The organism is Salegentibacter flavus, assembly GCF_900115145.1.
Taxonomy (GTDB): Bacteria; Bacteroidota; Bacteroidia; order Flavobacteriales; family Flavobacteriaceae; genus Salegentibacter; species Salegentibacter flavus.
This window is the reverse complement of the sequence record NZ_FOVL01000013.1, coordinates 57,672-113,675: the sequence shown is the minus strand read 5'-3', so window position 1 is coordinate 113,675 and position 56,004 is coordinate 57,672. Positions and strand designations below refer to the sequence as shown.

General features: G+C 41.0%; 45 protein-coding genes, 2 tRNA genes and 1 pseudogene (1 of these 48 cut by a window edge). 22 read left to right on the top strand and 26 right to left on the bottom strand.

Going from position 1 to position 56,004, the window contains the following annotated elements:
• The 11 genes and pseudogenes from BM266_RS17645 to BM266_RS11165 form a co-directional block, all read left to right on the top strand.
• Positions 1-125: pseudogene (locus BM266_RS17645) on the top strand (transposase); the annotation flags it as partial.
• A gap of 371 nt (positions 126-496) precedes the next feature.
• Positions 497-2,083 (top strand): amidohydrolase family protein, encoded by a 1,587-nt coding sequence (locus BM266_RS11210; protein ID WP_093409624.1) that lies wholly within the window; start codon positions 497-499, stop codon positions 2,081-2,083.
• A 161-nt stretch (positions 2,084-2,244) separates the two neighbouring features.
• Complete coding sequence (locus BM266_RS11205; protein ID WP_093409621.1) at positions 2,245-3,813, top strand: serine hydrolase; 1,569 nt, start codon at positions 2,245-2,247, stop codon at positions 3,811-3,813.
• 96 nt (positions 3,814-3,909) lie between these two features.
• Complete coding sequence (locus BM266_RS17530) at positions 3,910-4,218, top strand: DNA methyltransferase (RefSeq protein WP_217648155.1); 309 nt, start codon at positions 3,910-3,912, stop codon at positions 4,216-4,218.
• Positions 4,219-4,451: 233 nt separating this feature from the next.
• Positions 4,452-4,862, top strand: coding sequence for a hypothetical protein (locus BM266_RS11195; protein ID WP_093409619.1), 411 nt, complete (start codon positions 4,452-4,454; stop codon positions 4,860-4,862).
• A gap of 180 nt (positions 4,863-5,042) precedes the next feature.
• Positions 5,043-6,044, top strand: a complete 1,002-nt coding sequence (locus tag BM266_RS11190) for a DNA adenine methylase (RefSeq protein WP_093409616.1) — start codon at positions 5,043-5,045, stop codon at positions 6,042-6,044.
• Positions 6,045-6,312: 268 nt separating this feature from the next.
• Positions 6,313-8,046: an acetate--CoA ligase gene (acsA, locus tag BM266_RS11185; RefSeq protein ID WP_093409613.1), complete on the top strand. Its 1,734-nt coding sequence runs from the start codon at positions 6,313-6,315 to the stop codon at positions 8,044-8,046.
• A 2-nt stretch (positions 8,047-8,048) separates the two neighbouring features.
• Positions 8,049-9,035, top strand: coding sequence for a pyruvate dehydrogenase (acetyl-transferring) E1 component subunit alpha (pdhA, locus tag BM266_RS11180; protein ID WP_093409611.1), 987 nt, complete (start codon positions 8,049-8,051; stop codon positions 9,033-9,035).
• A complete protein-coding gene (locus tag BM266_RS11175) occupies positions 9,032-10,018 on the top strand; it encodes an alpha-ketoacid dehydrogenase subunit beta (RefSeq protein ID WP_093409608.1) in 987 nt (328 codons plus the stop codon). The genes pdhA and BM266_RS11175 overlap by 4 nt, the downstream gene beginning before the upstream one ends.
• Positions 10,015-11,310: a dihydrolipoamide acetyltransferase family protein gene (locus BM266_RS11170; protein ID WP_093409604.1), complete on the top strand. Its 1,296-nt coding sequence runs from the start codon at positions 10,015-10,017 to the stop codon at positions 11,308-11,310. The genes BM266_RS11175 and BM266_RS11170 overlap by 4 nt, the downstream gene beginning before the upstream one ends.
• A complete protein-coding gene (locus BM266_RS11165) occupies positions 11,307-11,552 on the top strand; it encodes an acyl carrier protein (protein WP_093409602.1) in 246 nt (81 codons plus the stop codon). Before BM266_RS11170 ends, BM266_RS11165 begins: the two co-directional genes overlap by 4 nt.
• Positions 11,553-11,909: 357 nt before the next feature.
• Here the strand turns inward: BM266_RS11165 and BM266_RS11160 are convergent, their stop codons facing one another.
• Positions 11,910-13,703: an acyl-CoA dehydrogenase family protein gene (locus tag BM266_RS11160; RefSeq protein ID WP_093409599.1), complete on the bottom strand. Its 1,794-nt coding sequence runs from the start codon at positions 13,701-13,703 to the stop codon at positions 11,910-11,912.
• Positions 13,704-14,197: 494 nt separating this feature from the next.
• Here BM266_RS11160 and katG point away from each other — a divergent pair, with 494 nt between their 5' ends.
• Both katG and BM266_RS11145 read left to right on the top strand, forming a co-directional pair.
• On the top strand, positions 14,198-16,453 hold the full coding sequence (katG, locus tag BM266_RS11150) for a catalase/peroxidase HPI (protein WP_093409595.1): 2,256 nt from the start codon (positions 14,198-14,200) through the stop codon (positions 16,451-16,453).
• 131 nt (positions 16,454-16,584) lie between these two features.
• On the top strand, positions 16,585-17,526 hold the full coding sequence (locus BM266_RS11145; RefSeq protein ID WP_093409593.1) for a c-type heme family protein: 942 nt from the start codon (positions 16,585-16,587) through the stop codon (positions 17,524-17,526).
• 218 nt (positions 17,527-17,744) lie between these two features.
• Here BM266_RS11145 and BM266_RS11140 read toward each other — a convergent pair whose 3' ends face one another.
• The 7 genes from BM266_RS11140 to BM266_RS11115 form a co-directional block, all read right to left on the bottom strand.
• On the bottom strand, positions 17,745-18,233 hold the full coding sequence (locus BM266_RS11140; RefSeq protein WP_093409591.1) for a YqiA/YcfP family alpha/beta fold hydrolase: 489 nt from the start codon (positions 18,231-18,233) through the stop codon (positions 17,745-17,747).
• Between the two features lie 110 nt (positions 18,234-18,343).
• Positions 18,344-18,868 (bottom strand): HD domain-containing protein, encoded by a 525-nt coding sequence (locus tag BM266_RS11135; RefSeq protein WP_093409588.1) that lies wholly within the window; start codon positions 18,866-18,868, stop codon positions 18,344-18,346.
• Between the two features lie 202 nt (positions 18,869-19,070).
• Positions 19,071-20,327 (bottom strand): amidohydrolase family protein, encoded by a 1,257-nt coding sequence (locus BM266_RS11130; RefSeq protein ID WP_175494799.1) that lies wholly within the window; start codon positions 20,325-20,327, stop codon positions 19,071-19,073.
• 289 nt (positions 20,328-20,616) lie between these two features.
• Complete coding sequence (locus tag BM266_RS11125) at positions 20,617-22,986, bottom strand: TonB-dependent receptor (protein ID WP_175494798.1); 2,370 nt, start codon at positions 22,984-22,986, stop codon at positions 20,617-20,619.
• A 1,173-nt stretch (positions 22,987-24,159) separates the two neighbouring features.
• The gene (locus BM266_RS11120; RefSeq protein ID WP_093409581.1) at positions 24,160-25,584 is read right to left on the bottom strand and encodes a nicotinate-nucleotide adenylyltransferase; all 1,425 of its coding nucleotides are present in this window, start codon (positions 25,582-25,584) and stop codon (positions 24,160-24,162) included.
• Positions 25,585-25,667: 83 nt separating this feature from the next.
• A complete protein-coding gene (locus BM266_RS17110; RefSeq protein WP_175494797.1) occupies positions 25,668-25,805 on the bottom strand; it encodes a hypothetical protein in 138 nt (45 codons plus the stop codon).
• A gap of 260 nt (positions 25,806-26,065) precedes the next feature.
• Complete coding sequence (locus BM266_RS11115; protein ID WP_093409578.1) at positions 26,066-26,317, bottom strand: hypothetical protein; 252 nt, start codon at positions 26,315-26,317, stop codon at positions 26,066-26,068.
• Positions 26,318-26,497: 180 nt separating this feature from the next.
• Between BM266_RS11115 and BM266_RS11110 the strand changes: the two genes are divergently transcribed.
• Positions 26,498-27,298, top strand: a complete 801-nt coding sequence (locus BM266_RS11110; protein WP_093409576.1) for a universal stress protein — start codon at positions 26,498-26,500, stop codon at positions 27,296-27,298.
• A 148-nt stretch (positions 27,299-27,446) separates the two neighbouring features.
• Here the strand turns inward: BM266_RS11110 and BM266_RS11105 are convergent, their stop codons facing one another.
• The 4 genes from BM266_RS11105 to BM266_RS11090 are packed head-to-tail and all read right to left on the bottom strand — an operon-like array spanning position 27,447 to position 30,402.
• On the bottom strand, positions 27,447-28,772 hold the full coding sequence (locus BM266_RS11105) for a DUF3570 domain-containing protein (protein WP_245760429.1): 1,326 nt from the start codon (positions 28,770-28,772) through the stop codon (positions 27,447-27,449).
• A 1-nt stretch (position 28,773) separates the two neighbouring features.
• Positions 28,774-28,983: a DUF4266 domain-containing protein gene (locus BM266_RS11100; protein ID WP_093409636.1), complete on the bottom strand. Its 210-nt coding sequence runs from the start codon at positions 28,981-28,983 to the stop codon at positions 28,774-28,776.
• On the bottom strand, positions 28,983-29,915 hold the full coding sequence (locus BM266_RS11095) for an FAD:protein FMN transferase (RefSeq protein ID WP_093409570.1): 933 nt from the start codon (positions 29,913-29,915) through the stop codon (positions 28,983-28,985). Before BM266_RS11095 ends, BM266_RS11100 begins: the two co-directional genes overlap by 1 nt.
• Positions 29,916-29,964: 49 nt before the next feature.
• Positions 29,965-30,402, bottom strand: coding sequence for a thioredoxin family protein (locus tag BM266_RS11090; RefSeq protein WP_093409568.1), 438 nt, complete (start codon positions 30,400-30,402; stop codon positions 29,965-29,967).
• A 190-nt stretch (positions 30,403-30,592) separates the two neighbouring features.
• On the opposite strand from BM266_RS11090, the gene BM266_RS11085 reads away from it, so the two are divergent.
• Entirely contained in the window at positions 30,593-31,510 is a 918-nt protein-coding gene (locus tag BM266_RS11085; protein ID WP_093409565.1) for a DMT family transporter, read from the top strand.
• 63 nt (positions 31,511-31,573) lie between these two features.
• Here the strand turns inward: BM266_RS11085 and rsgA are convergent, their stop codons facing one another.
• From rsgA to BM266_RS11055, 6 genes are all read right to left on the bottom strand, one after another.
• Positions 31,574-32,641 carry a ribosome small subunit-dependent GTPase A gene (gene rsgA / locus BM266_RS11080; protein WP_093409563.1) on the bottom strand — a complete coding sequence of 356 codons (1,068 nt, stop codon included), beginning with the start codon at positions 32,639-32,641 and terminating at the stop codon, positions 31,574-31,576.
• 188 nt (positions 32,642-32,829) lie between these two features.
• Positions 32,830-33,708 carry a DMT family transporter gene (locus tag BM266_RS11075; protein ID WP_093409560.1) on the bottom strand — a complete coding sequence of 293 codons (879 nt, stop codon included), beginning with the start codon at positions 33,706-33,708 and terminating at the stop codon, positions 32,830-32,832.
• Positions 33,709-34,184: 476 nt separating this feature from the next.
• A complete protein-coding gene (locus tag BM266_RS11070; protein ID WP_093409558.1) occupies positions 34,185-34,511 on the bottom strand; it encodes a cupin domain-containing protein in 327 nt (108 codons plus the stop codon).
• A gap of 588 nt (positions 34,512-35,099) precedes the next feature.
• Positions 35,100-36,785 carry a formate--tetrahydrofolate ligase gene (locus BM266_RS11065; RefSeq protein WP_093409555.1) on the bottom strand — a complete coding sequence of 562 codons (1,686 nt, stop codon included), beginning with the start codon at positions 36,783-36,785 and terminating at the stop codon, positions 35,100-35,102.
• A 284-nt stretch (positions 36,786-37,069) separates the two neighbouring features.
• Positions 37,070-37,489, bottom strand: coding sequence for a hypothetical protein (locus BM266_RS11060; protein WP_093409552.1), 420 nt, complete (start codon positions 37,487-37,489; stop codon positions 37,070-37,072).
• Positions 37,479-37,901, bottom strand: coding sequence for a GreA/GreB family elongation factor (locus BM266_RS11055; RefSeq protein WP_093409550.1), 423 nt, complete (start codon positions 37,899-37,901; stop codon positions 37,479-37,481). The genes BM266_RS11060 and BM266_RS11055 overlap by 11 nt, the downstream gene beginning before the upstream one ends.
• 266 nt (positions 37,902-38,167) lie before the next feature.
• On the opposite strand from BM266_RS11055, the gene BM266_RS11050 reads away from it, so the two are divergent.
• From BM266_RS11050 to BM266_RS11025, 6 genes are all read left to right on the top strand, one after another.
• On the top strand, positions 38,168-38,716 hold the full coding sequence (locus tag BM266_RS11050; RefSeq protein WP_093409547.1) for an RNA polymerase sigma factor: 549 nt from the start codon (positions 38,168-38,170) through the stop codon (positions 38,714-38,716).
• Between the two features lie 107 nt (positions 38,717-38,823).
• Positions 38,824-39,027 carry a hypothetical protein gene (locus BM266_RS11045; RefSeq protein WP_093409545.1) on the top strand — a complete coding sequence of 68 codons (204 nt, stop codon included), beginning with the start codon at positions 38,824-38,826 and terminating at the stop codon, positions 39,025-39,027.
• A gap of 191 nt (positions 39,028-39,218) precedes the next feature.
• The gene (locus BM266_RS11040) at positions 39,219-42,512 is read left to right on the top strand and encodes a SusC/RagA family TonB-linked outer membrane protein (RefSeq protein ID WP_245760428.1); all 3,294 of its coding nucleotides are present in this window, start codon (positions 39,219-39,221) and stop codon (positions 42,510-42,512) included.
• Positions 42,513-42,514: 2 nt separating this feature from the next.
• A complete protein-coding gene (locus BM266_RS11035) occupies positions 42,515-43,993 on the top strand; it encodes a SusD/RagB family nutrient-binding outer membrane lipoprotein (protein ID WP_093409543.1) in 1,479 nt (492 codons plus the stop codon).
• Positions 43,994-44,000: 7 nt separating this feature from the next.
• Positions 44,001-45,089, top strand: coding sequence for an alkaline phosphatase family protein (locus BM266_RS11030; protein ID WP_093409541.1), 1,089 nt, complete (start codon positions 44,001-44,003; stop codon positions 45,087-45,089).
• A gap of 153 nt (positions 45,090-45,242) precedes the next feature.
• Positions 45,243-45,518: a glycerophosphodiester phosphodiesterase gene (locus tag BM266_RS11025; RefSeq protein ID WP_245760427.1), complete on the top strand. Its 276-nt coding sequence runs from the start codon at positions 45,243-45,245 to the stop codon at positions 45,516-45,518.
• Between the two features lie 428 nt (positions 45,519-45,946).
• Here the strand turns inward: BM266_RS11025 and BM266_RS11020 are convergent.
• From BM266_RS11020 to BM266_RS10995, 7 genes are all read right to left on the bottom strand, one after another.
• Positions 45,947-46,032, bottom strand: a tRNA-Leu gene (locus tag BM266_RS11020).
• A 17-nt stretch (positions 46,033-46,049) separates the two neighbouring features.
• Positions 46,050-46,122: transfer RNA gene (locus BM266_RS11015), tRNA-Gly, on the bottom strand.
• A gap of 175 nt (positions 46,123-46,297) precedes the next feature.
• Positions 46,298-48,886 (bottom strand): DNA mismatch repair protein MutS, encoded by a 2,589-nt coding sequence (mutS, locus tag BM266_RS11010; RefSeq protein ID WP_093409631.1) that lies wholly within the window; start codon positions 48,884-48,886, stop codon positions 46,298-46,300.
• 261 nt (positions 48,887-49,147) lie between these two features.
• The gene (locus BM266_RS11005; protein WP_139220630.1) at positions 49,148-50,203 is read right to left on the bottom strand and encodes a hypothetical protein; all 1,056 of its coding nucleotides are present in this window, start codon (positions 50,201-50,203) and stop codon (positions 49,148-49,150) included.
• Positions 50,204-50,554: 351 nt separating this feature from the next.
• Complete coding sequence (locus tag BM266_RS17105) at positions 50,555-50,701, bottom strand: hypothetical protein (RefSeq protein ID WP_175494796.1); 147 nt, start codon at positions 50,699-50,701, stop codon at positions 50,555-50,557.
• Positions 50,702-50,774: 73 nt separating this feature from the next.
• Entirely contained in the window at positions 50,775-51,110 is a 336-nt protein-coding gene (locus BM266_RS11000; RefSeq protein ID WP_175494795.1) for a DUF4377 domain-containing protein, read from the bottom strand.
• A 99-nt stretch (positions 51,111-51,209) separates the two neighbouring features.
• Positions 51,210-54,365 carry a S41 family peptidase gene (locus BM266_RS10995; RefSeq protein ID WP_245760426.1) on the bottom strand — a complete coding sequence of 1,052 codons (3,156 nt, stop codon included), beginning with the start codon at positions 54,363-54,365 and terminating at the stop codon, positions 51,210-51,212.
• 290 nt (positions 54,366-54,655) lie between these two features.
• On the opposite strand from BM266_RS10995, the gene BM266_RS10990 reads away from it, so the two are divergent.
• Positions 54,656-55,198 (top strand): RNA methyltransferase, encoded by a 543-nt coding sequence (locus tag BM266_RS10990; RefSeq protein ID WP_093409531.1) that lies wholly within the window; start codon positions 54,656-54,658, stop codon positions 55,196-55,198.
• Between the two features lie 9 nt (positions 55,199-55,207).
• Here BM266_RS10990 and folK read toward each other — a convergent pair whose 3' ends face one another.
• Positions 55,208-56,004: the 3' portion of a 2-amino-4-hydroxy-6-hydroxymethyldihydropteridine diphosphokinase gene (gene folK / locus BM266_RS10985; RefSeq protein ID WP_093409528.1), read on the bottom strand. Its footprint extends 337 nt past the window's final position; the window shows 797 of its 1,134 coding nt (coding positions 338-1,134); the start codon falls outside the window, past its right edge — the gene reads right to left on this strand; its stop codon occupies positions 55,208-55,210.

Sequence of the window (56,004 nt, the reverse complement as noted above, 5' to 3'; positions counted from 1 at the left end):
TGCCTTACTGTACAAAAAAAGATGGCAGGTGGAACTTTTCTTTAAATGGGTCAAACAACACTTGAAAATAAAATCCTTCTGGGGAACATCTGAAAATGCCGTAAAAATCCAGATTTATTGTGCGATAAGTGCTTACTGTCTGGTCTCTATTGTGGCAGATAAACTGAAATTGCAGCATTCAACCTACGAAATATTACAGGTTTTGGGCATCTCATTATTAGATAAAACCTCTATAAATGAGCTTTTTATGAATATAGATTATAGTAATGTCAAAGAACTTGATTATAACCAACTGTCACTCAGTCTATTTTAACTGGACAGTAATGATTAAATGTATAAATTAACTAATTCCTAAAAACGGTCAATCGTATTCAGTACTCTACACTCTACAAAACACAAACCCCAAACCATAAACACAGCGTAACCCCGAACCCAAATCCGATAGCAAAGAATATTCTATATTTGAAATTATTCAACCCAAAACCAATTCTTAAACATGATAAGATCCACTCTGCCCTTACTCCTCTTCTTTTTAATATTTAAGCTAAGCACCGCTCAGGTTGAAAAAGCCCCGCCCCGGTCTGAAGGGGAAGGTCCCTGGCCACAGCTTATTATAAGGGGTGTGACACTGATTAATGGAAACGGTGCCCCACCAACAGGACCGGTGGATATTGTGGTTACCAAAAATCGTATCACCGGCGTGCATGTGGTGGGATATCCCGGGGTAGAAATCGATCCCGCTAAGAGACCTGAACTGAAAGCAGGCGGAAAAGAACTCGATGCGACAGGAATGTACCTGCTTCCAGGCTTTATTGATGTACATGGGCATATTGGTGGCAGCGCACAAGGTGCAAATGCCGAATATGTTTTTAAGCTTTGGATGGCCCACGGAATAACCACGGTGAGGGATCCTTCTGCCGGAAACGGACTCGATTGGGTGCTGGATCAAAAGAATAAAAGCGAAGCAAATGAGATTACTGCCCCCCGCCTACACGCCTATACCGCTTTTGGACAGGGAAGCGAGAAAGGAATCACGAGCCCGCAACAAGCCCGGGAATGGGTAAGGGAAAACGCAAAACGGGGAGCAGATGGTATAAAATTCTTTGGGTCCCCGCCAAAGATCATGGAAGCCGCTCTGGATGAAAATAATAAAGTCGGATTAAGGGCTACTGCGCATCACGCGCAAATGGCCGTGGCCAAATGGAACGTGCTTCATTCGGCTCGGGCCGGACTCAATAGCATGGAACATTGGTACGGCCTGCCGGAAGCTATGTTTACAGACCGAACTGTGCAGGATTACCCTGCCGATTATAACTACAACAACGAACAGGACAGGTTTAGCCAGGCAGGAAAGCTTTGGGAGCAAGCTGCGGAACCGGGAAGTAAAAAATGGAATTCCGTGATGACAGAACTCCTGGAACTGGATTTTACATTATCGCCTACTTTTAATATCTATGAGGCCAGCAGGGACCTGATGCGAGCGCGGACTGCCGAGTGGCACGAAGATTACACCCTTCCTTCTCTCTGGGAATTCTATCAGCCCAGCAAAATTTCCCATGGCTCCTACTGGCACTTTTGGGGTACAGAGGAAGAAGTCGCCTGGAAAAAGAATTATCGCAAATGGATGGATTTTGTCAATGAATACAAAAACCGCGGGGGTCGTGTCACGGCAGGATCAGATTCCGGATTTATTTTTCAGCTATATGGCTTTGCTTACATCCGGGAACTGGAATTATTGCGGGAAGCGGGGCTGCATCCTATAGAAGTTGTCATGGCCGCTACCCTCAACGGCGCCGAGGTCCTGGGCGTAGAAGATGACCTGGGATCTGTGGAAGTGGGTAAGTTAGCAGATTTTGTATTGGTGGAAGAAAATCCCCTTGCCAATTTTAAAGTACTTTATGGTACGGGCGCTATCAAGCTTACAGACAAAAATGAGGTTGTACGTGTTGGTGGCGTAAAATACACTATCAAAGATGGGATTATATATGATGCAAAAGAATTGCTTCGGGACGTCAGGGAGATGGTAGACAGGAAAAAAGAAGAAACTGGCTTTGAATTTAATCAACCCGGAATTAAGAAGTAATCGCAGAAAATTATTTTTGATTATTTAAACAGGGTTTAGTTTAAGCCCTGTACAAAACTTTACAAACCGAAAACTCAGGACCAAGACTGAGAACTCAACAGACTAACGACTACCCCCTGATGACTAAAATTACTATCTTTAATGACAAAATAAAACACCTGATGAAAACAAAAATACTTTCTACAACTTTCCTTATAGCTTTACTACTCTTCGGAATTTCAGGAACCGCCCAGGAAATTACTTCAAACCAAATAGACAGTCTGGTTCAAAAAACAATGGACACCTTTAACGTGCCAGGCATTGCCGTTGCTGTGCTTAAGGACGGGGAGATTATGCATATGGAAGGCTACGGCACCCGCTCGCTTGAGGAAGGCGGTGATGTTGACGAAAACACCCTCTTTGGGGTGGCCTCCAATACCAAAGCAATGACCGCCGCTGCCCTTGCCCAACTCATCGATGAGGACAAACTGGAATGGGACACTAAGGTGACAGAAATCATCCCCGAATTCAAATTATACGATCCCTATGTGACTAGTGAATTTACCGTAAGGGACCTGCTTACTCACCGTAGCGGACTCGGACTTGGGGCGGGAGATTTGATGGTATTCCCGGCTTCGAATGTGACCGATATAGACCAGTTAATCTACAACCTCAGATATTTGAAACCGGTTTCCTCCTTCCGTTCCCAATACGATTATGATAATCTACTTTACATCGTAGCTGGGGAAGTTGTAGAAAGAGTCTCGGAAACCGAATATGAAACCTATGTAAAAGAAAATATTCTTCAACCATTAGGAATGGATCGCACCGCGATGTCCTGGCACAGGGTCGACGACTACTCCAACGTCATCGATGGGCACGCCCCCGTAGATGGGGAATTGGAAATAACAGGCCTTAGCTTCACCAAAGTGGGTAATCCTGCCGCAGGGATCTATTCTTCGGTAAAAGACTGGAGTAAATGGGTGCAGGCACAGCTTGATGAAGGGAAATATGGAGAAAACCTACAGGACAGCCTCTTTAGCACCAAAGCACATCGGGAGATGTGGACACCCCAGACCCTCACCGGAACGGGAAAAGGTGACTATAACACGCATTTCAAAGCCTACGGCCTGGGATGGTTTCTAAGTGATGTCAATGGCTATCTCGAGGTCACCCATACCGGAGGACTCCTGGGAATCGTTAGTCAGGTGACCATGATCCCGGAACTGGACCTGGGAATCATCGTCTTCACCAACCAGCAGTCGGGCGCGGCTTTCCGGTCTATCACCAACTCGATTAAGGATGCCTACTTCGGAATGGAAGGAAAAGACAGAATTAAACAATATAACGACAGCAGGTTGAAAGCTGAAAAAAAGGCGGACTCCTTAGTCGCTGATGTCTGGAAGAGAGTCGAGGATGTTCAGAAAAACAGCAAAATGGACAAAGAAACCTTGTCGAACTATGCCGGCACCTACCAGGACCCCTGGTTCGGAAAAGTAGATATTTCCATGAAAGATGGAAAACTTCGTTTTAAAGCCGAGAATGTTTCAGATCTACAGGGTGATATGAGCTATTACAAAGGAAACAGCTTTGTGGTGAAATGGGATGATCGCACACTGAATGCCGATGCCTTTGCGGTTTTTAGTCTGGACAAAGAAGGAAAAGCTAAGGGCTTCACTATGGAACCCGTTTCCCCGCTAACCGACTTCAGTTATGATTTCCAGGACCTGGATTTTTCAAGGGTAGAATAAGCTTTGCTAAATAATTTAGAGAAGGCTTCTTAAAAAGGACTTCGTAGTGTCATTTCGGGCGCAGAAGAGATGTAAAACAGCCACTATTTTAGGTGGCTGTTTTGTTTTACTTATACTACGAAAATAAAAGAATCACGTCCAAATTTTTCCGAAGTTTCCACAGAAGCTAAATTTGATATAATCAATCCAATAATTTCAGCTTATTTTTCTCCGGTAGCACCCCTGCCTCAAATTCGGAGATATACAAAAAAAGGTGGGACTGTTCTATATCCATTTTTAAGCAGTGGAACTACTCTGTACGAATGTGAGAGTTTACAAAGAAATCTGATTGGCTTTGATATAAATCAGTCGATTCCTGATTTTGTAGAAAGTTTTATTTTTAAACCAACGAGCATAACAGCTTAGGCAGCTTTAATTAAATTCTATGAGAATGGATCTACTTAGATTGGAAAATGAACTAAAAAAAAAGATTATCCTATCCCTATTATTGGGGAAGAAAGCAATCCGATTCATGGGATCAACAGACAAATTTTATTTATAAAACTTATAGTTTCAAAAGATTACTCGAAAGATCCAATGAACTGGAGCCTGCAGTTAAAAATTATGCTCTCAACCGATGGTATAATTACTGGTCTGCCATGGGGGCCGAATATATTTTCTCTACTCATCCCGAAGTAAAACCTAATAAAAATGTCTATGATAAATTAGTTGATTTTACGATTGAAGGCACTCCCTTTGATCACAAGACGTCTGTTTTTCCCAGAGGTTATAACCAAACTCCCGATTATGCCTTTAACCATAAAAAGGAATTAATCGAATGGTTATATAGCAATCAAAGTCAACAGGGAAGGAAACACTATAAAAATAGATTGTTTATTGTTCTAAATGACCCTTCCGGACAACATTGGAAATTAAAATCTGAAATTCAGCTGCTAAAATCTGCAATAGATAATTATCTCCAGACCTATAACAGTGAAAATCTTATAAATTTAAATATTCAGGGTAACAACATTTATTCCGATGTAATTTGGATAGGAAATAAAAAATAACCTGCATTTTTTGGTAATATTATAAATAGAAATTAAAAAGATATCTTCAAAACTGGCGGCAAGGCCTATAAATTTTTAAAACTGGCAACCCAGGATGACGCAGGGATTCCCTAAAAAGAATAATATTTAATAGAAAAAGGCTAATTGTTATTGTTATTTTTGCAGTTCTCAAGTTGAATAATGAATTATATAGGTTCCAAAAATAAATTAAACTCGTTTATCCAAAAGAATATTGAAACTGTTGTTAGCGGCAATCTTTCTGATAAAGTATTTTGCGATCTTTTTGCCGGAACCGGAATAGTCGGCCGTAATTTTAAATCCAGAGTTAAAAAGGTTATTAGCAATGATTTGGAATATTACAGCTTTATCCTAAATAAAAATTATATTGGAAATCACATAGCCCTGGAGGATCAGGAGTCTTTAATACAGGAACTCGAAACGCTTTCTCCTGTTAAAGGCTTTGTATACAAAAATTATTGCATAGCTGGCCATGGTGATAGACAATACTTTAGTAATGAAAATGGCCAGAAAATTGATGCCATTCGTATTGCAATTGAAGAGTGGAAAAAGAGCGGAAAAATCGATGAATCACGCTATTTTTTCCTTTTAGCCAGTCTCCTGGAAAGTGCTGATAAAATTGCAAATACAGCATCAGTATATGGGGCCTATTTAAAAAAACTCAAAAAATCTGCTCAAAAGCCTTTAACCTTACAAGCCGCTAATTTTGATATAAATGAAAATCATCATGAAGTCTATAATCTGGACAGCAACCAATTAATCGATGATGTTCAAGGTGATATTCTTTATTTAGACCCACCTTATAATGCACGCCAGTATGGGGCAAACTATCATTTATTAAATACCATAGCACTATACGATGATTTCACACCCAAAGGCAAAACCGGTTTAAGAAATTATAATAAATCACAATATTGTAGTAAAGCACAGGTGTACAAAGCATTTGAAGATTTAATAAGGAAAGCGCAATTCCAATATATATTTTTGAGCTATAACAATGAGGGGCTAATGACCTTAGAGGACATAGAAAATATAATGTCCAAATATGGCTCTTACCACTTATCTTCTACTAACTACCAGAGATTTAAAGCAGATAAAACAGAAAACAGAATCCATAAAGCAAATAAAACTGTAGAATACCTGCATATTTTAGAGAAAGTATAAATTGGAGCTTTCATCTCAAAATTGCGCGAATAACCAGGAAACCACCCCATTTTTTTCAAAATGTGATTATGACAAAACTGTTTGTATTATACAGTTTGCGATGAATCTAATTTTTGGTAAAATAATCAACTCCTAAAAACGGTTAACCATATTCCGGCAAGGTCAAACCCAGAACTGGGAACCGGAAACCAGCCACAGTGCCCTGACAAATATCATTGTTTTTCAAGTCCTTAGTAGCTAATTTGATAGTCTCAAAATTTTAAAGGCTATGGGTTCCACCATAAATAAAACAAGCTACAATCTCGCCGATTATAACAGCGAACGGACTTCCTTTTCCTGGGAGAATGTTGAAAGAGAACTGGAGGCGGTAAAAGGAAAAGTTAAAAATAACATTGCGCATCTGGCAGTTGATCGTCATTCCGGAGGAGATTTAAAAGATACCATCGCCTTCCGGTTTATTCAAAAGGACAGGAGTTTTCAGGACTATAGCTATTCCCGCTTAAAAGAGGAAACTTCAAGATTTGCCAATGTTCTTACTAATCTGGGAATTCAGAAAGGGGAAACTGTCTTTTCTCTGGCCGGCAGGATTCCCGCCTTGTATATCACTGTCCTGGGAACCCTGAAGACTACAGCAGTATTTTGTCCGCTCTTTTCGGTTTTCGGGCCTGAACCGGTTTTTCAAAGACTGCATAAAGGAGACGCGAAGATTCTGGTTACTACTTCAGCATTATATGAGAGAACAGTAAAACAACTGGAAGAAAGGCTCCCTTCCCTGCGATATATAATCCTTAGCGATCTTGAGGAACATCGATCAGAAAAAGTCCTTTCCTGGTCCTTACTTATGAAAGAGGCTTCTTCCGACTTTAAGATCCCGCCCACATCTTCTGAAGATCCTGCTTTGCTGCACTTTACCAGTGGCACGACCGGCATGCCCAAAGGCGCCCTGCATGTGCATAAGGCGGTGCTCACACATTATATCACGGGAAAATATGTGCTGGATTTCCATCCCGGAGACCTTTTCTGGTGTACGGCTGATCCTGGCTGGGTTACCGGTACTTCCTACGGAATAATTGCGCCCCTGGTCAACGGAGTTACTTCCATTATAGATCAGGAGGAATTTGATGCCATGCGCTGGTATTCTATCCTGGAGGAACAAAAAATAAATATCTGGTATACTGCTCCCACGGCCATCAGAAGGCTGATACGGATGGAAATAAAACCCGGCAAAAAATTTAATCTGAGGGCTCTGCGCGTCATTTTAAGCGTAGGAGAGCCACTTAGTGCTGAAGCTGTGCTCTGGGGGGAACGCAGCTTCGGTATTCCCATTCTGGACAACTGGTGGCAAACCGAAACCGGCGGGATCATGATCGCCAACTATCCCTCCCTGGAAGTAAGACCCGGCTCCATGGGCAAACCTCTTCCCGGGGTGGAAGCCGCCCTGGCCGAAGTGACTGAAAATGGATTGAAGCTCATCGAGGAACCGGGAAAAGAGGGACATCTGGTGTTGCAAAAAGGATTTCCTTCCCTGTTCCGCGGTTACCTGAATGAAGAAGAGCGCTACAATAAATGCTTTTCGGGGGACTGGTATCTTACCGGAGACCTGGCCAAAAAAGATGCCGATGGGTATTTCTGGTTCATAGGGAGAGCAGACGATATCATAAAGACCAGCGGACATATGGTAGGTCCTTTTGAGGTGGAAAGCACTTTGATGAGGCATCCGGCCATCGCAGAAGCCGCTGTGATAGGAAAACCCGAAACCTCAATCGGTGAGCTGGTAAAGGCTTTTATAGTCCTTAAACCCGGGAACCAGGAAAACGAAGAAATGAAATTGGAGATCACTGGCTTTGCCCGAAAACATCTAGGGCCGGCTGTAGCTCCTAAGGAAATAGAATTTACAGAAAGTATACCTAAGACCCGCAGCGGAAAGATCCTTCGCCGATTATTAAAAGCCCGGGAGCTGGGATTACCTGAAGGAGATACCTCCACTCTTGAACAAAACTAAGCATGGAAACAAAGGACAAATTAAGTGCCGAAAAGGCAGAAAAGCTTCTCTATCAGCTGCTCCTGATGAGGAAGTTTGAGGAGAAGAGCGCCGAGCTTTACACCAAGGAAAAGATACGGGGTTTTCTGCATCTTTATATAGGAGAAGAAGCGGTGGCCACAGGGGTCATTCAGGCCCTTAAGCCTGAAGATAACGTGCTGGGCACCTACCGGGAACACGCCCATGCTTTAGCCCGGGATGTAGATGCCGGGGCCATCATGGCCGAGATGTACGGCAAACAGGAAGGCTGCAGCAGAGGTCGCGGCGGCTCCATGCACATTTTCGATAAGGAGAAGAACTTTTTTGGCGGAAGTGCTATCGTTGGGGGTCATCTCCCCTTGGCCACAGGAATGGCCCTGGCTTCCAAAAAACTAAAAAAGGATAATATTACCGTGTGTTTTTTCGGGGAAGGTGCGGCAGCAGAAGGGATTTTCCATGAAGCCCTTAACCTGGCTTCCCTCTGGAAGGTTCCTGTACTCTTCGTCTGTGAGAACAACCTGTATGCTATGGGTACGGCCCTGCGCTTTTCTCATGCTGTGCAGGAAATAGAAAAAAAGGGACAGGCCTACGGGATCGAATCAAAGGCCGTAGACGGAATGGATCTGCTTAAGGTGATGGCTGCCGCCAATAAAGCCGTGGAACAGGTTAGAAATTCGGGGGAGCCTTATTTGCTGGTATGCAACACCTATCGTTTTCGGGCACATTCCATGTTTGATGCTGAATTGTACCGGAAAAAATCTGAAGTAGAAAAATGGAAGAAACGCGATCCCATTCCAAAGTTCCGTAAATACTTGCTGAAAGAGAATTTGATAAGCGAGACACAACTTCAGGAAATGGAAGAAAGGCTGGAGACCGAAATTCAGAAAGCTGTAGATTTTGCCGAAGCCGGAACCTGGGAAGCTAAAGAAGAGCTCACAAGATTTGTCTATTCTGAAAACCCTGAATCATGAGTGAAACAATCAAAATAACATACCGTGAAGCCCTGAAAGCTGGGATTAGAGAAGCCCTTTTCAATGATGAGCGGGTTTTTCTCATGGGAGAAGATGTTGGCCGCTATGGCGGTGCCTTTGCGGTGAGCAAAGGTTTACTGGAGGAGTTTGGGGAAGACCGTATTATGGACGTCCCCCTTTCTGAAGCCGGATTTGTAGGGGCGGGAATTGGCGCCTCCCTGGCAGGTTTGAAACCCATAGTAGAGGTGATGACAGTGAATTTTGCGATGTTACCTATGGACCAGATCGCGAATAATGCCGCCACTTTGCTGCATATGTCGGGCGGACAACTCAATGTGCCTGTGGTCATCAGGATGAGTGCAGGAATAGGAAAACAGCTGGCTGCCCAGCATTCTCACAGCTGGGAACCCTTATTCGCCCATATCCCCGGGCTGATCGTGGTTTCGGTGGGCACTCATGAAGATGCGAGAGGAATGCTCTCGACTGCCCTGAATAGTCCGGACCCCGTGATCATCTTTGAATATACTTCTATGCTCAATATGGAAGCTGAAATACCTGCCGATTCCGGTCCTACCGACATTTCGCGGGCAAAGATCCGCCGGGAAGGAAAAGATATTTCTATTATCACTTACGGGATAGGAGTATACAAAGCTCTCGAGGCTGCAAAGCGACTTTCAGAACAGGGTATAGATGCCGAAGTTATAGACTTGCGGGTCTTGCGCCCTTTAGATGAAGACTGCTTTATAAAGTCGGTTAGCAAAACCCACCGGGCATTACTGGTAGAGGAAGCCTGGAGTACCATCAATGTTTCTTCGGAAGTGAGCGCCCGTATTATGGAAAAAGCTTTTTATGAGCTGGATGCTCCCGTGAAAAGATTAGGTGGAATCGAGGTACCTATCCCCTATCCCCTGCACCTGGAAAATGCCTCTGTTCCGCAGGTGGAAGATATTGAGAATGCAGTAATAAAAATACTAAGGCCATGACAGAGTTCTTAATGCCCAGCCTTGGGGCCGATATGGAAGCAGGGACATTAGTTGAGTGGAAAAAGAAACCGGGCGACCAACTCAAACCGGGAGATATCATTGCCGAGGTGGAAACCCAGAAAGGCCTTATTGAAATAGAGGTCTTTGAAGCAGGAATCCTTGAAGATTATCTTATCGAAGAAGGAGATAAAGTGCCCGTGGGCGCCCCCATGGCAAAACTCAAATCTGAAGGTACTCCTGGAAAGATCCCCGAAAAGGATTCGGAAACACACCCCATTCAGGAAAAAGAGCAAGCCACAGAAAGCGAAGGCCCGGTTCCTTCAGATAGTATTTCAGAAGAAACTTCTTCCAAAGAAAAATCTTCCGAAGAAAAACACAGGATAAAAGCTTCTCCCCTCGCCCGAAGCATTGCCGAAAAGAACAATGTTGATCTCACTAGCCTCACCGGCACCGGGGAAGGCGGAGCAATTACAAAAGCTGATGTGGAACAAGCCATGGCCGGGGAAAAAGAAACACCTAAACAAAGCCCGGAAACTACAGCCGTAAAAGATACAGTGGAAAAAAAGGCGGAGCAGGAAACTCCTTCTAAACAAGTAATGGAGCCCCCTGCCCCCTCGAGCAAGCCCGGACAGCAGGAAAGCATCCGCGCTGCAGTAGCCGCAGCCATGAGTCGGTCGAACCGGGAAATCCCTCATTATTATCTGGAAAAAAAGATAGACATGCTGGCGGCGATGAGCTGGTTAAAAGATACCAACCGGCAACGGGAGATCTCGGGCAGGTTATTGCCCGCGGTCTTATTCATCAAAGCCGTAGCCAAAGCCATAGACAGTACCCCTGCCCTCAACGCCGTATGGGATAACGGCCTGCAACTCAAAAACGAAGTGAACATAGGCTTTGTCATCTCTCTGCGAGCCGGAGGTTTGCTTGTACCGGCTATTCGCAATGCCGATACTAAAAATGTGGATGAGATCATGACAGCGCTTAACGACATGATCCCCCGTGCCCGGGCCCTGAAACTCCGTAGTTCAGAGCTTAGCGATTCCACCATTACCATCACCAGTCTTGGAGAAAACGGGGCCGAAAAGGTTTTTGGGGTGATCTATCCGCCACAGGTGGCCATTGTAGGCTTCGGCAGTATAGTTAACGAACCACTGGTACATGACGGGATGCTAGCCGTACGTCCCGTGCTTCACGTCACTCTCGCCGGAGACCACCGGGCCACAGACGGTCTGACCGGGAGCCGCTTCCTGGAAGCTTTAAATAATCATCTACAAAATCCCGAAAAATTATGACCCGCGAAGAAATACAATCAGCCATTTTTGAGTTGCTCAAAAAGACAGCTCCTGATACAGACCCCACCAGCCTCAAACCCGATGAGAACATCAGGGAAGCGCTCAATATTGATTCCTTTGACGCCCTGCAGTTCCTGGTGGCGCTGAATGAAAAACTCGGAATAGATATCCCTGAGGAAGATTACGGCAAAACAGCCACGCTAGGTTCGCTAACGGATTATTTGGAAGAAAAGTCGCAGTAGAGTTTCCAAAATGCATCGGCCTCTCTGTTCTTTGTAATTTCGAAGCCTTCGGCTCACAAGGTAGTGAGATCGTTAAATGGGCCCAAATAGAAGCCTCCTTATGAGATTCCGGATCAAGTCCGGAATGACGCTAACTTAGAAACAAACGTCATCCTGAGCTTGACTCAGGATCTCATATGAGTAAGCAATTGCAGTAAGGGCCGTGAAATTTAAAAAAGCTGCATTATGAGATTCCTCCTCGCTACTACCTCGCTCCTTCGGAATGACAGAAACCCCCCATAATTATCATTTCGAACGCATTGAGAAATCCCACCTGAATGAGCTTGTCAAGTAAGACCTGGAATAAAAATAAAAAGCTTACACATACTTCCCTTCAGCTATCATGGCACGGGCAATCCTTCTACGGGCATCTTTGATATTGAACGCGTGGGCTTCGGTGAAGCCTTTCAACCCCTTCATTAGCAGGGAACACTCCTCCCCTTCCGCAAAGCTAAGGATAGCCTCCTGCCCTGCCTGCCTGATTTTTTCCGCAGACTCATACAAAAAGACACGCCTAATGTCGGCTATGTGTTCCGGGGCCTTCTCTTCCCCATTGGTTCTTAAGTTTTCAGCTTTAATCAACACGGCTTCCAGAACATAAACCTGAATGATCATATCTGAAATATGCATCAGCACCTCCTGTTCTTCCTTGAGCTTTTTCCCGAGTCGTTTCGCCGCTGCGTCTACAATGATAAGCGCCGCTTTTTTAAGATCTTCCAGGATTGCGAAGGCTGCCTTCGGGCCGCCTCCTGCCAGCTTCCTTTCAGTTGGATTGGAATTGAGCTCCACTTGTAGCTGCTTTGCCGCCTGTAGCAGCTCCAGCTCCCCAGTCATTGCTTTCTTCAGCAGCATATCGACGATCAGCATCCGGTTGATCTCGTTAGTCCCCTCATAGATACGCGTAATGCGGGCATTGCGGTAAAGCCTGGCCATGGGCGCATCTTCCGAAAAGCCCATTCCACCAAAGATCTGCACCCCCTCATCTACTACCAGGGCCAGGCATTCTGAACCAAATACCTTCAGGATAGCACACTCGATCCCATAAGCCGATACTGAAGCAACTTCAGCCTTTTCTGCGGAAAAGCCCTCTGCTTCCAGGGCAGCCATCTTTTCGTCTATGAATTGCCCCGTGCGATAGGTGGCGGCCTCCAATGCAAAGATCCTTACCGCCATTTGTGCCAGCTTATACTGGATGGCCCCAAAACTGCTGATGGAGCTCCCGAACTGCTTTCTGTCAATAGCATATTGCACGGCAAGATCAAACGCCGTTTTTGAGGTACCTATAGCCCCTGCCCCTAGTTTGATACGCCCGCCATTAAGCACATTAAGAGCGATCTTAAATCCTTCTTCCCGTTTTCCCAGCATATTTTCCACAGGCAGCCGCACCTCATTGAAGAACACCTGCCGCGTAGACGAGCCCTTGATTCCCATCTTACGCTCTTCCTCGCCAAGGCTGATGCCCCCGAAATCCTTTTCGACAATAAAAGCAGAAAGATTTCTGTCATCCTCCACTTTGGCGAATACAATAAAAATATTGGCAAATCCCGAATTGGTGATCCACATTTTCTGTCCGTTGAGCAGATAAGCGGCCCCGTCTTCCACTGGTGTGGCCCTGGTCTTTCCGGAGTTGGCATCAGATCCCGCGTCGGGTTCGGTAAGGCAATAGCAGCTCTTCCACTCCCCGCTCACCAGTTTTGGCAGGTATCGCTGCTTCTGGACTTCAGAACCGTAAAAAAGGATAGGCGCGATGCCTATACTGGTCTGTACCCCAAAGGTGGGGGAGAATTCCGATACCCGGCCCACCTCCTCTGTCACCCGGAGACTGGTGGTGAAAGAAACCGTCATGCCTCCGTATTCTTCAGAAATACCAAGGCCCAAAAGCCCCAGCTCTCCGGCTTTTTCCAGTAGGGAAACCGAGCGGCTGTGCTCCTTCTGGTGCTCCATCTCTTCAGCCAGGGGTTGAACCTCACGCTGAATAAACTCTTTCACGCTGCCCAGGACCATCTCCTCTTCTTCGGAAAAAAGGGATCCGGGGGAATTGCTCCCTTTCGCGGAATGGATCAAAAAAGCGCCTCCGGTACTATGTTCTTTGTTTTCTTGTGATGTTTTCATATTTAAGTGGATTGGCTTCCCGAATTCTCTCCGGAAGTAATTGAACAGACAGCAGCTACCTCCCAATTTACATATTTTTACAGCCATAATCAGGCAAGACTGTCAAAAAATAATTGGAATTCTGAAGCGGAATCATCAGTACTTAATGCTGAGGCCAACAATCGGATTATCCAAAAGAACCATAAGCCTTTGATAAATAAGTTTGGATTAATAAAGTAGCTACTTTATTAGATTCCGGATCAAGTCCGGAATGACGTTAACTTCAATCAGGCCGTAGATCATATCCGGATAGGATATCGAAGGTGTATTCCTGGAATTGACAGTATTTACCACCGCATTGAAAATGATAAGGTAGAAATCGTATATCTCCCTATTCAATACTTAGGATCGCCATAGTTTTTATCTAAACACCATAGTTATTAAATATTAAAACATAAAAGCAATAAGAAAAAATTATAGTATTTTTAGATTATAAACCACTAAAATTTCAAACTATGGATAGAAACGATCATTCCAACAACCCGGATAACCACAAAGTATGGGAAGTAAATGAATCCAGCCGATGCCCATTTATGGGCGGAGCAGTCGAAAAGACTGCCGGGACAGGTAGCAACAACCGTGACTGGTGGCCAGACATGTTGAACCTGCACATCCTGAGACAACACTCCAGTTTATCTAACCCTATGGGGGAAGATTTCAATTATGGCGAAGAATTTAAAAGCCTCGACCTTGCCGCCGTAAAGCAAGACCTGCTTAAGCTTATGACCGATAGCCAGGACTGGTGGCCCGCCGATTACGGGCATTACGGTCCGTTTTTTATCAGAATGGCCTGGCACAGTGCGGGAACCTACCGGATAGGTGACGGGCGTGGAGGTGCGAGTTCCGGCTCCCAGCGCTTCGCTCCCTTAAACTCCTGGCCCGATAATGCCAACCTGGATAAAGCGCGTCTACTACTATGGCCAATTAAACAGAAATACGGAAAGAAAATTTCCTGGGCTGACCTGATGATCCTTGCAGGTAACGTAGCCTTGGAATCTATGGGGTTGGAAACCTTTGGTTTTGCCGGGGGTCGCGAAGACATCTGGGAACCGGAAGAAGACATCTACTGGGGCTCGGAAGGAGAATGGCTCGGCAACAAAGAACGCTATCAAAAAGAAAACCTGGAAGATCCCCTGGGGGCTTCCCACATGGGGCTAATCTATGTTAATCCGGAAGGCCCTAACGGAGATCCCGATCCTGTAGCCGCGGCAAAGGATATCAGGGAGACCTTCGGAAGAATGGCGATGAACGATTATGAGACCGTAGCCTTGATCGCCGGAGGACATACCTTCGGAAAGACCCACGGATCGGGAGATGCCGAGAAATATGTTGGAGCAGAACCTGCCGGGGCCGGAATTGAAGAAATGGGCCTTGGCTGGAAAAACAGCTACGGAACAGGAAACGCCCAATACACGATCACCAGTGGCCTTGAAGGAGCCTGGACTCAAAAACCTACTCAGTGGACCAACCTTTTCCTTGATAACCTGTTCGGTTTTGAATGGGAATGTCACAAAGGTCCGGGCGGAGCCTACCAGTGGAAACCAAAAGACAATGCCGGAGCAGGCACTGTTCCGGATGCCCACGATCCTTCAGTTAAACATGCGCCATTTATGCTTACCACCGACCTTTCTTTAAAGGAAGATCCAGAGTACAGAAAGATCTCCAAACATTTTCACGAGAATCCTGATGAGTTTGCAGAGGCATTTTCTAAGGCCTGGTATAAATTAACCCACAGGGATATGGGGCCAATTTCCCGTTACCTGGGGCCTGAAGTACCTTCAGAAGAACTTATCTGGCAGGATCCTATTCCAAAACCAAATCATGAGCTGGTGAATGATAATGACATTTCAGGGCTAAAGAAAAAGATCCTGAATTCCGGACTATCGGTCTCTGAACTGGTTTCTACCGCCTGGGCCTCGGCTTCTACCTTCCGCGGATCGGATAAGCGCGGGGGCGCTAATGGAGCCAGACTTCGCCTGAAGCCACAAAGACACTGGGAAGTGAACAATCCGCCGCAGCTACAGAAGGTCATTATGAAACTTGAAGAAATTCAGAAGGACTTCAATAATGCCCAGTCCGGCAATAAAAAAGTATCCCTGGCCGATCTTATTGTACTCGGCGGATGCGCTGCCATAGAAGAAGCAGCCAGTGATTCGGGACACCAAATAAATGTTCCCTTTAGTTCGGGCCGTGGAGATGCTTCAGAAGAACAAACCGATGCGGAGGCTTTTGAACCACTAGAGCCCAGAGCAGATGGTTTCAGAAATTATACAAAACAAAGCGAAAATATCTCCACTTCAGCGGAAGAGATGTTGGTGGACAAAGCCCAGCTGCTCACGCTCACGCCGCCGGAAATGACTGTTTTATTAGGCGGAATGCGGGTATTGGATACCAACTTCGACGGATCTAAGCACGGAGTATTTACCAAACGCCCCGGCCAGCTCACCAACGATTATTTCGTGAATCTGCTGGATATGCGTACCACCTGGAAAGCGACTTCAGATTCCCAAAATGTCTTTGAAGGCACCGACAGGGCTAGCGGAGAGAAAAAGTGGACCGGGACAAGGGTAGACCTCATCTTCGGATCCAACTCAGAGCTAAGAGCCCTTGCAGAAGTTTACGGCTGCGGAGACTCGCAGGAGAAATTCCTCAAAGACTTCGTAAAAGCCTGGAACAAAGTAATGAACCTGGACAGGTATGATCTGAAATAATTTCAGGAAATAAAGTTTTAGATTTGAAAAAAGGTGGTCGGGATTTCGGCCACCTTTTTTTAGTACCAGCATAATTCAGAACCTTTCCAAAACAATTCTTTAGTATCTTTAGGTAAACAATTACTCACAAGATGAAAAGAATTATATTATTAATCAGTTTGATGATCTTTGTTTCTTCCTGCAAGGACAAAAAAGACACCTACGAAGACCCTGAACTTGTTGCCGAGGCCAGATTACAGGAACATCCCGGAAAAGCCCTGATGGAGAAACACTGTTATGCCTGTCATTCTCCAGAGAGCGGGACAAGATTGGCGCCGCCTATGAGTATGGTACAGATGCATTATCTGCAGGGAGATATCACAAAAGAGGATTTCGTTGCCGATATTGTAAATTTTGTAAAGGAGCCCACAGAGGAAAAGGCCATAATGTATGGAGCTATTAGAAATTTCGGACTTATGCCCTACCAGGATTTTCCTGATTCTGTGATAAGGCAGGTAGCAGATTACCTCTATGAAACGGAACTACCTCAGATGCGGGGTCATGGTGGCGGAATGCAGGGCCGGGGAATGGGCATGGGCCAGAACGACCAGGAAAACACCGTAGCCAAAACAGGCATGGAAATCGCCCAGGCCACCCAGCAACAACTGGGAAAGAACTTAATGAAGGCATTAGAGGAGGGTGGCCCCATTCACGCATTGGATTTCTGTAATGTTCAAGCCATCCCCCTTACCTCCCAAATGGAAAAAGAACACAATGCGGTGATAAAAAGAGTTTCAGACAAGAACCGAAATCCTGACAACGCCGCCAACAAGGAAGAGAAATATTATATAACACATTTTAAACAAAGTGTTCAGAATGGCAGAGAACCTGTGCCGGTCGTGATTCCCAAAAACGGAAAGAATAAGTTCTACTATCCCATAGTCACCAACAAGATGTGTTTGCAATGCCATGGAAAACCCGAAGAGATGAGACCCGAGGTGCTGCAGAAGATCAAAGAACTCTATCCGGAAGATAAGGCCTTGGGTTATTCAGAGAATGAAGTGCGGGGAATCTGGAGCATTGAATTAGATTAAGTTTCAGCCTTTATAAAATCCTAAACAGTATTAAAAGCACATTAAATAAAATTCAGAAGAGGAGAAGGAAGAAATATTACGTCCTGGGGAAATCCACACTTTGGAAATGCCCGGTCTGGAACCCGGTGAGCAGATGCAAAGGGATATGGAAAGACTTACCAGGGAGGAGAAGGAGAAGCCTATCCGGATTGATGGTATGAAGATCAAGCATTAAAATTTCAAAGCCTCTTAAAAAAAGTCTTCAGCTCCTGCTCAAAGCAATCCAGGGGCACCTGGTGTTCCATTTCAGGACGCAGGTGCAGGTACAGATCTGTCCCCCGGTTTAAATGTTCTCCCAGAAAATCTAGAGTTTCGGCGGGATTAACCGCGGGGTCCCGCTGCCCTATCACCAATTGTTTTAAACTTGAAGAATCCCCAGTATTTTCGGGAATTTGCTGAAAAGTGGAACGGGTCTTTAAAGCCGGATTGAACAAGAGTGCTGGCACATTCAGGCTATTGGAGATATAATAGCCCGCGAAACCTCCCATACTACTGCCTATCACCGCCCCGAATTTCGTATCGGCATATTTTCCCAGCACCCATTCAATGGCATTGGGGATGTTGTGGTAATCAATATTAGGTGCGAAGACCTTTCCGTATTTCTGAAGCCGCACCCGTTTTGCTTCATTGAGCTTACTCCCGAGTCCGTGCAGGTATAGAATATTCATAATTCAGGTTTTATATATTTAAAGAATTGCTTTTTCAATCACCCTTAAATTTAAGGCTTAATACCGACAAATTATGGCGCAAGAAAAAGATCTTTGGGGAGATGGTATTCTCAGGGCTTTCTCAATTGAATGATCCCGCGTTGCACTTCAAAGCAGGCTCTCATAAGCAACTTAAAATCCCCACCCTGTAAAGCTTCGGTGAGGGCTTCCATCTCCGGAATATATTTTCGGGCAAAGCCGGGGTCGTTTTTAAGGATATCGCGGGTGTTGTCTATCACATCTGCAAGTTTGATAGTCTTGGCCTCCGGGCTCATCCCGGCTTGTCGCTCTACCTCTTTCTGCTTGCGTTGGCGACGGTTGAGATGAGGGTGATTCTTCTTTTCGTATTCATCGGTTAGCTCCTCCACCAGACTAGCAGTCTTTCGCCCGAACTTCCTCTCAATATCCTGCAGGGAGACCGGAGTATCTTCCACCACATCATGCAGGTAGGCCGCGCAGATCATCTCAGAAGTGTGGGTGACGCTTTTTACCAGTCCCGCCACACGGATGGGATGTTCTATATAAGCTTCTTCGGAATATTTTCGCTGCTGAGTCCCGTGGGCTTTCCGGGCAAATTCCAGGACTTTCTTTTCCATTTTTTCTTTTGAAGATAAAATATTTCCTGAAAAATTTGCAGGGGATTAGCCAAAAACTAAAAGTACTCGTGCTTTCATATGAAGATTCTGGATGATAATTGTATCAGGAAGAAAGGCTTATTTAACCCCCGCCCTGTCCATTTCTTCCAGAACATCTGTAGAACGGGTTTTCTTTTTGCTTCCTTTGATTGATATGATAAATTTATTCCCGCAGGGTTTTTGGTGAAAAAAATTCACCTTTTTTCACCACTCGATGAATGCTAAAGGTATTTTCAATGTGTTCTAATGGATTTTTATTCAGAATAAGAAAATTGGCTAATCTTCCTTGTGTGAAATAAGGTGCGGGATCTTTCTCTTCCCAATACTGCGCCGGATAAATAGTTGCCGCCCGCAGCGCTTCTAAATTGCTAAATCCCATATCCACAAGATTATGTATTTCCTGGTGCACAGCATAGCCGGGAATTAAAAAAGGGTTAGGAAAATCGGTTCCTACCAATAATTTTACTTCCTGGCGAGCCATCTCCTTTAAAAAAAGTTCGTTAAGGCGGTTCAGCACCATATTTCTGCTCTGATTCTCAATAGTTGATCTCCACCAATTTTTCATTCCTTCATCAAGACCTTTATAAGCCTCAGTTTTCATTATGGCCGCGATCCTTGCGCTATCGCTGCTGTTTTTCCACAAAACTGCAGTAGGACTGGTCCAGACCTGATTTTGTTTAATTTCCTTAACTACCTCATAAATTTTCTGTAGGTCGGGATCTTCCGCCAACCGGTAGCCATAATAAATATGATCTTCTGGTTGAGCTATTTTTTCAACCTCATTTTTGGTAACCAAAGGCCCGAAATTTTTAAAATGTTCAAAAGAAGGGGAATTAGTATTAAATACCTCTTCAGTTTTAGCGCTGGTCAAAACTTCGAATGGAATATGTGCTGCCACCCGCATCTCCTGCTTTTTGGCGGCCTCAATAAATTCAAAATATACCTTTGCTGGAAGTCTTTCGTAAAGTTTTACCAGGTCATAGCCTTTTGCTTTTATTTCAGAAATGAGACTATCTGCATGGCCTGTATTAGTAATCACTGGACCATCATGAAATTTGCCCCATAGTGGTTTTTCGCCATCAATTAAAGGCCCTGCCACTTTCAAATCGGGTCCCATAATTAGGTTTTGTGCAATACTATCTTTCCAAGAGAGCAAGTCTTCATTACCTGCCATTACCCGAATTTGCGTAATTCCGTAACTTAAATATTGTTGTAAATATCTTTTATGATGTGGGTTCCTGGGCTGAAAATGGGCATGCATTTCCACTAAAGACGGCATGAGGTATTTCCCTTTTCCGTTAACAATGGCTGAATCGGGAAGGATATAATTTTTCTTGAATTCTTCCTCTGAAAGAATTTCAAAAATTGAATCTTCCTTTAGCAGTACCACCTCATTTCTGAGTACTGTTTCATCCGCCAAATTCAGGATTTTAAAATTAGAAAGGGCTATGAGATCACTTCTTTTTTCAGGAGTCTTACACGCCGCAAAAAGTATAAACAAAACAAAAACAGTAGTTTTAAGTTTATTTTTTAGAAGAATTAACCTTGGATGATGATAAAACATTCTTTGAGTGATTTTATACGGGACGATAACCCCCGCCAATTTTTAAACCTCCATTTTAAAGACCTTCGAAAAAACGTCTTGTTACAAAAAGACCCCGGGATCAAACACCCGGGATCGGGATGATAGTTGTATCAGGAAGAAAGGCTTAATTAGCCCCTGCCCTACCCATTTCTTCCAGAGCATCTGTAGAGTGGGTTTTCTTTTTGCTGTTACCTTTGCTGAAGTTATAGCGCAGGTTTAAACTTACTGCCTGTTGATTAAAATACTGATCTATATTGAATTGGCTTTGCCCAATTTCAGAAGTGATCTGAAGATCCTGGCTTCGGAAGATATCGGTAAATCTCAGGCTTACGTCCAGCTTATCATCCATAAAGCTTCGTTTAATCCCCCCGTCTAACCATTGCTGAGCTTCTATAAAATAGATCCCTACTGTGGTTGGCCCCTGAAGGGTGGCATTCAATTCGAGTTTAAAATCAGCAGGAAGATTGATTTGATGGTTGGATTGCAACAGGTAGAACAGAGATTCATTCACCACATTAATCCCATCAATTCTGGTATTATTATCCTGATAGTTCAAGACCATAGTGTTATTAGTATTCCAGAAGGAAGCTATTTCTACCGGCGCCAGGAGGCTGGCCATATAAGAAGTGTAATTATCGATATTCCCTCCGGTAATCCGGGTGATGCCTGTTTCCTGGTCCAGATAAAAGATTTCGGTGTTATAATCGTCTATGCTTTCATACTGCAGGTTCAGATTATATTTTCCGAAGAAATTCTGGTTAATACTAAATGAGTTAGCAAACTGCGGCCTCAAATCAGGGTTTCCTACCACGATATTATAAGGATCTACAAAAAACATAAAAGGATTCAACCTGTCGTAGGCCGGGCGTTTGATCCTTCGGTTATAGGAATAAGTAAGTTTATAATTGTCACTTACCCGCTGGTTTAGTTGCAGGTTAGGAAAAAGTTCAAAATAATCACTTTTATTTTCCTCCTCCATAGAAGCTGAAATCCCCAGTCCGTTGGTCTGCTCCAATCTTAGTCCGGCATTCAGGCTCCAGGTATCGTTAATTTTTTTAGAGTAACTGGCATAGGCCGCGTAGATCTCTTCCTCATAGTTGAAACTATCGCTATTCTGAGATTGAAAAACCCTTTCGCCATCCTCATCCAGATAAAAATCCAGGTTTGATTTCGAGATTACCTTACTTGCCTTAATTCCGGCATCAAAATTTCCTCCATTGCGAAACGGCATATTAAAGTCTATCTTCCCGGCATATATATCGTAATTAGAAAAAGAATCGTTAAAAAGGATCTCATTTTTAGAATCGGCATCAGGAAAAGAATAGTCATTATAGAACTCTGAATAGATATCCTTTTTCAAAAAAGCATAATCCAGATCGGTAGAAATATTGGTTCCCAGGCTATCCAGGTTGATTTTGTAGTGAAAATTGATCCTACCGTTATAGACATCTTCAGTTTTATAGTTTTCTGAAGCGATATCGGCCAATTTATTAGTTCCGGCATCAAACAACTCAGAGTCGGTAATCCATTCATCATCTTTTTGAGTATAGCTAAACTGCGCCATCGCACCCAGGCTATGAGTTTCGTTTAATTCCACATCGGTTCCCGCCATCAGAGAAGGCACCAATTTTATATATTCCTGACGGCCCTGCTGCCTGGTCCTGGCGATAGCACCTCCTTCGGGATAGATACGCTCCATTTCGGCATCGCGAACCAACCCCTGCTCTGAAACGTCCAGATTGATGAAACTGGACCATTTTCCTTTGTTGAAACTAAGATTAGCACCACTGTTAAAAAGATTTGGCTCTCCTTTGGTATAACCGGCGTAAATACTCCCGTTAAAGCCGGACAAGCCGTTCTTTTTTAGATTGATGTTGAGCATTCCCGCGCTGCCCTCTGCGTCGTATTTTGAGGGCGGGTTATTCATCACTTCGATGCTTTTAATGTTTTCTGCGGGCATGGATTCCAACAGGTTTTTCAGGTCTTCCTGGCTTAGATAGGTAAGTCGTCCATCCAGCATTACTGACACTCCGCTTCTTCCGTTTAGCTGAAAATCCCCGTTCTGATCGGCCGAGACTCCCGGCGCTCTTACCAGCATTTCGTAAGCGTTATTCCCGGCGGCAAGCGTAGTTCCTTCCACTTCCATGGTCACATTCCCGTTTTCCACTTTCATTCTGGGTTTCCAGCTTTTCAGCATCACCTCATCGAGCATAGTGGTTTCTTCAGAAAGCAGGATAACCCCCAGATCGTAATTGAAATTGGGACCTGACACTTTGAGCTCATCAGAAAAATTATCGGCATAACCAATGGCTGAAAATTTCAATACATATTCTCCTTTTTCTGAAGGTTTTAAAATAAAATTACCCTCAATATCAGAGGTAGTTCCGGTTACCAGGGTGGAATCCGGCAGTTTAATTACAGAGACCGTTGCAAAAGGTACAGTTTCTTCCTTCTGGTCTTCGAGCCTGCCGGAAATCCCCTCCTGTGCTAACACAAATTGACTAACTAATAAACATAAACTAAAAAATAAATTTCGATACAACTTCATCACTTTGATCTTTAAAGCATTAAAACTCGTTTGATACCTCAAAGATGAAGGGAAACAGGGCGTTTGAGAAGTAGATTCTGCTGAAGTAGGAAAATAGCTGGGTGAAATGGGATATGAGGGCGATGAAATAGAAAGGAATTTCTTGAAATTACCTGAAACTGGTTTCAGATGGATGAACCTTTAATATTCAAAAACCATAAATTCCATAAAAAAGCTATTTATTTTTTACTTTTTGTTACTGAAGAGAGCTTGGAACCTTTTAGACAAACAGCATTGATTATTTGCTAAAACCTTTTAAGAAGGAGAAACTATCCAGGGCAATCGCTATATATGAAAGTATGAACAGCAAAAGTTTTAACCGGCAGCTCATTATAAACATCAAGGCAATAGAAAAGGCTAAAATAATAAGCAGTAAAATAGTTGCCGCTTTAAGGCAATGGCTGGAGATGTAACTTTAGGAAAGCTGGGAAGGATTTTTCAAAACCGAGGGTTTTCCCCCAGTTTTTTAGATGTTAAATTTCATTAATTTATACTCTACCCAAATTCCTTGAACCGATCTACTGTAAAAACAGAAGATATGGATCAGAACTTTACACCCCTTAACTGGATCAAAAGACATTACAAGGAACTTACCGCCATAGGTATTGTAGTTTTTGTGATCATCTTTGTGACCGTTTTTCTGAATGTGCGATAAGCAGCATTCAAATTTAAACCCGGTCGGTTACCGGTGAGACACGCACTTGATTTTCACCCGGATACAGCTCCGGGGGTGATTTTTTTTGAGGTAGTCCGAAACTTGCTTTAATTTTATCAGATATTTTTAAAATATGAAAGAGGTTTCCTTCCCAGCATTTAAAGGGGTTAACATCCCTCAGTTTCCACCATACTTTTCAATAATTCCCGGACCGGACTGCCTAAAAGAGAATTTCGGCAATAAGAAACAAAGACTTACATAGGATTTTGGAATTAATTAACTTTCTCTAAATTTAAGTCCATTTATAAAACAGTGATTTATGAAATCTTCAAAATCAGGCATCCAAACTTACTGGGTTTATATTTTCTTTATCGCATCAGTTCTTCTTCTGGCTTTTCTGTTTTCATAAGTCTTGGTAATCAGGATTACGAAGTTTGAAACAATTTCTCCTCCAGGATCATTTTGGAAGTTTGTTCAGGTAAGGACTTTTCCCAACCTTCTTCCCCTTCCCTGATCATTTTATGTACTTCTCTTGAGAAAATATCAAGGATTTCAGGTTGGTAGTTTTCGATATCGACTACTCTACCGTTGTCTTTAAAGAACTTGTATAATTCTTTCATCCCTTTTTCCACCTTGAGATTATCAGAATTCAGAATTATATCCCCCTCTTTTAAAGGATATAAGTAGATCTTCAAATTCTTAAAGAACAGTTTTCCGAAGGCTTCCAGAATGCCACCGCTAAGATGTGTGTAATATTTGGCCTCAAAAATATCGGTGAGCGTATTCACCCCCATTGCGAGGCCCATTTGTGCTTTGGTGTGTTGGGAGAAATATTCCACCACTTTATAATACTCCTGAAAATTAGAGATCATCACCGTATGCCCCATAGCACAAAGTAAGCGCGCCCGGTCCAGAAAGTCTTTCTCATCGATATCGCCTTCGGCCTTAAGGTTGTTTAAAGTCATTTCGAAGATCACCGTGGTATTTTCCGGGTCAACTTTCCTTTCCTTTAAAAACAACTTTAAAGACTCTTCATACATGTTCATATTAACCTTGGTCACCGGCCTGAAACTTCCTCTTAAGGTTAGTATATTCTTTTTATAAAGCACGGTGGCGGGTAGTACATTATTGGCATCGGCATTAAACATTACCGCTTCGGTGATCCCTTTCCGAAGTAATTCCAGGCTCAGTAAACGGTTATCTACAGCGCTAAAAGCAGGCCCGTGAAAGTTAATGGCATCAATCTCAACCTTATCCACATCGATATGATCGTAGAGACTCTTTAAAAGTTTCTTTGGATTATCGTGATAATAAAAGGCCCCATAAATAAGGTTTACCCCCATTAATCCTAGAGTGTTTTGCTGTTGTATGGCATTGTTTTCCTGAAACTGAATGTGAATAATAATTTGATTATAGGCTCCTCCCGGTTCGGTTTGAAATTTAATTCCCACCCAACCGTGGCCTTTATATTTCTTGGCGAAATCTATGGTAGCAACCGTATTGGCATAGCTAAAGAAAATCTTATTTGGATGTTTTTCTTTTGAAATTAGCTCTTCAATAAGCCGGGTTTCAAAATTGAGCATATCTTTTAGTCTGGCCTCGGTAACGTAGCGGCCCTGAGGTTCTCGTCCATAAATGGCGTCACTAAAATCCTTATCGTAAGCGCTAATGGTTTTGGCTATGGTCCCGGAGGCCCCTCCTGCTCTAAAAAAATTACGCACCGTTTCCTGGCCCGCCCCTATTTCGGCAAATGTGCCGTAGATATTTTTATTTAGATTTATTCTCAGGGCCTTGTTTTCAACAGAGTGGCTGGATTGAAAATCTTTCTCTCCTTTTAATACATGACTCATAATTGTATGTGCTTTTTCTGAAAGTTTGTGGTGGTTTTTTTTGGAGCTAATCAGTTTTTCTTCGGAATTTTATGTTGAAATAATCAGAGATTAGTTTTTAGAAATTCTGAAGCTTCTTTATAATAAATAAGTTCAGGCGAGGCCTGGGCACAAGCTACATATAAGATTTGTTTATCGGCAGCCGATTGATAATTATTTTGGGTTACACTGATCGTAATCATTATATTTCAGAACTTTTCTCTCTTTTATTTCTTTATCCATACGAGTGAAATTTCTTCCTCATTTAAGACCCATTATAGTGTTTGAAACGGGTTAGATTTAATCTGAATCACAAAAAATTTTAATTTGTAATAACCATATTTTTTCAGGTAAAATCAGTTTAAACATCCTGAATAGAAACCGTTGAAAATATAATTCAGCATAAAAAATAATACTGCTGGTACGGCATAAACCTGCATCAGGTTTTATGGCGGAGTTGTCTTTAGGAAGGAGAAGAATTGCTTATTTTTCCTACCGGTGTAAAAGTAAGCTTTATAATATTTAGAGACAAAATGTCATTTGATAAAATAAACCGGATCTTTAGCTTAAAACGATCATCCCAAACGGGTTGATCGTATTCAGTATATCTGTTGAAATCTAAGGTTGCTAAACCAAAAGCTGTATTAAGCAGGCTGGTTCTGGGCGTGATATGGCTAAGTCTGGCATTAATCCCTGGCAGGTAGAATTTTCTCATACAATTTTGAAATGGAAGTATGGGAACTTCAATGATCTCCTCGAAAAAACAACTCTGATAAACTCAAAGTCTCAAAATTTTTCGCAGCCGGATAATTTTTTCTTTCAGAAAAACCGACCTGATCATAATCATATTAATTTGACAACGATTATGTTAAGTTTGTGCTTTTAAACAAATAAAATGAACGTTTTATTACTTTCAGACTTTTCGGAGGTTGCGATTAATGCTACTCATTATGCTATGGACCTACTTAGGGAAGAAAAGGTTTCTTTTATCTTATTAAACATCTACGTACCAGACCCGGATGCATCTGAAGAGGAAAAGGAAAGGAAGAGAACAGCAACAAAGGCAAGACTACAGGAACGAGTCGATAAGCTGAGAGAGCGTTCGCTTGACAGACCACACTGCGTAAACGGTCATTATTCAGAAGATAATTTGGTAAATACGACCCGGGACTTTTTGGTTAAAAATAAAATCGATCTTCTGGTTATGGGTGCGGTGGGAAAAGATATGCGACATGCTACGATTCTTGGTGATCACACCTTTGAGATTATATCCAAAATTAAGTGTAATATTTTAGCCGTACCCGAGGATGTTCAATTCAGGGAGATCCAAAGAATTCTAATGCCGATAGATACTTCAGTTTCCCTGCATAGTAAAAACCTACAGTTTTTAAAAGAGAGTAAATATTTGAATAATACTCAACTTAGTGTTTGGGAATTAGGAAATAGGATCGCTCCTGATCAGAGATCCTTAAGCACTTCTGCTTTTGAAAGTCTTGACCAGATGCAGATAGACTTTTTTAAGTTAAATGACGTGGAAAGTTACGACAAGAGCATTTGGATGGAAGTTCAGAAGGAATTTGATGTAATCAGCCTCCTGGCGAAGAATATTCAAATTTGCAGTCACCTCATGCATTCTAAGCATGGATTCTATTTAACGGCCCCCAACAGATTGCCTATTTTTGTTTTACACGATTAGGAAGACAGATAATGTCTGATGCTGTTAATTATAAGGTGATTTTTTGGTGTAAGAAACCACAAACTGATTTGGAAGTCTAAAGACTTTGCCCAGTGCTTTTAAATTGATTTTGAGAGAGCAGCTTATCCCGCCACAAACATATTTTTCGTTAGTCCATCAGAAATTTAAAGCCGGCTGTAATAATTTTAGAACTAAAAGTAGTGTCTCTATCATATTTATAGAACTTCAGATCTACACTTTTTAGACCAAATTTCCAGATGTGTGTTTTGGTGAAAATATCGGTGTAGGAAGCTCCAAATCCAAATTGATTTGCAGAGTATTCCGAAAGGTCATAATCAGAAGTGTAATATTCATCTGTAGACAGGACGCTTTCATAAGGTCTAAAGTAGTCTGCCGCTGTTTGGTTATAAAATCTGTATGAGGGATACAAGGTAAACTTATCTGTGATCTTTACAGGAACTTCAACACTGGCTGTATGGGAAGTAATCCCCCAATCATCAGAGTAATAACGATAAAAAGTTCTCATCGTGAAAAATTCATTGAGATACCAATTTAAACGACCGCCTACCGCTATTTTAAACCTTGAATCAGGTAAGCGTTCAACGGCATCGGCAAGTTGAAAATTATCAATAAATGAATCTGCTACATCCGCAAAATATACTCTTTGAAAAGGAGTAGATAACAATCCTTCTTGTTGCACAAAATCTATCGCCAATGAGCCCTGAAGGTTTTTATGGAGTATTTGTGAGAATCCCAGGCCCAACGAATACGAATTACGTCCCTCCTCATCAAATTCAATAAATAAGGGATTATAGTTAGTATTCCCTGTGATAGTGTTTTGTGCAAACAATCGATTGTTAAGCCCATCCCCGCCTTCTCCAAAAGGTCTCAATTCCATTGGATAGATAGTATTCCAGGTGTCTAAATAGACGTTTCCATTTATACTAAACTCAGTGTTCTTTTCATTAAAAAGTTTAGTATAACTACCACCAACTCCAATAGAAAAATAATCGTATTCCGAAGATACCGATAGTTTTGCAGACCAGATATCGTTTCTATCATCTGAGCTATGACTGTAACTTCCTGTCATGTTTGCCCAAAGGTCTCCGCTTGAGGCTCCAGAGGATGCCTGAAAAGGATCTGCCGGGCCATCATCAAAAGGATCTATGTTACTTGAGGAAGCAGAGGTATATGCAGAAACTCCGGCATCAATGGTCAACACATCATCATCATTTAAAGGAATGGAAACCACAAAAGCTCCGGTAACATCTGTTAACTCTTCTGTGCCAACACCCCCACTAACAGCAGCGTTGTCACCATCCTGGGTATAATAGCTGGTTAGAAAATCTACTTCGGTAGTTTCAAGCACACGTTTTTTGTAAACCTTAGTGGAGTCTGGAGTTGTTTGAGAGTAGGCATTCGCAAAAGCGAACACCCCTATAAAAAACAGGATATTTTTCAAAATAGTTGTCATCTTAATTACAGCCACAGCCGCCTCCGGTTTTCCCTCCATTTGCACCTACGGCCGCCTCCCGATAGGAATGTGCGGTAGTGAGGTTGCGATCTATTTTCTTTTCTGAAAGTGCCATATCCGGATCATTTATGTTTACTTTTTCATATTCCTTTACCACCGCACAACTACTAAAAAAAGTAGTTATCAAGACAGCAGTTATAAACTTTTTCATCATAGTTTATCAATTTCAATATTCTTTGACTTAGTGATATTCCCTCTATCATCTATTATAATACACTCAATTCCGGGTAATTGATTGATGCGATCTAATCCGGCTTCCTTCCCCATAACAAAAACAGAGGTCGCAAGAGCATCTGCAAGCTCTGCCTTTGGCGCGAAGACGGTTACACTAATAATTCCGCTTGCCGGGTAGCCTGTTCGGGGGTCAATAATATGTGTATATCTTTTCCCCTGTAAATTGACATATTTCTCGTAATCGCCTGAAGTTACTACTGCTCCATTAGTAACAGGTAACAGAGCAAACACCTTGTTTTTGTCCATAGGGTTGGTAATGGCAACCTTCCATTCTTTCCCGTTGGGTTGTTTCCCCCAGGTATTCATATCACCGGAAGCATTTATAATTCCGGCTGGCATTCCTTTAGAAATAAGCAGTGCTTTTGCTTTATCGGCTGCATAGCCTTTTCCTATTGCTCCAAAACCGATTTTCATTCCTTCGAGTTTTAGAAATACAGTTTTGTTTTCTCGATCCAGAACGATGTTCCGGAAACCGACTTTTGCTACAGATGCCTTTATTTCCTTTTCTGAAGGCATTAGGGTCATGCTGCCATCAAATTTCCAAATTTTATCCATTGAGGCATAAGTAATATCAAAAGCACCATCGGTTAATTGGGAGAGCTTAATAGAGCGCTCAATCAATTCGAATAATTCAGCGTCTACTTTTACGGGGTTCACTCCCGAATTTCTATTGATCTCAGAAGTTTGTGAATTGGCATCCCAGGAAGAAATGAGTTTTTCTATTCTTGATATTTCAGCTACCGCAGTATCTATATGTTTATTTGCAGAAGTAGAATCATTTGCTACCACTGTAATATCAAAACGACTGCCCATTAATTTAAGCGTTCGCTTATATGGCTGTTGTGCCATAACTGTCACTGAAAACAGTATAAGTAAGGTGGTGATGAGACCTTTCAAATTATTCTATTAATGCATTTAGCTCCTTAATATAATTTTCGGGAGTTGATTTTTTATAGCCGGTTTTCCCAAGTACTTTCCCCTCTGAATCGAGGACAACCACAAACGGAAATATGCCATTCCTGTTGTAGGTTTCTGCTAATTTCGCATTGGCTTTACTTTGAGTTTCTGATAAAGCATTTTTCTTTTTTCGAGGAAAATCTGCCTGCAGCATGATGTAATTATCTAGCGCATAATCTTTAAAGACTTCTGTACTCCATATTTCCCGATCTAATTTGATGCAGGGAGCACACCAGTCTGAACCCTGGAACACCAACACAATTGGTATATTTTCTTCAGTGGCAAGTTCTTTTGCCTTTTCAAAATCTGTCTCCCATTCCTGGGAGAAGGCAGTACTTAAATTTAAGAGCAGAATTACCAATAACAAGGCTTTTTTCATTTTTTTGTGTTTTATTAACTAATAACGTCAATATGTTTCCATTCGTATTTAGGCGAATGAAATTTAAGTGTGAGCTGCTTTTTTTATCAACTCAATAACCATACATACACAAGCTCAGGAAACAGGGATTCTAAACCACTTAGCAACAATTGTTGCTTATACCTAATTGGGAAGATGTTAACTTTATACCGTGAAAATATCAGGTAAATTAAAAGGTGTTTTACTGGCTTTTGTTTCTGTAATTGCAGTATCCAACGTTTATATATTTAGTAAAGCTGCTCTTATGGAGATCAGCCTGCCTCAATTTGGGGTTTATTGGTTTGCAATTGGGCTAACCTGGATATTTTTTTACGGCTGTACACAAAGAACCTATAGGTCAATAAGACAATTTGCCAAAAGAAACCTGGGCATCCTTTTGGTGCTTGGTCTTATTGAGGTTGCAGGAACTTATTTCTTCTTCAAGGCCATAAATACGATATCCAATCCTGCAATCACCTCGTTTATTGGTAATGTATCCCCTGTTTTTGTTATCACACTGGGCTTTTTCCTATTGAAGGAACGTTTTAACCGAAAAGAGTTTATAGGAATGGCGCTTGCAATAATGGGTGCATTTATTATAAGTTATAAAGGCAATACCTCTATCAGTGATATGTTTATTGATGGCACTCAATATGTGCTGTATTCCAGCGTATTTACAGCCGTTAGTTCCGTGATTATTAAAAAGAACATCAAGAACATCAATCCAATAATATTGACCACCAACCGTAGTTTGTTTTTACTAATATTTTCTATTATGGCGCTGGTATATACAAAAGAACCTTTAATAATAAGCTCTAAACCCTTGTTGAATATTTTCATAGGTGCTTCCCTGGGACCATTTTTAACGGTTATTGCAGGATATCTGGCTTTACAGTATATACCACTATCCCAAAAGGCTATTATCAACAGTTCAAAGGGGCTTTTTGTTTTATTTGGGGCTTATCTATATTTTGGTAAGTTCCCTGATACCATTGCTTTAATCGGGGGGCTTATAACCACTCTTGGGTTATTGCTAATAGCATTTGGAAAGTCTAAGCTGAATAAAGTCAAAAAAATCCCGGATTTCTAGAAGCCTGGATCTTATATGATGATTTCACTCAACTGGAATTATGAGAGGCGCACTCCGTCTATCTTAATACTTTTTTTTATTCCTGTCTTTTTTATAGTCCTTTAGCCTTTTACCAAATGCTTTGTCTTTTTTTCGTTTCTCTGCAATGGTAGATTCAAAATGAGTTTTCTCTCTTTCCATTTTTAGGTAATTTTCGTACGAAGCTTTCTCGATTTCTCCTTTTTCAAGGGCTTCAAGAACTGCACATCCAATCTCATTGGTGTGGGTACAATCTTTGAATTTACAATTATGAGAAAGTCTGAAAATCCTGTCGAAAGTGATTTCCAGGCCGCCTGTTGAATCGGCAATCCCCACTTCTCTCATCCCGGGATTGTCAATTAATATACCTCCGTTTTCGAGAATAACCAATTGCCTGTGACTGGTAACATGTCTCCCTTTATTTGTACTCTGGCTTATTGTATTTGTTTGCATTATAGTCTTGCCGGAAAGCCTGTTTAAAAGAGTGGATTTTCCAACGCCCGAAGAACCCAGCATACAATATGTTTTAGCTTTCTCAATGATCGCTTTTATTTTATCGTATCCATCCTGGGATTTGTTGCTTATTGCAATTATCGGCACATTATTAATCCGGACTTTTATTTTCTCCAATATCTCAGAAAGTCGAAGCTCATCAATTAAATCAATCTTAGTGAGCACTATAACAGGGCTAACTTTTGAGGAATTACAAATGGTCAGGTATCTTTCAAGTCTGTTGATATTAAAATCCCTGTCTGCAGCCTGCACTATTAAGGCGTAATCAATATTTGTCGCAATAATTTGCTTCTCCCCGGCCTGACCAACATTCTGTCTTGAAATCATTGAGGATCTTGGTAATACTTTATGTATTAGGGAAAAACCTGAATCATATTGGGTTAAAGCGACCCAATCCCCGACCGCCGGAAAGTCTTCACGAGTATTTGATGAAAATCGTAAATTCCCTGTTATCTCGGCTTCCAGTTCCCCCTTTTCAGTTTTTACAATATATCTTTCTTTATGTTCTGAAACGACTCTTCCAACTTCAAAGTCTTTAAGATTATTCTCAACCCTGAACTTTTCCAGTTTATCATTATATCCAAAATCTTCTAACTTCATTTCGGTTGCCGGTTGGAGCCTGTCTTTTTAGTATTAAGCACATCTCATTATAACACTTAAATATAAAGAATATCTCTGGTATTTCCGGGAGAATTTACGCTTGTAAATTATAGGGATTTTAAGGCAAACTAATTGCCGTTAAAAAATACATACTGTTTATTTTATCGATTCCTTAAATTCAGGGACACCTATTTTTTCTGGGTTAATAAAATCCCAAAGGATACTACAGCAATTCCACCGACATCCGTTATATTAATTTTATCACCAAAAGTCAACCAAGCCATTAACATAGTTACCGGCGGGCCCAGATAAAATAAACTTGCTACCCGGGTAGCATCAAGCCGCTCAATTAATCTCCACATTAAAAGATAGGCCCCCAGGGAAACAGCTAAAATCAGCCAGGTCATTGCATAAATAAATTCAGGCACCCAGTCTGTAGCTAGCTTTTCCACAAAAATGGCGGGAAAAGCTAAAGCCAGCATTGTGGCAAGGCTTTGATAAAAGAGGCTCTGGTCAAGTGGTAATTTTTCCTTCTCATCGTTTATTTCCATCCTTCGCTGAATTAAAGTAGCAATGGTAATCCCTATAACCGATCCTAAAGGAATTAGATAACCAAAAACTGAGCTCGAACTGCTAAAATCTATTCGAAAGGCCACAGTTATTACCACACCTATAAATCCTAATATTAGTCCCCACCATTGGTATTTATTTGTTTCTTCCCTGGTAACATAACCGGAAAGAGCTCCGGTTGCCAGGGGTTGTAAGGCTACAACGAGCGCCACAATTCCCGCCGGGACCTTATTATCCAGGGCCAGTAATACGCAGGTAAGCCATACCCCATGGGCTAGAAAACCTATTAGCATATTCAAGGATATCACCTTCAAACCGAGCCATTTAAGCCTTCTTCTTATTATTAGATATAAGGCTATTAAAGCGGTTACTGCAAGATATCTCCAGAATATTAAAGTAAATGGTCCTGTAAAAGGCAATCCGTACTCAGCACCTATAAAACCAGAGTTCCATAATAAAACAAAGCCCACAATTAATAAAATTGTACTCTTTTTCATCAGCTTAGGTAGTTTTTCAGAGATACTATTTCCGGCATTTGAGCATTTTATACATCTCCTGATTTTGATGGTTTCATTGATTTCTCAATAAGCTTACATCGAGTGCTTTAGAAAATACTAATATAAAAGTCCTGAAACGAGCCAAACATTTCAGTCTTCCCAAAATTTTATTAAATACCTCTGAATGATCTAAATATTACCATTCGGGACGTCTATTCAGAATGTAAAAATTAGACAGAGGACGATGTTTTCAGCAAAAAGGCTTTAAAGTGAAAACCCTGAGCTTTTGGCAGGTTCAGGATTAGGCCTTCGTCTGGGCGAAGATTTAAAAGGAATGAGGTGCGGCTCAAAGTCTTTCAGAGTACAATCCTGAACTTTTCCGGTTTATCATTATATCCAAAATCTCCTAACTCGATTTCAGTTTCCTGTCTATATATCTGCGAACTTTTTCCCGGGAATCATTTTAACTTTGCAAACTATTCTTTGATCATGATCAAAAGCATTTTGAAAGGTTCAGGAGCTGTTAAAGCATGTGGCACATTAGCCGGCATAATAATCATCTCGCCTTCTTTAAGCTCATACTTTTCATCCTTAATAGTTATCTCACATTTTCCATCAATGATAATGGCTGTTGCATCAAATGGAGCGGTATGTTCACTGAGTTCCTGCTCTTTATCAAAAGCAAAAAGAGTAGTATTCCCATTTGAATTTTTGGATAGTATCTTACTCACAGTTGATCCGTCCGAATAAGTTATAAGTTCTTTTAGATTGAAGGCTTTTGCTGTTTCTAAGTGTTTTTTCATGATAATGTTTTTTAATAATATATTAAATTTAACGCATCATATAAAGATAGTGTGAAATTGCAAGGTTGATTGTCACAATCAACCTTGCAAGAGCACCCCTTTTAGTTATCGGGATTCGATTTAAAACTGGGTTAAGCACTGCTTTTCATAGGGTATGTCGGATTATATTTACTTTAAAAAGGCTATCCGTTATTTGTGATAACTGTTAATACGGTGCATATCTTAGCTATCAATCTGAATTATTTTTTCAGTTTCTCCAGATAGATAATTATAAATAGAAGTATTTATGAAGTTTAAAGTTTTTTCGATCCCTTCAATGAATTTCCTGTATGCTTTTCGTATTTCGCCATTATCTATAGTATTCAGACAGTTTTTTTCAGCAAGTGTGGAATGATGGACCTATATCTTCGGAAAGACCAACAAAAGTATATTGGTATATAATATCTGGAGAATTTAGAAAATACAATCGTAAATTAAAGTCCGGAAATTATTTATGAGATCTTCAGGATAAGCAGAATTCTTAAAATCAAAACCTTCCGGGAATTCCCGGAAGGTTCTTTTTTATTTGGAAGAAAATAGATCTTGCCCTTAAATTAGCCCCGAAATATTTCCCTCCAAATCTACTGTTATATTTTCTGAAGCAGGATATGCTGGTAATCCTGGCATTCGCATCATATCTCCGGTTATAGGGATAAGAAATCCGGCACCGGCAGCTATTTCAATTTCTCTCACATTAAGAGTGAATCCTGTTGGTCTTCCTAAAAGAAGAGGATCATCAGACAAAGATTTTTGGGTCTTGGCAATACAAACCGGTAACTCTTCCAGACCCAGATTTAAAATAGTCTTAAGATCTCGTTTTGCTTTTGGAGAGAACTCCACTTTTTCTGCACCATATATCTTTTTTGCCACAGTTTCGATTTTGGTCACAACATCCTGCTCCCATCGGTAAAGGGGTTTAAAATCTGAATTATTTTCTTCAATAGCTTTTAGCACTTTGGAAGCGAGGTCAAGAGCTCCTTCTCCTCCTTTGGCCCAACCATTAGAAAGGGCCACTTTCACATTAAGTTTCCTGGCAAGATCAAAAATAACCTGTATCTCCTCATCGCTATCGCTGTAGAACTTATTTATGGCGATAACCGGGGTAATGTTATATAATTTTGCATTTTCCAGGTGTTTTTCCAGATTGGGTAGCCCTTTTATCAAGGCATCTACATTAGGAATAGTAAGTGAATTTAAAGCTGCTCCCCCGTGGTATTTGAGGGCCCTTATTGTGGTAGTCATGACAACTACCTTAGGGGCAAGCCCTGCACTCTGACATTTGATATCGAGAAATTTTTCTGCTCCAAGATCAAATCCAAAACCAGCCTCAGTCACTGTATAATCTGAAAGACTCATCCCCATTCGGGTAGCGATTACTGAATTTGTCCCCTGCGCGATATTTGCAAAAGGTCCCAGGTGAATAATTGCAGGATTTCCTTCAATGGTTTGTACCAGGTTAGGCTTAAGCGCATCCTTGAGCAAAGTGGCCATAGCACCTTCGGCATTAAGATCGCGGGCATAAATTGGTTTTTTCTTAAATGTATAACCAATAAAAATATTTCCTAAACGTCCCTTTAGATCGTCCAGGTTTTCTGTAAGGCACATGATCGCCATGATCTCTGAAGCTGCGGTAATATCAAAACCACTTTCCCGTGGGATTCCAGAACCTGTTCCTCCCAGACCTATAACAATATTGCGCAGGGAACGGTCATTCACATCCATCACTCTTTTTAAAGTAACAGTACGGGGGTCTATTCCCAGGTTGTTGGTTTTTGACTGAATATTATTGTCAACTAAAGCAGCAAGCAGGTTGTGTGCCTTTTCAATTGCCGAAAAATCCCCTGTAAAATGAAGATTGATATCTTCCATTGGTAGCACCTGGGAGAAACCTCCTCCGGTAGCGCCTCCTTTAATTCCAAACACCGGACCTAAAGAGGGTTCACGCAAAACTACAGTGGTTTTCTTTCCAAGGCGGTTCAAGGCCTCCGAAAGCCCAATGGAAACAGTTGTTTTACCTTCACCTGCCGGCGTTGGGGAGATAGCTGAAACCAGGATCAGGTTGCTGTTCTTCACCTTTTCCTTATCAATCCTGGAAAGCGGAAGCTTGGCTTTATACTTCCCGTACATTTCAATTTCTTCGGAATCAAGTCCTAGTTTTCGGGCAATTTCCGTAATAGGTTTTAATTCTATTTTTTGGGCAATCTCAAGGTCGGTAAGTGGCGTTGTCGTTTTCATTTTTTTCCTGCTTTTGGTAACACAAAATTACGTGCTATAACAGCTTTGAAAAATGATCGGTATCAGGTTATATTAAATTAATAAAACGTTTTCGAAGGTTTACATTTTCCCGAATTCATATTGCCCAAATTCACTATAATGAGCCTTGCCTTTATCGGTAATTATAGTTCACTTTTAAAAAGTAAAAAACCGCCTCCATTTCTGAAAGCGGTTTCCAACCAATTCAGGTAAAAAGGACCAGAGATAGCACCACCTCCGGCCATTTAAAACCAACACGACAAGCTTTATTTACCGAAGTTGATTTCGATGTACTTATAAATCAGGGACTTAAATTCCCTGAAAACCTTAAAATGCTTTATAAGTGTTTGCTTGAAGATCAGGTGATCTTTGAGATAGAAATTTTCATACTGCACATCATCACACTCCTTTAAACCTTCTTGCTTTATTTTATAATCCTGAAAGGTTTTAAGATGAAAATCATTTATTTCCCTCATGCTTTTCAAGTGATTTTTCAGGTAATTGGAGTCCTCAAGATTAATTTTAAGCTTAAGATCCTCACTAAAGCCTGAATTAAGGAGCTTGGAATAAAAGGCAGCTTCAGTTTCTATGGATTTCAATCGTTCTTCCCATTCTGAAGATTCAGATTCAATGCTTAACATCTGCACCTCCTGCTCATCAAAATGTTCCTGAAATTTATCTATCATTATTTTTTGTTTCTAGTTTAACTACCTGCTGGCGCACATCATCAATACTGATGATATTTTCACCTGTTGGGAAATTCCATTTAAGGGTGTCCCCTTTGGCGTACCCGAATAATGCCAGACCCATAGGGGCTAGGATGGAAATTTTATTCTGCCTTATATCGCTTTTTTCGGGAGATACGATCTGGTATTCCCGGGAAACGCTGAAGGGGGTACTGATGCTTACTACTGAGTTAAAACGTACCACATCCTCGGGCATTTCCTTGTTACTCAAAAAGCGCGCATTTTTTAATTCCTCACTTAATTTAAGTATTGATATTTTATAATTTTCATCCTTATAATATTGAGCCATTGAAATTATACGGTTCAGTAGTTCCTTCTCTTTTTTTTCAATTATTATCACACCGTATTTCATCTGTTCTGTTTTTTATTAATTTCAATGCTTAAGGGAAAATTCCCCTTTGGTTATATGCCGTTTCAATCCTGGAGATAGCAATCACATAAGCCGCAGTTCTCCAATCGGTTTGAGATCTATCCACCTCATCCTGAACTTTTTTGAATACCTGAATTTACAATCAAGGAACATAAACCTGTAATCTATAAACTACACTTTTCATTAACTTAAAAATTAGAAAACCCTCGGAGGATTTTATTTTGATTTATTTGTAAAGAGCTTAACTTATGAAAATTTCATCGTCCAATAGAAAAGATTCGCGTCTGTTAAAACAACTGCAGAAAGGCAATAAAGAAGCCTTTAATGCAATTTTTGAAAAATATTGGGATAGGCTCTATATCTACGCCTTCAAAATCTACAACGATGAAAACATCTGTGAAGATATAATTCAGGAAGTCTTTATAAATCTCTGGGAAAACAATAAGAACTATCAGATTGAAAACCTGGAGGCTTATTTATTTAGATCAGTAAAGAATAGAATTGCTAACCATATCCGGGATTTGAAATTCACTGAATTACATGAAGAGGTAATCAACTCAATTTACCTTTTTAATATTCCTTCGGAAGAACTGGAATATAATGAACTTAAATCTGGGATTTTTGGCAGAATTGAAGCATTACCTCCACGCTGTAAACAAATTTTTTTATTAAGCAGATGTGAAAACTATACCAATCTGGAGATTGCTGAACTGCTGAAGATATCAAAAAGAACAGTAGAAACCCAGATTAGCAATGCGATTAAATTAATTAGATCATATCTGGGAAATGAAAACTGAATAAAGACCAATTTAATATTGGTTTAATGTTAAGCACAGGCCCTATAAATTAAGTCTGTATTAAGAAGACAAAAAGAAATACGTGTTACCGGAAAGTTTTGTGTCTTATGAGTAAACAAAAGCAGTTGAAAAGATTAATCCTTTTCTCCCTGACAAAAAAATATGTTGAAGATGGTGTCAATCTACATCAAAGACTTGCTATTGAATTATTTTTTCAAAAGATGCAGGAAAAAAATGAAGCTATGGTGCAGTTAACAAGTTTCAAAGCAAAAAAGTTACTTAGAAATATTGAAAAAAAAATTAACTATTAATTCCATGGGGGAAATTTCCTCAGGACTCTATAAAGATTAGTGTTTCATCTAAAAAAATCAAACCTCCTAAATATCGAAAGTATAAGAAGAAAAATAAGTGTGAATTAGCCCAAAGAAATTGGCCCGTTCCTGCTGCAACAGAGACGGGCCTTCATTAAAAGACTAAAAAATAATTTTATAGCCTCAATTGAATGAATACTAAATTACAATTTTTAAAGGGAATATTTAAAAAAACCAATCTGTTCTTAACTGGTTTACTGGTTCTGGCAACTCCACTTCATTCCATGGAGTCAGATAAGCCTAAAACGGAGAAAAAACTTAATGGAATTACGCTCCTAACCGGTTTTAAATCTTATATAAAAGATGAACCTATTGCCCCCGGCAATCAGCAAAATATAATTCGGGGAAAAGTACTTGATGACCAGGGTATGCCATTGCCTGGTGCTACTATCATTATTCAAGGTGTTAACCGGGGAACCAATTCCGATTTTGATGGAAATTTCAATCTGAGAATATCAGAATTCCCGGTGAATATTGAAGTTTCCTTCCTGGGATTTGAAACTCAAATTATTGTTGTAGAAAACTCAACCCCTGTGGAAGTTGTTTTGGCAGAGAATGCAAATGCCCTAGACGAAGTGGTGGTTACCGCTTTGGGAATTACTAAAGCCGAAAAAAAGATTGGATATGCCACGCAGGAAATTAATACGGACGACATACAGAAAATCTCTGTTCCTAATATAGGCAGTTTGTTTTCGGGTAAAGTAGCGGGATTGCAGGTAAGTAACCCGCCGGGCTTATTTCAGGGACCTACATTTTCCTTGCGAGGTAAAACTCCCCTGATTGTGATTGACGATATTCCAGTTGAAACGGACTTTTTTGATATCTCTCAAAATGATATAGAATCAATAAATGTTCTTAAAGGGACTACCGCTTCGGCTTTATATGGTTCAAGAGGAAGAAATGGAGCTATCCTTATTACCACAAAAAATGCAACAGAAGAAGGGCTCACTGTTGAGGTAGGGCAAAACCTGATGGTGTCGGCCGGTTATGCAGTATTCCCCGAAACTCAACATGATTACGGGAATGGTTCTAATGGTCAGTATGAGTTCTGGGATGGTGCAGATGGCGGTATAGCTGATGGGGATATGATCTGGGGACCAAAATTCAATGAAGACCTTCTAATTCCTCAGTGGAACAGTCCTATTGTAGATAATGTTACCGGAGAAGAAATACCTTGGTACGGGAATGTTACCGGAACTCAATACGATGATCGATCCAGGTATTCTCGCAAACCTATTCCATGGGAACGTCATGATAACCTGGATGAATTCTTAAGGACTAGCATTATTTCCAGTACGAATTTTTCTGTAAGCCAAAAAAATAAAAATGGGTTTTATAGGCTGAGTGGGAATTTCAATCATAATCGTGATAGAGTTCCGAACTCCAGTTTATCACAAGGAGGTATGAGCTTTAAATCCTTAACTCAATTATCAGATAATTTAAGTTTAAGCAGTAAGTTGGCCTATAACAAAATTTATTCTCCAAATTACCCCAATTACGGGTATAATCCTAGTGGTCATATGTATACACTGCTCATTTGGATGGGAGAAGATGTTAATGGAAAAGATTTAAGAAATCATCAATGGGTTCCGGGTTTAGAAGGTTATAGGCAAGCCAATTGGAATTATGCCTGGTATAACAATCCTTGGTTTGGATCAGAAAACTACCTTAAGGAATTTAATTCAGACCTTCTAAATGCTCAATTAAATTTAACTTATTCCTTTAATGAACATCTTAAAGTGCAAGTAAGAGGTTCCGGGGTTATGAAACAAAATTTTGAAGATTTACAAAGCCCGAAATCCTATTTTAATTATAGTGCTCCCAGGGAAGGTTCCTATCAAACGTGGAATAAAAAACGCTTAAACGTAGATTACGATGTTTTAGCAACCTATGATAAGGAAATTAATGAAGATTTAGGTATTGTTCTTAATGCCGGAGCATCTACTTTCTATAGAAGTTATCAGGAGGAATTTGCTGCTACCGATGGTCTAACCGTACCTGGAGTCTATAATATGGGAAATTCCACCGGTCCGGTAAATGCAAAAAATTACCTTTGGGAAAAAGCAATAAATAGTGTTTATGGAACAATGGAGATAGATCTCTACGACACCTATTTCCTGACATTTGCGGCACGAAACGACTGGTCTTCCACCTTACCTGAAAAGAACCGGTCTTACTTCTATCCTTCCCTCTCTGGTAGTATTCTTCTGGGAAATATCATCGATCTCCCTGAAACAATTAGATATGTAAAACTATTTGGTTCCTGGGCAAGAGTTTCCAGTGATCTGCAACCATATCAGCTAAATGCCTACTATAAGAGCTCAGGAAACTTTGCGAATACCCAAAGATTAAGGTATCCAGCAGACATCATAAACCCTAATATTGAGCCTGAAACTTCAACATCGTTCGAAATTGGACTCAACTCCTCGCTGATCAATAACAGAATCGCGTTTGATGCTACTTATTATAGGACAGTTGATACAGATCAAATAATCAATCAGCCTATTTCATTGGCATCCGGATTTTCCAGTCGGAAAATTAATGGTAATGAGTATACAACTAATGGCCTGGAACTTTCACTTAGTACTAAGCCTGTACAGAATAAAAATTTTAAATGGGCTAGTTTAATAAATTGGTCGAAAAAAGTAACCAAATTAACTGAAATTTCAGGTGGGAGTGAAAAATTCGGAAACCTCTCATTAAACGATCGGGTTGATAGTTATTATGGACAAGAATGGATGAAATCTCCAGAAGGCAAAGTGATTTTAAATCCTAATACCGGATTGCCTACTCGTGATAACTATTATTCATACCTGGGCCATTTCGATCCGGATTGGACTTTTGGTTTCGTTAATAATTTCAAATATAAAAATTGGAACCTCAACATAGCAATGGATGGAGTCTGGGGTGGCGTCCTTAGATCTCAGGTGGTCGAAAAAATGTGGTGGGGAGGAAAACATCCTAAATCAACTCAATATAGAGACCAGGAATACGCTGCCGGAGCACCGGTGTATATTCCGGAAGGAGTAAATCTTGTAAGCGGGGAATTAGTAAGGGATATAAATGGAAATGTTATATCTGATACCCGAATATTCAAGGAACATTCCTCTCCAATTAGTTGGCAAACCTGGTCGCAAAATTATCCCTATCGGGCAAGAGTAACAGAAGAAGAAAGTGAAACTTTCGCAAATGTTTTCGACCGCTCCTATCTTAAATTAAGAAGCCTGTCTCTTAGTTATAATTTAAATGACCTATTAAATAGCGAAACTATTACTGATGCAAATATTAGTCTTAATGGTTATAACCTCTTCGTTATTCAGAAAGGAGATGTCTATACAGACCCCGATTATGCGATTTCAGATGAAAATGATATTCAAGATCCTTCTTCCAGATACATCGGCTTAGGTATTAATCTTAAATTTTAAACATGAAAAATATTTATTCAATTATTTCATTAATAATTTTAACGGCAACCTTTACTTTCAGTTGCCAGAATTTAGATGAGCTTAACGAAAATCCTAATAATGTTAGCGAAACTCATCCTCAATTACTTTTAACCGAAATCGCTACCAACACCTTCCAGGTTGAAGGCACCAGTCCACTCTATGCTTCCCGAATGCTTATACAAACGGGTGAAGAAAATGATTATCAATATTATAAATGGGGTAGTGGAAGTTTTGGAGCCTATAATGACCTAAGGCAGGTAACTAAAATGATTGAGGAAGGGGAAAGAATCGGTAATAACAATTATATAGCTATCGGAAAATTTTTCCGGGCATATCATTTTTATCAATTAACCTTAAAGTTTGGCGATATCCCCTATTCTGAAGCATTACAAGGGGAAACCAATCAAACATTTCAACCTCGTTACGATTCACAGGAAGAAGTTTTTGAAGGGATTATCACCGAGTTGGATGAAGCTGCAGTTTTAATCGATCCAGCCATATTTGTTGAAGGGGATATTATATTTAATGGAGATGCCTCTCAATGGTTAAAATTGATAAACTCTTATCAATTAAAGGTCCTAATGAGCCTATCAAAAAAGACAAACGTAGGAGCTATTAATGTATCAAATAAATTTAATGAAGTTTTTAATAGAGGCCCACTTCTAAATTCATTGGAGGATAATGCACAGTTAGTCTTTGTTGATCAACAGGGAAGCCGATATACTGAATTCAATTCCAGTAGCTATGGTTCCAGTATGTTTATGTCCTCGACTTTTATTGACCTTTTAAAGGATTTTAAAGATCCACGTTTATTTGTAGTAGCGGAGCAGACTCCTAAAGCTGCTTCTGCTGGTTTGCCAATAAGTGATTTCAATGCTTATCATGGAGGAAGCCCAACGGAAAACTACTCAGTAATCAATGAAACTTTAGTTGCCGATGGCAATATATCTAAGGTTAATTCAAGGTATTATACTAACCCTGTAACCGAACCACATAATTTATTATCCTATTGGGAACTCGAATTTATTTTAGCTGAAGCCGCAGTTAGAGGATGGATAAATTCCGATGCCGGCGAGCATTTGAAAAACGCCATTGAAGCAAATTTTAATTTTTATAGAAACCATTCCTGGGAAATGTCAGAATACCTTGCTGACAATTCAGTTGAAGATTATCTCGATCAGTCAGAAATTGAATTAAATGGTGATATTGATAGCCAATTAAAATTAATCTTAACACAAAAATATCTAACAAGCTTTCTTCAAGGTGGATGGTCTGCTTATTATGACTACTTAAGAACAACTCAGCCCGGTTTCGAATATCCAACCGGCCAAACTCCTCCTAAAAGATTTGTATATCCAAATCAGGAATATAACAACAATACTACCAATTTAGAAGCGGCAATTAATACGCAATATGGTGGAAATGACGAAATTAGACAAACTCCATGGTGGTTAAAATAAAAAAATTATGAAAAGTATCTTTAAAATTTCAATAGTAGTAATCGCATTTTTTGCTATCCAGCAGGTTAAATCTCAGAATAGCGATAAAATAATAGTAATAACGATTGACGGATTACGTTGGCAAGAGCTATTTGGTGGTGCAGATTCGCTTCTTATTAACAATAAGCAATTTGTAAATAACCCTGAAGAATTAAATGAACTTTTTTGGGCAGATTCTGAAAAAGAAAGAAGAGAAAGCCTTCTACCTTTTCTTTGGAATTATGCAGCAAAGAACGGGGCTATCCTTGGTAACAGATGGGAAAAGAATAAGGTGAATCTTAAAAATAAAATGGTTTTTTCTTATCCTGGTTATAACGAAATTCTAACCGGGCACCCAGACGACCAACGAATTAATAGTAATCAAAAAATAAATAATCCCAATGTTACAATCTTAGAAATTGCCAATAAATCTGAAGATTATAAGGATAAAGTTCTGGCATTTGGAAGTTGGGATGTATTTCCTTACATCATAAATGAAGAGAGAAGTGGCGTTCCGGTAAATGCCGGCTATAGTATGTCTTTAGCAAAAAAACCATCAGATAAAGAGTTATACCTGAATAGAATTCAGGAACAAACTCCAAGAAGATGGGGAAGTGTTAGATTCGATGTGTTTACTCATAATTATGCTCTGGAAGCTTTAAAAAATCAGAAACCAGATTTACTATATGTTGCTTATGGTGAAACTGATGATTTTGCACATGATGGCCGTTATGATCAGTACTTAAAATCTGCTAAGAGAACCGATCAATTCCTTAAAGAAATTTGGGATTTTATTTCAGTCGATCCTTACTACAAGGATAAAACAACCATGTTACTGACCACCGATCATGGTCGCGGCCAGGGGATAGAGGATCATAATTCCTGGCGAAGCCACGGCTCATCAATTCCTGAAGCCGATCAAACATGGTTTATTGGTTTAGGAAAACAAATTAGACCAATAAATGAACAGAAAGAAAACAAGCAATATTACACTACGCAGTTCGCCCCAACAATAGCGAAAATTTTAAATTTAAAATTTGAAAGTGAAGATGGCCCTTTGCCAATTTTAAAGGATTGAGGCTAATAATTATACCGCAAAAAGCAGCTATAGGCTTGAGCCCCCTGTTAAATAGTTAATGTTTAGTTAGTTTTGTTTAATCAACCGTCTCTAAAAAATTTAGAGACGGTTTTTTCTAAAAATAATTATGAAATTATTTAAGATTTTAAGCCTTTGTTCTTTGCTGATATCCTTCTCTGCAAGGATGACGTTAATGAACCAAAAGAAATTCTGAACCAAACCCAGGTTCAAATACAAGGCCATCGAGGCGATAGAGGTAATTTCCCAGAAAACAGTATTCCTGCATTTTTAAGGGCAGTAAAAAAAGGAGCCGATGTGATTGAATTGGATGTGGTAATCTCAAAGGATAAAAAAGTGGTGGTTTCTCACGAAGCTTTTATGCACTCCCTGTACGTCCTAACCACTACAAGGTTGAAACCCGGCAATTAGACAAATTGGACACCCTAAAAAGGTTTTGATTAATCAAACTTTTTCAAGTTGAAGCAAAAAAAGGGGAGGTTACGGGTAGGGCTAATTGTTGTTCGAACGCAAAAAAAAGACCTTTCCAATATTAAAAATCAAAACAATACGCGCGCGCAAGGATTTGAATAATCATACATTTTTTCAAATAATTGTTTACCGCCTGTATGTAAAGAAAATCTAACGACCTAAATAGGCAAGTGTTTTCGTACCTATAAAAAAATCAGTTAACAGATTTAAACTGAATGTTTTTCACACGGTAAAAAGAGAGTTTACCAACCCAATTAAAAAGAGCGCAAAAAGTAGGTACTTTTAATTTCCTTTGTCAAATATTTGTCAACAAGGCATAAAAAAACCCGTAACAGATTGAAAAACAATACTACTACAGGCTTTCTAAGTACTCGGGACGGGACTTGAACCCGTACGGGAATTTCTTCCCATTGGATTTTAAGTCCAACGTGTCTACCAATTCCACCACCCGAGCCTGGGTGTTAATTAAAGAGCGAAAAACGGGATTCGAACCCGCGACCTCCACCTTGGCAAGGTGGCGCTCTACCAACTGAGCTATTTTCGCGTTTTAAAAGAACTCCCACGATTAAATCGTGGTCGCAATTGCTATTGCGGACCTGCCTACTGGCAAGCAGGTGCAAATTTAATATAAATCTTATAATGTCAAAGTCTTTTCAATAAAAAAGAATGGAGTTTTTATGCTCAAAAAACTAAGCGCTTAAGCTTCAATGCATCAGGGCCTAGGTTCTGGCCTTTTTAGCCTTCCCGGCCAGCATTCGCTTGATCTCATTGAGCTTCATCAAAGCTTCCACAGGAGTAAGGGTATCTATATCGATCTGCAGCAATTCATCCTTGAGTTCCTCCAGCAGAGGATCGTCGAGGTTAAAGAAGCTAAGCTGCAACTCGTCTTCAGCCGATTTCTTCAAAATCTCGCCCGAGTCTTCCATAGAATGGGATTTCTCGAGTTTTTCCATGATCTTGTTAGCGCGGTGTAGGACCTGCTGAGGCATCCCTGCCATCCTGGCCACGTGTATCCCAAAACTGTGTTCACTTCCTCCCGGCACCAGTTTCCGAAGGAAAAGCACATTATCCTTCAGTTCTTTTACCGAAACATTAAAATTTTTGATTCGCTCAAAGGTATCGCACATTTCGTTTAGCTCATGATAATGCGTTGCAAATAGCGTCTTTGGCCTGGCAGGATGTTCATGCAGGTATTCGCTGATGGCCCAGGCAATTGAGATCCCATCGTAAGTACTGGTACCCCTCCCAATTTCATCGAGCAGCACCAGGCTGCGGTCTGAAATATTATTAAGAATACTAGCCGTTTCATTCATCTCTACCATAAAGGTCGACTCGCCCATAGAGATATTATCGCTGGCACCCACCCGGGTAAATATCTTGTCTACCAAGCCGACCTCAGCCGATTTTGCGGGCACAAAACTTCCCATCTGTGCCATAAGCACGATTAAGGCAGTTTGCCTCAAAATAGCCGATTTACCACTCATATTGGGCCCGGTGATCATAATCACCTGCTGGTTTTCTCTATCCAGATGAAGGTTATTGGTAACATAATTCTCACCAATAGGGAGTTGCTTTTCGATAACAGGATGTCTTCCTTCCCTGATCTCCAACTCATAGCCTTCCATTATTTCCGGCTTGCAGTAATTTTCTGTCCTCGCCTGAAGCGCAAAAGAGGCCAGGCAGTCCATCCGGGCGATAAGCTGTGCGTTTTGTTGAACAGGCTGGATATAATCACCCATCCACTGTACCAACTGTGCGAACAGCTGCTGTTCCAGATGTAGAATCTTTTCTTCAGCCCCCAGGATCTTAGTCTCGTATTCCTTAAGTTCCTCGGTGATGTAACGTTCGGCATTTACCAGGGTCTGTTTGCGAACCCACTCCTCCGGCACCTTATCTTTATGCGTATTACGCACCTCGATATAGTAGCCGTAAACATTGTTATTGCCTATTTTCAGAGAGGAAATCCCTGTAGCCCGGGTCTCCCGCTTTAACATATTATTCAGGTAATCCTTACCGGAAAAAGCGATCTTGCGCAGCTCATCCAATTCTTCGGAAAAGCCTTCTTTAATGCAGTTCCCTTTCAGGATATTTACGGGAGCCTCCTCATTCAGGCTCTGTCCTATTTTATCCCGAAGCAAATTACAGTCGTTAAGCTGGTCTCCTATCACTTTTATCGCTTCATTCTCCGATTCCAAAGCCAGGGCTTTAATAGGAGCCACGGCATCCAGCGAATGTTTGAGCTGATTTACTTCCCGCGGGCTGACTTTAGTGGTAGCGACCTTTGAGATAAGGCGCTCGAGATCGCTAATCTGTTTTATATGCTGCTGAATTTCTTCCAGGACCTCCGGGTTTTCCAGCAGGAATTCCACCACCTGATGTCTTTGCCTGATCTTTTCCGTGTTCTTCAGCGGAAGGGCCAGCCAGCGCTTCAGTAACCTTCCTCCCATAGGGGAAATGGTTTTATCGATCACGTCCAGCAAGGTCACCGCGTTGGCGGCGGTAGAATGATAAAGCTCGAGGTTTCTTATAGTAAAACGGTCCATCCACACATATTCCTCTTCTGCAATACGATTAACCGCATTTATATGCTGAAGCTTATCGTGGCGGGTTTCGGCCAGGTAGTGCAAAACTGCGCCTGAGGCGATAATCCCTTCTTCCAGATGCTCCACCCCAAAGCCTTTCAGGGATTTAGTTTGAAAATGTTCATTCAGGGTTTCATAAGCGAAGTCTGATTTAAAAACCCAGTCATCGAGGTAAAAACAGTGAAAATCTTCCCCAAAAGAAGCAGCAAAATCCTTTTTGAATTTCTTCTGAATCAAAACTTCACTCGGACTGAAATTTTGAAGTAGCTTATCTATATATTCGGTATTCCCTTGGGCGGTCAGAAACTCGCCGGTAGAAACATCGAGGAAAGAAACCCCCAGTATTTTTTTTCCGAAGTGAACCGCACAGAGAAAATTATTGGATTTGCTTTGCAGCACCTCATCGCTCATCGCTACTCCGGGTGTTACGAGTTCGGTGACTCCCCGTTTTACGATGGTCTTGGTCATCTTAGGATCTTCCAGCTGGTCACAGATCGCTACCCGCTCCCCGGCCTTTACCAGTTTAGGCAGGTATGTATTTAAAGAGTGATGCGGAAAACCGGCAAGTTCAGTACGCTCGCTCCCATTATTACGGTTGGTACACACAATATTGAGAATGCGTGCGGTTTTAACTGCGTCTTCGCCAAAGGTCTCGTAGAAATCGCCCACCCTGAAGAGCAGTAAAGCATCGGGGTACTTCGCCTTAATAGCGTTGTACTGCTTCATTAATGGGGTCACTTTAGGGGATTTCTTTGCTGACACTGCTTTCAGTTTTAGGTAACTGCTAAAGTACTTATTCCTGTTTTTTATCAAAAATTTAAGTTAGGCCTTTTCCCCTAACTTTTTGACAGCTTTTAAAGAATTACCGGAATTTCCGCAATCACAGGGGAAAAACCTGATTCGAATAAAATAATTATACGAAGATTGTTTTGCCCTCAGAAAAACCCCAAAATAAAAACACCTCGAGAGAACTATACTGCAGGGTACCTAAAAAGAATACCCAAGATTAAGAAAGAGCGCATCCATAGGAGGTGTAATTCCATTAAAAAAGATTCCATCAATGGTAGGAGTGATTTCAGTGAGAAGATAACTATTTCCAAGATTTATTTTCAATCCCACTCCAAGATTTGCAGTAGGACCATAACTAAAACTCTTTTCGCTTCCCGTGTTTTCATATTTCTCAATCACATAATTGGTCATTAACAAAACACCAATTCCCAGGCCGGCATAAGCATAAGGCCTTACTATTCCTTTAGCTTTTTGGTATTTTACACCTATAGGAATAAGGCTTAACGTCTGCCAGCGATAATTGGAGGTGCCATTTTTAAAATCAGGGAGTTCTCTATCTTCATTTCCCCAATGCCTGAAAGAAACACCTCTTATGTAACTCCAGTTTGTTGATCTTTCAGTTCGTTGTTTATCTCTATAAATTGAAACACGGAATTGAGTCCCGCCGACAGAATTTTCCATTGGCATACCTACAACTATCTCATAGCGGTTTACCTGTTTTTCTTCATATTCAGAAACCGGGTAATCTTCAGAAAACTGCAAATTATAATTTAGAAGGTCTTCGTAAATCTTTTTTTCGCTGTACCTGACCTCTTTGCGATTTTGATCCTGCTGTTCTGTTTTAATACTGTATAACAAACCTAGGTACTTCCTGTCTTTACGACTGAATTTTTTACCGTCTTCAGAAGTGACATTTTTTTTAGAGGGGTTTATCAAATGTACGGTCTTGTCAATTTCATTATTGGTGATAAACATATCGGGTTTTGCCTGGCTCTTTTTCCTCCATACATAGAGATCTGTTTTTCCCTTTATCAGTCTTTTAGCAAATACAAATCCGGGGTAATTTATCAGATCACTTTTTTGCGTTTTGAAGTTCCTCCCGTTTTCAAAACCAAAGCCTACAAGTTCTTCCGGGGTATATACTTTGAAGGCAGAAGCCTTTAAACTGGTTTTAAAAGTAAAGCTTTTAGCCAGGCGGGCATCGGAGCCTTCCTTGATGAACCCACGGAGGGTATCCGACTTCAAATCAACCATATAACCCGGTTTAAATTCCACTTGAGCAAAAAGGACGGAATTACTGAAAACAAAAAAAGAAAACACTAACCAAAGAGAATTTTTCAATTTAAATATTAAATTATGTTAAAAACTAATTATACCGAATCGTCAAAGGTGCATATAATTCGGAAGTAATCACTTCGTTCGGTATAATATAATTCGGGATATTAAATATTCGGAAGAATTCAACCTCTGGAAATAGCCTACCTCCCAAGATCTAATTTTCATTAAAAAAAGGAAAGAAAAGCCCAATCAGAAAATCAATGGGCGTAGCACCTGTTTCAGTCAGGTTTCAAAGAAAAATTATATATGTAATTTTAAAGAAGGGCTTTAGTCACTCCGGGTTTCGCATTCAGCATTCATTCCTGCTTCATAGCCCTTTTTTATCTCGCCCCGATTTAAAAAAGCGAAGATTAAAAATAGCACAACAATGCCTCCAAGGATAGATAACACCTTACGATCTCTTTGTTTACTCATTAGAAAAGTGAATTACAGTTGGTTAGAAGTCCTCTAAAATAAAAACTTTTTCTTTATAAAGCCTTAAATAAAGCTACACCTTCTCTTTGGAAACTATCCTTACCAGCCTATAAGAAATTGAGGAACCATCCATAGGAGGATTTTTCACCTTCTTTTTCTGCACTTTTATATGATAAATATATCCAGGTTCATAATCAAAGCCTGAAATACTGTCTTCATAATAAAACAGGCTCCAGTCTTCTGTACCTATCTCGTCTCCTTCCTGCACAAGAAGGCAGTTTCCTTCCATCTCACCCACGCATTCCACGGTGTAGCTGTTCACCATCATATCTACCACCTTAACCGTGTCTCCGGTTAAACTGAAGCTAAAAAGTAAAAACACAATCCCCATAAATCCATTCTGTATCATATCCATTTGGTTTTTGCGAAAGATAATATATTTTACCACCCAATGAGAGAGAAACTTTCCCAAATTTGATATAAATAACTGATTTTCAGAGGCATTTCGTTAATTATTCCCCTTCTTTGGGTATTCGGGGGATGGCACTTCTGCCGGCGGATTTTCATCCAGTTGTTTCAGAACGATCTCTATGGCTTTTTCCAGTTGTGGATCCTTCCCATCGATCACTTCTTCCGGCCACTGTTCTACCTCAACATCCGGAGCCACCCCTTCGTTCTCCACACGAAAACCTTCTTCAGTATAAAAAGCAACGTTGGGTGCGGTAACAGAACCGCCGTCTATAAATTCCGGGTAACCCAGCACTCCCACAAGACCACCCCAGGTAGTTTTCCCCACAATAGTGCCCAGATTAAATTTCCTGAACATCCACGGCAGATAATCCCCGCCGGAACCTGCAGTTTCATCTGTGATCATCACCTTAGGCCCCTGTATGGAGGCACTAGGTGATTTAAGGTCCTTTCCATAGCGGAACCTCCAGTGCGCCTGCTCCGGCTTTTTAAGAATATCTATAACATAATCTGCCAGCTGCCCACCGCCATTAAAACGCTCATCTACAATGATAGCCTGCTTATTCGCCTGTGGGAAGAAATAGCGCTTAAAATATTCATGTCCCGCAGTAGCGGTATTTGGCACATACACATAGGCTACCCTGCCGTTAGTGGCTTCATGTACTTTTTTAATATTCCCTTCTACCCAGTCACGATTTCTCAAAGCCCCTTCATTTTCCACCGGAGTTACCTTCACTTTCCTGGAGTTTCGCATGTTGGGATTGGGCCCCACAGTAAGCATTACAATTTTTCCGGCGGTGTTTTCAAAGAATTTATAGATATTATCACCAGCCTTTAATTCTTTTCCATTTACCTCTAGAATATAATCGCCTTCCCTTACATCAACCCCCGGCTCGGTAAGAGGTGATCTCAGGTTAGGATTCCAGTTAAGTCCTCCATAAATCTTTTCAAACCTGTACCTGTCATTTTCAATACTGTAATCTGCTCCAAGAAGGCCACCCTTAATAGATTCTTTGGAATGAAGCTTATCGCCCCTGCTGGAAAATCGATGATGCCCTACTCCTAGTTCGCTGAACATCCACTCCATAACCCGGTAAAGATCACTGCGGGAAGTAACATCGCCAATAAAGGGTTCATATTTCTCCTTCATCGCATTCCAGTCTACCCCGTGCATTCCCGGGTCGTAAAAATAATCTCTGTTAACCCTCCAGGCCTCATTAAAAATGTTGGGCCACTCTGCTACAGGATCTATTTTCACCTGGATTTCCCCGGTTTTAAGAAGGCGTTTTTCCTCGACTTTATCAATTTCAGCTATTCCCCATTTATCTTCTGCCTTATAAAGTATCATCTTCGCATTTGCTGAAATCTCATAGGAAGTTGCCGGCATAATTTCCTTATTCTCCCTTTCCTTAAGATCATACATATTTAGAGTGCCCTTGTTTTGCTCGTGAGGAGGATAGGATAAATAATATAGATTTCCTTCCTTTGGTGAATTGAGGTAAGCATAATTACCTGCAGGAACCGGAACATCCACAATCCTGTTTTCTATCCCATCAAAATCAATTTTAAGGTCAGGGGCTTTGATCTCTTTGTCTTCTTCTTCAGCTTTCTTCTTTTTCTCCTCTTCCTTCTCTGCCTGCTCTATCTTTTCAACATCATTCTCTCTTGCAAAGGGAGATTCAACATCTTTTTGTAAAGTAACCAGGTAAATAGAACTAGTCATTTCCATATCCTGGTTAGATTGATCAAACCAGTTCACAACAGGGCCAGCATCTGTAGAAGCAAGCATGTAAAGGTATTTTCCGCTAGGATCAAACACCGGGCTGGAAACGCTGGAAAAGCCATCTGAAATAGGATAGGATTTGTTTTCAGAAAGAGAATACACATACGCCTGTTCAAAGCTTGTTCCCGTTACTACCGTATAACTTATCCAGTTTGAATCGTGAGACCAGCTGCCAAATAGATCCCGAAAAATCCCGGGCATGTAGCGTTCGTCTTCAGACACTTTTGTTACCCGGCCGGAGTCTGTATTGAGCACATAAAGATTACGGCCATTGTCTACAAAACTAATTTTTTTACTGTCTGGTGACCATCGCGGATAGGCATAAAAACCGGTGCCATCCAGTTCGAATTTCCGTGGCTCCTTTTGTTCACTTTGATCGTGGACGTGAAGGGCATATTCTCCGCTTTCATCACTAAAATAGGCGATGAATTTCCCATTTGGAGACCAAACAGGATATTTTTCATGTACTTCCGGAGTGGATGTTATATTCACAACATCTCCCTTCTCGCCGGGAACAGTAACCACCTCTCCTCTAAAATCCATCACCACTCTGGCACCTGTAGGAGAAATTGAAGCACTGCGTATATACTCATCACCTTTTACAAAACGTGGTCGCAATTCAAGAAGATCTGTCGCGATCCCTATTTGAAGTTTCGTAGTGCTGTTATTTGCCGGATTGAAAGTGTGCAGATAGCCGGCCTGTTCGAAAATGTTCTCATTATCTCCTGCGGAAAGATCCATTACCGGGAAATCTTCATAATTTGTATGTTGGGTAACCTCTTTGGAATTCGTATCGTAACTATACAAATTGAATTCCCCATTTCTATCACTTCTAAAGTAGATTTTATCTCCCAGCCATTGAGGCCTCGTGTCGTTACTTCCGCTTTCAGGCTTTGGGATTTCAATTACAGAATGATCATGAGTATCGTAGATCCAGATGCGGGAGGCCGTACCCCCACGATAGTATTTCCACTGATTGAAAACTTCATAAAGCGGTGTGTAAGCGATGTACCTCCCATCTTCGGAATAATCTGCCCAAAAAGCATTTGGAATCTCCAGTTCTTTAACCTGGCCGCCACTCACAGAGACTTCAAATAGTTTAGTAAACCTATTGGTAAAAACGCTGCGCTGTGAGGCGAAAAGAACGGCATCACCATCTGGGGTAAAGGCACGAACCAAATCATTTCCGGGGTGCCAGGTTAGACGTTCGGGAATACCTCCTGCAGATGAAACTACATAGACATCTGTATTTCCATCATACTCTGCATTAAAAGCTATTGAGCTTCCATCTGGTGAAAAAACAGGATTGGATTCGATCCCGTCGTCTACCGTAAGACGTTTGGGAAAAGAACCATCTTTATTTGCAACCCAGAGATCTTCAGCATATATAAAAGCGATTTGAGTATCACTCATAGCCGGCTTTGAGAGCAGCCGCGTATCTTCCTTATTGATATTTTGAGCTGTGAGGCTAAATGACAGGAAGAACAAAATGGACAGAAGGGAAAAAGAGTAAGTCTTCATAGAAAGAATATATTTTATACTCCTAATATAAAACTAAAATTCTGAAATCCTACGGCCATTGATAAGGGATATATCAAGGTTTTTCCCGCTGCTGGCCAATGTTTTAAGGTTATCCCTAACCTATACCTATCTTTTTACACTTAAGTTGTATAATCCCTCCCATTCTTATTAATTTTGCGGCTATGCAAAACCGGAAATTAAAGAACAGCGAGCTGGACCGCAAGACGGTAGAGGAATTCAAAGAAGCCAGTAAGACTCCTATTATTGTGATCCTGGATAACATCAGGAGTTTGAACAATATCGGGTCGGTTTTCAGAACTTCAGATGCTTTCTTGATCGAAAAGATCTATCTCTGCGGAATCACTGCCCAACCTCCCCATAAAGACATTCAGAAAACGGCCCTGGGCGCTACCGATACCGTAAGCTGGGAATATGCTGACGATGTTATCGAAATCGTGACCGGGCTTCAGAAAAAAGACGTAAAAGTTTATGCCATAGAACAAGCGGAAGGCGCTGTTATGCTGGATGAATTTAACCCGGAAAAAGGTGAAAAACTGGCTGTGGTCTTTGGTAATGAAGTTAAAGGAGTTCAGCAAAAAGTGGTTTCGGCAAGCGATGGGATAATCGAAATTCCTCAGTTGGGCAGCAAGCATTCCTTAAATATAGCCGTTAGTACCGGCGTGGTGCTTTGGGACCTGTTTTCAAAACTTAAAGCGACAAAATAAAATCCTCTTCTAAATTTTTACCTCAATTTCACTTAGCAAATCAAGGTAATCTTTGCGGTTATTTACAAAATCCTTCTCAGAGATATCGATGATCTGTACCCGGAGTTTGGTTTGTGATTTTATGAAGCTAAGATAAGATTTATTGATCTCCACCAGGTAATCGGGCTGGATATTCTGCTCATAATCCCTGCCGCGGGTTTTGATATTTTCCAGCAGGCGATCGGTATTCTGGTAGAGGTAAATATAAAGATCGGGTTTTACCAACTCTTTGTACATCAGATTAAACAGCTTATGGTATAGCGAATATTCATCTTCGTGCAGCGTGATCTTAGCAAAGATCAAGGATTTAAAAACATCATAATCGGAGATCACAAAATCCTTGAACAGGTCGTACTGCGCAAGGTCGTCGACCAGCTGCTGGTAGCGGTCGGCCAAGAAGGACATTTCCAACGGAAAAGCATAACGCTCCTTGTTTTCGTAGAATTTCGGCAGAAATGGATTGTCTTTAAATCGTTCCAGGATGAGCTTGGCGTTGAAATCCTGGGAAATCATCGTAGAAAAACTGGTTTTTCCTGCTCCGATATTCCCCTCAACAGCGATATAATTACAGCCGGTAAACCCAAATTTTCTATTCGGAATTGCAAGCTGCTCGTCTATGGGTGTAACCTCATCAGCATCACTAAGTTGATTCAGCATCCTTTTAATCGAAACATTCAGCACAGGGTGGATCTCCTTTCCTGCGATATCGGCCAGCGGCTGCAAAACGAACCGACGCTTTTGCATATGCGGATGCGGCAGGATAAGAT

What these genes read in the sequence shown, in the direction of transcription:
- BM266_RS11210 (WP_093409624.1), top strand. Translation starts at nt 497, where the DNA reads ATGATAAGATCCACTCTGCCCTTACTCCTCTTCTTTTTAATATTTAAG.
- BM266_RS11205 (WP_093409621.1), top strand. Translation starts at nt 2,245, where the DNA reads ATGAAAACAAAAATACTTTCTACAACTTTCCTTATAGCTTTACTACTC.
- BM266_RS11195 (WP_093409619.1), top strand. Translation starts at nt 4,452, where the DNA reads ATGGGGGCCGAATATATTTTCTCTACTCATCCCGAAGTAAAACCTAAT.
- BM266_RS11190 (WP_093409616.1), top strand. Translation starts at nt 5,043, where the DNA reads ATGAATTATATAGGTTCCAAAAATAAATTAAACTCGTTTATCCAAAAG.
- acsA (WP_093409613.1), top strand. Translation starts at nt 6,313, where the DNA reads ATGGGTTCCACCATAAATAAAACAAGCTACAATCTCGCCGATTATAAC.
- pdhA (WP_093409611.1), top strand. Translation starts at nt 8,049, where the DNA reads ATGGAAACAAAGGACAAATTAAGTGCCGAAAAGGCAGAAAAGCTTCTC.
- BM266_RS11175 (WP_093409608.1), top strand. Translation starts at nt 9,032, where the DNA reads ATGAGTGAAACAATCAAAATAACATACCGTGAAGCCCTGAAAGCTGGG.
- BM266_RS11170 (WP_093409604.1), top strand. Translation starts at nt 10,015, where the DNA reads ATGACAGAGTTCTTAATGCCCAGCCTTGGGGCCGATATGGAAGCAGGG.
- BM266_RS11165 (WP_093409602.1), top strand. Translation starts at nt 11,307, where the DNA reads ATGACCCGCGAAGAAATACAATCAGCCATTTTTGAGTTGCTCAAAAAG.
- BM266_RS11160 (WP_093409599.1), bottom strand. Translation starts at nt 13,703, where the DNA reads ATGAAAACATCACAAGAAAACAAAGAACATAGTACCGGAGGCGCTTTT.
- katG (WP_093409595.1), top strand. Translation starts at nt 14,198, where the DNA reads ATGGATAGAAACGATCATTCCAACAACCCGGATAACCACAAAGTATGG.
- BM266_RS11145 (WP_093409593.1), top strand. Translation starts at nt 16,585, where the DNA reads ATGAAAAGAATTATATTATTAATCAGTTTGATGATCTTTGTTTCTTCC.
- BM266_RS11140 (WP_093409591.1), bottom strand. Translation starts at nt 18,233, where the DNA reads ATGAATATTCTATACCTGCACGGACTCGGGAGTAAGCTCAATGAAGCA.
- BM266_RS11135 (WP_093409588.1), bottom strand. Translation starts at nt 18,868, where the DNA reads ATGGAAAAGAAAGTCCTGGAATTTGCCCGGAAAGCCCACGGGACTCAG.
- BM266_RS11120 (WP_093409581.1), bottom strand. Translation starts at nt 25,584, where the DNA reads ATGAGTCATGTATTAAAAGGAGAGAAAGATTTTCAATCCAGCCACTCT.
- BM266_RS17110 (WP_175494797.1), bottom strand. Translation starts at nt 25,805, where the DNA reads ATGATTACGATCAGTGTAACCCAAAATAATTATCAATCGGCTGCCGAT.
- BM266_RS11115 (WP_093409578.1), bottom strand. Translation starts at nt 26,317, where the DNA reads ATGAGAAAATTCTACCTGCCAGGGATTAATGCCAGACTTAGCCATATC.
- BM266_RS11110 (WP_093409576.1), top strand. Translation starts at nt 26,498, where the DNA reads ATGAACGTTTTATTACTTTCAGACTTTTCGGAGGTTGCGATTAATGCT.
- BM266_RS11105 (WP_245760429.1), bottom strand. Translation starts at nt 28,772, where the DNA reads ATGACAACTATTTTGAAAAATATCCTGTTTTTTATAGGGGTGTTCGCT.
- BM266_RS11100 (WP_093409636.1), bottom strand. Translation starts at nt 28,983, where the DNA reads ATGAAAAAGTTTATAACTGCTGTCTTGATAACTACTTTTTTTAGTAGT.
- BM266_RS11095 (WP_093409570.1), bottom strand. Translation starts at nt 29,915, where the DNA reads ATGGCACAACAGCCATATAAGCGAACGCTTAAATTAATGGGCAGTCGT.
- BM266_RS11090 (WP_093409568.1), bottom strand. Translation starts at nt 30,402, where the DNA reads ATGAAAAAAGCCTTGTTATTGGTAATTCTGCTCTTAAATTTAAGTACT.
- rsgA (WP_093409563.1), bottom strand. Translation starts at nt 32,641, where the DNA reads ATGAAGTTAGAAGATTTTGGATATAATGATAAACTGGAAAAGTTCAGG.
- BM266_RS11075 (WP_093409560.1), bottom strand. Translation starts at nt 33,708, where the DNA reads ATGAAAAAGAGTACAATTTTATTAATTGTGGGCTTTGTTTTATTATGG.
- BM266_RS11070 (WP_093409558.1), bottom strand. Translation starts at nt 34,511, where the DNA reads ATGAAAAAACACTTAGAAACAGCAAAAGCCTTCAATCTAAAAGAACTT.
- BM266_RS11065 (WP_093409555.1), bottom strand. Translation starts at nt 36,785, where the DNA reads ATGAAAACGACAACGCCACTTACCGACCTTGAGATTGCCCAAAAAATA.
- BM266_RS11060 (WP_093409552.1), bottom strand. Translation starts at nt 37,489, where the DNA reads ATGATAGATAAATTTCAGGAACATTTTGATGAGCAGGAGGTGCAGATG.
- BM266_RS11055 (WP_093409550.1), bottom strand. Translation starts at nt 37,901, where the DNA reads ATGAAATACGGTGTGATAATAATTGAAAAAAAAGAGAAGGAACTACTG.
- BM266_RS11050 (WP_093409547.1), top strand. Translation starts at nt 38,168, where the DNA reads ATGAAAATTTCATCGTCCAATAGAAAAGATTCGCGTCTGTTAAAACAA.
- BM266_RS11045 (WP_093409545.1), top strand. Translation starts at nt 38,824, where the DNA reads ATGAGTAAACAAAAGCAGTTGAAAAGATTAATCCTTTTCTCCCTGACA.
- BM266_RS11040 (WP_245760428.1), top strand. Translation starts at nt 39,219, where the DNA reads ATGAATACTAAATTACAATTTTTAAAGGGAATATTTAAAAAAACCAAT.
- BM266_RS11035 (WP_093409543.1), top strand. Translation starts at nt 42,515, where the DNA reads ATGAAAAATATTTATTCAATTATTTCATTAATAATTTTAACGGCAACC.
- BM266_RS11030 (WP_093409541.1), top strand. Translation starts at nt 44,001, where the DNA reads ATGAAAAGTATCTTTAAAATTTCAATAGTAGTAATCGCATTTTTTGCT.
- mutS (WP_093409631.1), bottom strand. Translation starts at nt 48,886, where the DNA reads ATGAAGCAGTACAACGCTATTAAGGCGAAGTACCCCGATGCTTTACTG.
- BM266_RS11005 (WP_139220630.1), bottom strand. Translation starts at nt 50,203, where the DNA reads ATGGTTGATTTGAAGTCGGATACCCTCCGTGGGTTCATCAAGGAAGGC.
- BM266_RS17105 (WP_175494796.1), bottom strand. Translation starts at nt 50,701, where the DNA reads ATGAGTAAACAAAGAGATCGTAAGGTGTTATCTATCCTTGGAGGCATT.
- BM266_RS11000 (WP_175494795.1), bottom strand. Translation starts at nt 51,110, where the DNA reads ATGATACAGAATGGATTTATGGGGATTGTGTTTTTACTTTTTAGCTTC.
- BM266_RS10995 (WP_245760426.1), bottom strand. Translation starts at nt 54,365, where the DNA reads ATGAGTGATACTCAAATCGCTTTTATATATGCTGAAGATCTCTGGGTT.
- BM266_RS10990 (WP_093409531.1), top strand. Translation starts at nt 54,656, where the DNA reads ATGCAAAACCGGAAATTAAAGAACAGCGAGCTGGACCGCAAGACGGTA.